General features: G+C 35.0%; 60 protein-coding genes and 1 tRNA gene. 8 read left to right on the forward strand and 53 right to left on the reverse strand.

Going from position 1 to position 45651, the window contains the following annotated elements; genetic code table 11:
* Positions 1–299: 299 nt before the first annotated feature.
* Genes ILA26_RS09195 through ILA26_RS09210 form a run of 4 tightly spaced genes read right to left on the reverse strand, consistent with a single transcriptional unit; the run spans position 300 to position 3425 of the window.
* Positions 300–890, reverse strand: coding sequence for a hypothetical protein (locus tag ILA26_RS09195; RefSeq protein WP_292896576.1), 591 nt, complete (start codon positions 888–890; stop codon positions 300–302).
* 8 nt (positions 891–898) lie between these two features.
* Positions 899–1483, reverse strand: coding sequence for a hypothetical protein (locus ILA26_RS09200; protein ID WP_292896578.1), 585 nt, complete (start codon positions 1481–1483; stop codon positions 899–901).
* 4 nt (positions 1484–1487) lie between these two features.
* Entirely contained in the window at positions 1488–2180 is a 693-nt protein-coding gene (locus ILA26_RS09205; RefSeq protein WP_292896580.1) for a DUF6882 domain-containing protein, read from the reverse strand.
* Positions 2181–2189: 9 nt separating this feature from the next.
* Complete coding sequence (locus ILA26_RS09210) at positions 2190–3425, reverse strand: LL-diaminopimelate aminotransferase (protein WP_292896582.1); 1236 nt, start codon at positions 3423–3425, stop codon at positions 2190–2192.
* Positions 3426–3740: 315 nt separating this feature from the next.
* Here ILA26_RS09210 and ILA26_RS09215 point away from each other — a divergent pair, with 315 nt between their 5' ends.
* On the forward strand, positions 3741–5231 hold the full coding sequence (locus tag ILA26_RS09215) for a hypothetical protein (RefSeq protein WP_292896584.1): 1491 nt from the start codon (positions 3741–3743) through the stop codon (positions 5229–5231).
* A 41-nt stretch (positions 5232–5272) separates the two neighbouring features.
* On the opposite strand, the gene ILA26_RS09220 is transcribed toward ILA26_RS09215, so the two are convergent.
* Positions 5273–5737, reverse strand: coding sequence for a hypothetical protein (locus tag ILA26_RS09220; RefSeq protein ID WP_292896586.1), 465 nt, complete (start codon positions 5735–5737; stop codon positions 5273–5275).
* Positions 5738–5745: 8 nt separating this feature from the next.
* A complete protein-coding gene (locus tag ILA26_RS09225; protein ID WP_292896588.1) occupies positions 5746–7416 on the reverse strand; it encodes a glutamate--tRNA ligase in 1671 nt (556 codons plus the stop codon).
* Positions 7417–7544: 128 nt separating this feature from the next.
* On the opposite strand from ILA26_RS09225, the gene ILA26_RS09230 reads away from it, so the two are divergent.
* Genes ILA26_RS09230 through ILA26_RS09245 form a run of 4 tightly spaced genes read left to right on the forward strand, consistent with a single transcriptional unit; the run spans position 7545 to position 10825 of the window.
* On the forward strand, positions 7545–8552 hold the full coding sequence (locus ILA26_RS09230) for a tetratricopeptide repeat protein (protein ID WP_292896590.1): 1008 nt from the start codon (positions 7545–7547) through the stop codon (positions 8550–8552).
* Positions 8545–9561 carry an aldo/keto reductase gene (locus tag ILA26_RS09235; protein WP_292896592.1) on the forward strand — a complete coding sequence of 339 codons (1017 nt, stop codon included), beginning with the start codon at positions 8545–8547 and terminating at the stop codon, positions 9559–9561. Before ILA26_RS09230 ends, ILA26_RS09235 begins: the two co-directional genes overlap by 8 nt.
* A 5-nt stretch (positions 9562–9566) precedes the next feature.
* Complete coding sequence (locus ILA26_RS09240; protein WP_292896594.1) at positions 9567–10010, forward strand: GNAT family N-acetyltransferase; 444 nt, start codon at positions 9567–9569, stop codon at positions 10008–10010.
* An 8-nt stretch (positions 10011–10018) separates the two neighbouring features.
* The gene (locus ILA26_RS09245) at positions 10019–10825 is read left to right on the forward strand and encodes a class I SAM-dependent methyltransferase (protein WP_292896596.1); all 807 of its coding nucleotides are present in this window, start codon (positions 10019–10021) and stop codon (positions 10823–10825) included.
* A 78-nt stretch (positions 10826–10903) separates the two neighbouring features.
* Here the strand turns inward: ILA26_RS09245 and ILA26_RS09250 are convergent, their stop codons facing one another.
* Both ILA26_RS09250 and hcp read right to left on the reverse strand, forming a co-directional pair.
* A complete protein-coding gene (locus ILA26_RS09250; protein WP_292896681.1) occupies positions 10904–11233 on the reverse strand; it encodes a cupin domain-containing protein in 330 nt (109 codons plus the stop codon).
* Positions 11233–12540, reverse strand: a complete 1308-nt coding sequence (hcp, locus tag ILA26_RS09255; RefSeq protein WP_292896598.1) for a hydroxylamine reductase — start codon at positions 12538–12540, stop codon at positions 11233–11235. The genes ILA26_RS09250 and hcp overlap by 1 nt, the downstream gene beginning before the upstream one ends.
* Before the next feature lie 119 nt (positions 12541–12659).
* Between hcp and ILA26_RS09260 the strand changes: the two genes are divergently transcribed.
* On the forward strand, positions 12660–13442 hold the full coding sequence (locus tag ILA26_RS09260; RefSeq protein WP_292896600.1) for a helix-turn-helix domain-containing protein: 783 nt from the start codon (positions 12660–12662) through the stop codon (positions 13440–13442).
* On the opposite strand, the gene ILA26_RS09265 is transcribed toward ILA26_RS09260, so the two are convergent.
* The 21 genes from ILA26_RS09265 to ILA26_RS09365 all read right to left on the reverse strand — a co-directional run bounded on the left by ILA26_RS09265 (position 13437) and on the right by ILA26_RS09365 (position 28665).
* Positions 13437–14981 carry a putative glycoside hydrolase gene (locus tag ILA26_RS09265; RefSeq protein ID WP_292896602.1) on the reverse strand — a complete coding sequence of 515 codons (1545 nt, stop codon included), beginning with the start codon at positions 14979–14981 and terminating at the stop codon, positions 13437–13439. The two genes, ILA26_RS09260 and ILA26_RS09265, sit on opposite strands and share 6 nt — an antisense overlap.
* Positions 14982–15019: 38 nt before the next feature.
* Entirely contained in the window at positions 15020–15817 is a 798-nt protein-coding gene (locus ILA26_RS09270; RefSeq protein ID WP_292896604.1) for an ADP-ribosylglycohydrolase family protein, read from the reverse strand.
* A gap of 365 nt (positions 15818–16182) precedes the next feature.
* Entirely contained in the window at positions 16183–17163 is a 981-nt protein-coding gene (gene idsA / locus ILA26_RS09275; RefSeq protein ID WP_292896606.1) for a short chain isoprenyl diphosphate synthase IdsA, read from the reverse strand.
* A 13-nt stretch (positions 17164–17176) separates the two neighbouring features.
* Entirely contained in the window at positions 17177–18520 is a 1344-nt protein-coding gene (locus ILA26_RS09280; RefSeq protein WP_292896609.1) for an RNase J family beta-CASP ribonuclease, read from the reverse strand.
* Positions 18521–18523: 3 nt separating this feature from the next.
* The gene (gene fni, locus ILA26_RS09285) at positions 18524–19570 is read right to left on the reverse strand and encodes a type 2 isopentenyl-diphosphate Delta-isomerase (RefSeq protein ID WP_292896611.1); all 1047 of its coding nucleotides are present in this window, start codon (positions 19568–19570) and stop codon (positions 18524–18526) included.
* A gap of 3 nt (positions 19571–19573) precedes the next feature.
* Positions 19574–20374, reverse strand: a complete 801-nt coding sequence (locus ILA26_RS09290; RefSeq protein WP_292896613.1) for an isopentenyl phosphate kinase — start codon at positions 20372–20374, stop codon at positions 19574–19576.
* A gap of 4 nt (positions 20375–20378) precedes the next feature.
* A complete protein-coding gene (gene mvk, locus ILA26_RS09295; protein ID WP_292896615.1) occupies positions 20379–21341 on the reverse strand; it encodes a mevalonate kinase in 963 nt (320 codons plus the stop codon).
* A 9-nt stretch (positions 21342–21350) separates the two neighbouring features.
* Complete coding sequence (amrB, locus tag ILA26_RS09300) at positions 21351–22199, reverse strand: AmmeMemoRadiSam system protein B (RefSeq protein WP_292896616.1); 849 nt, start codon at positions 22197–22199, stop codon at positions 21351–21353.
* Between the two features lie 9 nt (positions 22200–22208).
* Positions 22209–22811, reverse strand: coding sequence for a 30S ribosomal protein S2 (rpsB, locus tag ILA26_RS09305; protein WP_116591298.1), 603 nt, complete (start codon positions 22809–22811; stop codon positions 22209–22211).
* Between the two features lie 15 nt (positions 22812–22826).
* Entirely contained in the window at positions 22827–23021 is a 195-nt protein-coding gene (locus ILA26_RS09310) for a 4Fe-4S binding protein (protein WP_292896618.1), read from the reverse strand.
* A 20-nt stretch (positions 23022–23041) separates the two neighbouring features.
* Positions 23042–24286, reverse strand: coding sequence for a phosphopyruvate hydratase (eno, locus tag ILA26_RS09315; protein WP_292896620.1), 1245 nt, complete (start codon positions 24284–24286; stop codon positions 23042–23044).
* Between the two features lie 138 nt (positions 24287–24424).
* The gene (locus ILA26_RS09320) at positions 24425–24607 is read right to left on the reverse strand and encodes a DNA-directed RNA polymerase subunit K (RefSeq protein ID WP_292896622.1); all 183 of its coding nucleotides are present in this window, start codon (positions 24605–24607) and stop codon (positions 24425–24427) included.
* 73 nt (positions 24608–24680) lie between these two features.
* Positions 24681–24851, reverse strand: a complete 171-nt coding sequence (locus ILA26_RS09325; protein WP_042694539.1) for a DNA-directed RNA polymerase subunit N — start codon at positions 24849–24851, stop codon at positions 24681–24683.
* A gap of 48 nt (positions 24852–24899) precedes the next feature.
* Entirely contained in the window at positions 24900–25301 is a 402-nt protein-coding gene (locus ILA26_RS09330; protein WP_292896624.1) for a 30S ribosomal protein S9, read from the reverse strand.
* A 17-nt stretch (positions 25302–25318) separates the two neighbouring features.
* Positions 25319–25741 (reverse strand): 50S ribosomal protein L13, encoded by a 423-nt coding sequence (locus tag ILA26_RS09335; RefSeq protein ID WP_292896682.1) that lies wholly within the window; start codon positions 25739–25741, stop codon positions 25319–25321.
* Positions 25742–25759: 18 nt separating this feature from the next.
* Entirely contained in the window at positions 25760–26125 is a 366-nt protein-coding gene (locus ILA26_RS09340; RefSeq protein ID WP_292896626.1) for a 50S ribosomal protein L18e, read from the reverse strand.
* The gene (locus tag ILA26_RS09345; protein ID WP_292896628.1) at positions 26125–26928 is read right to left on the reverse strand and encodes a DNA-directed RNA polymerase subunit D; all 804 of its coding nucleotides are present in this window, start codon (positions 26926–26928) and stop codon (positions 26125–26127) included. Before ILA26_RS09345 ends, ILA26_RS09340 begins: the two co-directional genes overlap by 1 nt.
* A gap of 15 nt (positions 26929–26943) precedes the next feature.
* A complete protein-coding gene (locus tag ILA26_RS09350) occupies positions 26944–27336 on the reverse strand; it encodes a 30S ribosomal protein S11 (protein ID WP_069574667.1) in 393 nt (130 codons plus the stop codon).
* 11 nt (positions 27337–27347) lie between these two features.
* Entirely contained in the window at positions 27348–27887 is a 540-nt protein-coding gene (locus tag ILA26_RS09355) for a 30S ribosomal protein S4 (protein WP_292896630.1), read from the reverse strand.
* A 60-nt stretch (positions 27888–27947) separates the two neighbouring features.
* The gene (locus ILA26_RS09360) at positions 27948–28397 is read right to left on the reverse strand and encodes a 30S ribosomal protein S13 (RefSeq protein ID WP_292896632.1); all 450 of its coding nucleotides are present in this window, start codon (positions 28395–28397) and stop codon (positions 27948–27950) included.
* 183 nt (positions 28398–28580) lie between these two features.
* Positions 28581–28665 (reverse strand) — tRNA-Ser (locus ILA26_RS09365).
* Positions 28666–28874: 209 nt separating this feature from the next.
* Between ILA26_RS09365 and ILA26_RS09370 the strand changes: the two genes are divergently transcribed.
* Together ILA26_RS09370 and ILA26_RS09375 are read left to right on the forward strand one after the other, a co-directional pair.
* Positions 28875–29438, forward strand: coding sequence for a LemA family protein (locus tag ILA26_RS09370; RefSeq protein ID WP_292896634.1), 564 nt, complete (start codon positions 28875–28877; stop codon positions 29436–29438).
* A 10-nt stretch (positions 29439–29448) separates the two neighbouring features.
* Positions 29449–31221, forward strand: coding sequence for a DUF2207 domain-containing protein (locus ILA26_RS09375; RefSeq protein WP_292896636.1), 1773 nt, complete (start codon positions 29449–29451; stop codon positions 31219–31221).
* A gap of 77 nt (positions 31222–31298) precedes the next feature.
* Here ILA26_RS09375 and ILA26_RS09380 read toward each other — a convergent pair whose 3' ends face one another.
* From ILA26_RS09380 to yciH, 24 genes are all read right to left on the reverse strand, one after another.
* The gene (locus ILA26_RS09380) at positions 31299–33548 is read right to left on the reverse strand and encodes a transglutaminase domain-containing protein (protein ID WP_292896638.1); all 2250 of its coding nucleotides are present in this window, start codon (positions 33546–33548) and stop codon (positions 31299–31301) included.
* Positions 33549–33728: 180 nt separating this feature from the next.
* On the reverse strand, positions 33729–34694 hold the full coding sequence (locus tag ILA26_RS09385; protein ID WP_292896640.1) for an RNA-guided pseudouridylation complex pseudouridine synthase subunit Cbf5: 966 nt from the start codon (positions 34692–34694) through the stop codon (positions 33729–33731).
* A 71-nt stretch (positions 34695–34765) separates the two neighbouring features.
* Entirely contained in the window at positions 34766–34987 is a 222-nt protein-coding gene (locus ILA26_RS09390; protein WP_292896642.1) for a 50S ribosomal protein L14e, read from the reverse strand.
* The gene (cmk, locus tag ILA26_RS09395; protein ID WP_292896644.1) at positions 34988–35509 is read right to left on the reverse strand and encodes a (d)CMP kinase; all 522 of its coding nucleotides are present in this window, start codon (positions 35507–35509) and stop codon (positions 34988–34990) included.
* Positions 35509–35775, reverse strand: coding sequence for a 50S ribosomal protein L34e (locus tag ILA26_RS09400; RefSeq protein WP_292896646.1), 267 nt, complete (start codon positions 35773–35775; stop codon positions 35509–35511). The genes cmk and ILA26_RS09400 overlap by 1 nt, the downstream gene beginning before the upstream one ends.
* Positions 35776–35894: 119 nt before the next feature.
* Entirely contained in the window at positions 35895–36473 is a 579-nt protein-coding gene (locus ILA26_RS09405) for an EMC3/TMCO1 family protein (protein WP_292896648.1), read from the reverse strand.
* 10 nt (positions 36474–36483) lie between these two features.
* A complete protein-coding gene (locus tag ILA26_RS09410) occupies positions 36484–37044 on the reverse strand; it encodes an adenylate kinase (RefSeq protein WP_292896650.1) in 561 nt (186 codons plus the stop codon).
* A 39-nt stretch (positions 37045–37083) separates the two neighbouring features.
* Entirely contained in the window at positions 37084–38445 is a 1362-nt protein-coding gene (secY, locus tag ILA26_RS09415) for a preprotein translocase subunit SecY (protein ID WP_292896652.1), read from the reverse strand.
* Positions 38446–38470: 25 nt separating this feature from the next.
* Entirely contained in the window at positions 38471–38908 is a 438-nt protein-coding gene (locus tag ILA26_RS09420) for an uL15 family ribosomal protein (protein WP_292896654.1), read from the reverse strand.
* A gap of 15 nt (positions 38909–38923) precedes the next feature.
* Positions 38924–39382 (reverse strand): 50S ribosomal protein L30, encoded by a 459-nt coding sequence (locus tag ILA26_RS09425; RefSeq protein WP_292896656.1) that lies wholly within the window; start codon positions 39380–39382, stop codon positions 38924–38926.
* Between the two features lie 11 nt (positions 39383–39393).
* On the reverse strand, positions 39394–40035 hold the full coding sequence (gene rpsE, locus ILA26_RS09430) for a 30S ribosomal protein S5 (protein WP_292896658.1): 642 nt from the start codon (positions 40033–40035) through the stop codon (positions 39394–39396).
* Positions 40036–40037: 2 nt separating this feature from the next.
* Complete coding sequence (locus ILA26_RS09435; protein ID WP_292896660.1) at positions 40038–40619, reverse strand: 50S ribosomal protein L18; 582 nt, start codon at positions 40617–40619, stop codon at positions 40038–40040.
* A gap of 2 nt (positions 40620–40621) precedes the next feature.
* Positions 40622–41077: a 50S ribosomal protein L19e gene (locus ILA26_RS09440; RefSeq protein WP_292896662.1), complete on the reverse strand. Its 456-nt coding sequence runs from the start codon at positions 41075–41077 to the stop codon at positions 40622–40624.
* A gap of 106 nt (positions 41078–41183) precedes the next feature.
* Positions 41184–41513, reverse strand: coding sequence for a 50S ribosomal protein L32e (locus ILA26_RS09445; RefSeq protein WP_292803171.1), 330 nt, complete (start codon positions 41511–41513; stop codon positions 41184–41186).
* Between the two features lie 13 nt (positions 41514–41526).
* Positions 41527–42063 carry a 50S ribosomal protein L6 gene (locus tag ILA26_RS09450; RefSeq protein ID WP_292896664.1) on the reverse strand — a complete coding sequence of 179 codons (537 nt, stop codon included), beginning with the start codon at positions 42061–42063 and terminating at the stop codon, positions 41527–41529.
* Positions 42064–42071: 8 nt separating this feature from the next.
* The gene (locus ILA26_RS09455) at positions 42072–42464 is read right to left on the reverse strand and encodes a 30S ribosomal protein S8 (RefSeq protein ID WP_067043675.1); all 393 of its coding nucleotides are present in this window, start codon (positions 42462–42464) and stop codon (positions 42072–42074) included.
* A gap of 11 nt (positions 42465–42475) precedes the next feature.
* Positions 42476–42628 carry a 30S ribosomal protein S14 gene (locus tag ILA26_RS09460; RefSeq protein ID WP_292896667.1) on the reverse strand — a complete coding sequence of 51 codons (153 nt, stop codon included), beginning with the start codon at positions 42626–42628 and terminating at the stop codon, positions 42476–42478.
* A gap of 1 nt (position 42629) precedes the next feature.
* Positions 42630–43142: a 50S ribosomal protein L5 gene (locus ILA26_RS09465; protein ID WP_292896669.1), complete on the reverse strand. Its 513-nt coding sequence runs from the start codon at positions 43140–43142 to the stop codon at positions 42630–42632.
* A complete protein-coding gene (locus ILA26_RS09470) occupies positions 43139–43867 on the reverse strand; it encodes a 30S ribosomal protein S4e (RefSeq protein ID WP_292896671.1) in 729 nt (242 codons plus the stop codon). The genes ILA26_RS09465 and ILA26_RS09470 overlap by 4 nt, the downstream gene beginning before the upstream one ends.
* Before the next feature lies 1 nt (position 43868).
* Positions 43869–44219, reverse strand: a complete 351-nt coding sequence (rplX, locus tag ILA26_RS09475) for a 50S ribosomal protein L24 (protein WP_292896673.1) — start codon at positions 44217–44219, stop codon at positions 43869–43871.
* Between the two features lie 9 nt (positions 44220–44228).
* On the reverse strand, positions 44229–44627 hold the full coding sequence (locus tag ILA26_RS09480) for a 50S ribosomal protein L14 (protein WP_292896675.1): 399 nt from the start codon (positions 44625–44627) through the stop codon (positions 44229–44231).
* Between the two features lie 5 nt (positions 44628–44632).
* The gene (locus ILA26_RS09485; RefSeq protein ID WP_292784702.1) at positions 44633–44950 is read right to left on the reverse strand and encodes a 30S ribosomal protein S17; all 318 of its coding nucleotides are present in this window, start codon (positions 44948–44950) and stop codon (positions 44633–44635) included.
* A gap of 11 nt (positions 44951–44961) precedes the next feature.
* Entirely contained in the window at positions 44962–45240 is a 279-nt protein-coding gene (rnp1, locus tag ILA26_RS09490; protein ID WP_292896677.1) for a ribonuclease P protein component 1, read from the reverse strand.
* A gap of 83 nt (positions 45241–45323) precedes the next feature.
* Positions 45324–45651 (reverse strand): stress response translation initiation inhibitor YciH (gene yciH, locus ILA26_RS09495; protein ID WP_292896679.1); only part of this gene is annotated, 328 nt, incomplete at its 5' end.

Raw genomic sequence — 45651 nt, forward strand, 5'->3', positions numbered from 1 at the left:
AAATAAGAAGCAAATATTAAAAATAAAAATAACTAAAATAAATTAATTTGTGGATTTTAAATTTAAAATAAAATCCCATTATTGCTTGAAATTAAAAAATAAGAGTTTTAAATTGAAGATTCAATATTCAATTTTTCCCTTGCAAAAAAAATTCCAAAAATACAACACCCCTCTTAAAAGTGCAATTCATCTCCCGGCTTAAAGAAGCCGGAGAATTCTTGCACAATAATGTTAAAATAAAATAAATAAAATAATTATCAAATCAAATTATTTGATAAATATTAAAAAAATAGAATAAATTATTTTTTAGGATACAACGGATGATTTTCACACATTGGATCCTTAATCAAGTTCCGTTTCATGTGATACCTTAAGAAATAAAGCATCCATTGATTGGACAATTCCCTTAATGAAGCATCATCAAGCCTTTCGAATGGGGAGAAAAAGTCCATTTGATCTCCGCCGACAACAAAAGCTATGTCCTTTGTTTCAACCAACATAAAAAAGTCATTGCGAATGTTGTGAATGTCGAAATCATCCATGCTGGAAATTGTTTTTTCCTTTTTGTAATCATGGAAAAATGTATTCAGATATTCGAAATCAATGAATTTGAGTTCCTTAACTTCAAAATACACCTCTTCACTCAACAGCTGAGTTTTAAAGTTATAATTGGATAAGAAATCCACATCCCAAATGTTATTGTAAAATGCTGTGAAAAATGAATCTCCAGCAAATCTGACGGTTAAAGAGAAATCTTCATCATGTTTAGGAGTTCCAAGTTCGACATCCTTGAACTCAACATATACAGAATCCTGGGAAATCTCTATTGATGCCCATTTACCTGAATTGATTATCACATCACGGATTAATTTTAAAGATCTTACATTCATCATAACACCTAGTTAGTTGTAAACACTTCATATGCTCCTTCAATTTCATATTCCTTTTCACTATCATAAGATTTATCCCAATTAAAAGGATTAATTTCAATTTGGTTGTTAACTGTTTCATCCCAAACGATAGTGAAACCTTCATTTTTCAAATATTCGGCAACTGTCTTTCCGATTTCCAATGCCTTATCCTCATCGTTTTCAAAATCGCCGAAAGTGATTTTTAACCTATTTTCCCAAATAGACTCCTCAACATCATCAAAAGTGTAAAAGCAAAACCCTTCTACTTCAAATTTGTTATTTCTCAAATGAACTTCAAGCTCAAAAGCGTCACTTACACCTTCTTCAATATCAAATCCGCAATTGTGAATGGCCACAATCTTTTCTTTTGACAAATTCTTAAATGCATTTTCCAATTTGGAGAAGTCATCATTTGAGAAATCACTTAATGAGATATCATAATTGGAAAAATCAATTTCCTCTTCAATAAACTGGTCTTCCAAGATTTCAAGAATTTCATCAACGGAAAAAAATCCGGATTTAGTCAACACCTCTATCAAATAATCTATCTCATCAACTAAATCCTGGTCCATATTCTCACCTTTCATCATCACCAAAGATTAAAAGTCTGGTAACGTTTCCTCTTTCAGTAAATCCGGACATTACTCTAGCTTCACCAATTTTTGCAAGTGCAAAGTCATCATGAGGCTTGAATCCATAGCCTTTAAGCTTTGTATATGACTCAAAAGCTATTTTTGGATAAATATTGAAATTCTTTTGGAAGGTGTAGAATGTATCTCTGAATTTTTTAGGAGAGTTGTTTTCCACAATCAAATCAGACTTGATTAAAACAAAAATATCCAATCCTTCCTCTGCAATACTGTAATACGCATCCATGTCTAAAACGCTACTAGCCACCATGGCCAATGTGTGACAGTCATTGTAATTCGCATTGAGAACAGGAGAGATTAATTCCTGAATTTCAAATCCTTCGCCAATTGTCTTGAGTTCATTTGAAGAAACAATTAAATCACTACCAAAGATATCTTCATTATCCCATGCCCAAGACCATTGGTTGGCATCTTCCATATAAAATCCTAAGACTTGAACTGGAAATTCAACATCGCCAAAGGTCAATGTACCTTTTTCAATGTCCAAATCCCCAACGGTTTCACCAATTAACTCTGATAAGTTTTCTTGCTTGTCAAGTGCCAATGCACCATATTTTGATAAAATTGTTTTAAATGAATCCCCTTGTTCAATTTCAACTGGTTTTTCTATTACTTTCAATTATAACACCTAAAATTCTAATTTAGAAATTCTATCCATTGCTTCTTTAGTATTTTCTAATGTATTGAATGCAGTAAGTCTTAAATATCCTTCACCACTTGGACCAAATCCTGAACCTGGAGTTCCAACCACATTAGCTTCATTCAACAATATGTCGAAGAAGTCCCAGGAATCCATGTCGTTTGGAGTTTTTACCCAGATGTAAGGGGAGCTTACTCCACCGTAAACTTCAAGGCCAATGTCGGTTAAGCTTTCACGGATGATTTTTGCGTTTTCCATGTAGTAGTCAACCACTTCGCGAATTTGTTTTTGGCCTTCAGGTGAGTAAGTTGCCTCAGCGGCCCTTTGTACAGGATAGGATGCACCGTTGAATTTAGTGGTTTGTCTTCTGTTCCATAATGGGTTGATTTCCACTTCATTTCCTTCGGAGTCGTATCCTTTCAATTCTTTAGGAACAACTGTGTATGCGCAACGTGTACCTGTGAATCCTGCGGTTTTGGAAAAGCTTCTGAATTCAATAGCCACTTCTTTTGCTCCTTCAATTTCATAAATACTGTGTGGAACGTTTTCTTCACTTATGAATGTTTCGTATGCTGCATCAAATAAGATCACTGCTTTGTTTTCTTTTGCATAATCAACAAACACTTTCAATTGGTCTTTTGTTAATGTTGTACCTGTTGGGTTGTTTGGATAGCATAAGTAAATGATGTCAACCGGTTCTGATGGAAGTTCTGGAACAAATCCGTTTTCTGCATTACATTTGAGGTAGGTTAAACCTTCATACATTCCATCGTCACCCATTTCACCTGTTCTTCCAGCCATAACGTTTGTGTCAACATATACTGTGTAAACAGGATCGGTCACTGCAATCTTATTGTCAATTCCAAAAATCTCTTGGATGTTACCTGTGTCACATTTTGCTCCGTCACTGATGAAGACTTCTGAAGTGTCAAGGTCTATTCCGTACTTGTTGAAATCATTTTTAATGATAGCTTCTGCTAAAAACTCATAACCTTGTTCTGGACCATATCCCATGAATGTTTCACCATCTGCCATTTCATCTACTGCTTTTCTAAAAGCGTCAACTACTGCTGGCACTAAAGGTTTGGTTACGTCCCCAATACCCATTTTAATGATATCAGCATCAGGATTTGCTTTTGAAAATTCTGCTTCTCTTCTAGCTACTTCCACAAAGAGGTAACTGCTTTTTAATTTAAGATAGTTTTCATTAATTTTAACAACCATGATTAATCCTCATAAATATTAATCTAATTTATATTTTATTTTCGCAATATATAAATTAACTGATTAACATTCAACTATTAAAAATGCCCATTATTATAAAATAATATTAAATTAACTGTCAATAACCCAATAGGGGAAAAACCAACTTTAATTTTAAATAAAATCAAATTATAAAAGAAAAATTAAATAATACAATTTAATGATTACCACATGACCATTTTGAGGCAACATTTCAAAAATTAGAAATCTTATAAAAATATTTAAATTAATGAAAATAACATAAATAATAATAGACTAAATAAGGGTTGGGAAATAATGAATGACATTACCATAATACTTTGGATAACAATAGCTCTCATCGCTATTATAGCAATTATTTTAGTCAAATTGCATTATAAAGGCGTTGAGTTAGAGAAAGATGAAGGATCAATACTGCCAAGTAGTGAAAGCATAAACAATGCTCTTAATGCAGGTAAAAATACAATTAGTTCACTCAGTGGCAGCAGCAATAAAAACAAACCTTCAACTCAACGACGCAGTTTATCCCCGCAAAACTCCCAACAAAGTTCTATAAATCACAACTTATTTAGAAAGTCAACACAAGAAACATCCCCTCAAAATGATGTTTACATAGTACCAGAAGTTGAAAGTAAAAATACCATGACAAACTTCGAATACGAATCTCAAAATCAAGTTTTAATTAATTATGATAATAAAGTTGAAAAATTCCAAGAACCAATAAAACAAAGCCAGATTGATATTATGACTCAAAATAACAAAGATACAACCGAATTAAAAGATTTATTCACTATTGACGAATTAATCAAAGAATCCAAAAGAAAAGATAGTGAAAGAGAAAAAGAATCTCAAAAAATTAAACGTGAAGAAGATTCTGAACTTGATGCAATTAAAGAAAGCATCAAAAATAAAACCGAAGAACCATTAATTGAAGAAATAATTAATGAAGAAAAAGAAGAAGAAAAAATCAGTGACCTAATCAAAGAGAGCGAAGCTAGTGAAGAAACTGAAGATATTAAAGAAACCCCCTCAGTTGCAACACAAAAAGATGTTGATGAAGCCATTAGTTCCGCTGCAAAAGAAAGCGAAGAAACCGTCGAAAGCATTTCTGAAGATAAGGACATCACTGAAACATTATTAAAAGAAGAAATTGCAGAACCTGCTCTTAAAACTCCAAGTAAAGTTGATGAAACCAAAGATTACAAGTTAGGCGCTTCCATTGATGACGCTAACTTATTTGGAGATTCAGAAGAAGAAGGAATGGATTTAGATTACAGAAAAGACTTGGACAAATTCACAAACAAAATTAAAGGATCCAAACTATTCCAAGAAGTTAAGGAAAAACTCACTCCTGAAACTGAAGAGCTTACTCCAGAACAAGAATCATACATCAGAAACGTTAATGAGTATGATGAATACGAACCAATCATAAATGAAACCCATTTAGACTATGATGCTGATTACGAAGAGTATCACATGATTGACAATGATGAAAGCTTAAGGCAAGCTAATACAAGAAGAATATTCAACATGACTAAAAAGTCACCTGAACCTGAATTAGCTACACAAAGGGTTGCTCCAATTAAAAGCAAACCTGAAAGAAACAATATCAAGATACAAATTAGCAATGGTGACTATGTACTTAAAAAAGGAGATGAAATTATCTTCAATCACTTAGGCGAAACATATTCAAGCCAAGTTTATGCAATAAACGGTGATGACATTTCCGTTAGGTACAGAGGTAAAAATATTACTATCAAACCAAGTGATGTTAAAAAGATATACTAAAATATCTTTTTACAAAACTTTTCTTTTTTTAAAAAAAAAAATTATTCATGATTTATTCTGTATTCGCCATTTTCAACAATGTATTTAGGCACACTGATTTTTAAAGAGCGAATAATATTCAAATAGAAATCATCCAATTCCCTGTCAGCATAAGGATAGGTAAATTCAAAGAGATAGAGGTTGTTATCCTCTACATATAAGAATTCGTTACGTCTAACTCCATTTTCACCATCTGAAAATGATGATACAATCATATAGTAAATATCATCATTTATAGGCAAAAAGTCTGAAGCGATCAAATTGATTCTATCATTGTTTTCCAAATTCTTTTCAATATCGGCCCTTATTTCAGGAAGTCCAACCAATGTAGGTGTTGTTGAAAACTTTATGGACATTGGAATTTTGGTGTTCACAAGGTACAGTTCTGTGAATTCATCCTTGGCTTTAACTGGTTCAAAGTCCTTTGGCATTTGAAGTGTTGAAAATCCATTTGTAAACATTGTCATTGTATCACCTATTTGTGGGCATAGTAGAATATCATTTCATCATCAGCAATCTCATCGAGTCTTGCAAATCCAACCCTTTCGAATTGCACGATGTCACCAACTTTCAAGTCCTTGAGTGCACTTTCACCGAGACCGGTTTTAACAGATGCATCATCCATGACTATTTTAACATTAACGTTTTCATCAACTGGAACCCATTGGATGATTCTTGCTTTAGCTTCACGTGCATCCTCAAAGGAAGTTGAGTGATAATTTACATTATCTCCAGCAATCTCGACATTAACTGCATCCATCAATCTGAATAATCCATCTGCAATGTCTTCTTTTGCAAGGTATGCACTGCCGTCAAATGGCAAGTGTCTGTTTCCCCTGTCAATATGGTCTGCGTGGAGAGGTCTTTCAATGTCCACCTTACCATCCTGATAACCTTCAACTTCAATTTTTACCGGTTCTTCACAGAAGAAATACCTGTTTGCAACAGGTTCAAGGAAATTACGATTTAAACCGTAGATTTTCTTCCAGCTGATAGCTGAATCTGCCATTTTAACACCGATTTCAGTAATCAAGTTATAGATGGTTCTTGGGTCAATTCCACGTCTTGCAATGGCTCTTAAAGTTCCAAGTCTTGGGTCGTCCCATCCGGAATATGTTCCATCCTCAATTCCAGCCATAGCTTTTGAAGTACTTAATGCGATATCTTCCATCTTAAGTCTTCCGTAATGGATGAATTCAGGCAAGTCCCATCCCATGTGGTCATATAGGTATTTTTGTTTTTCAGAGTTAGCCAAGTGATCTTTTCCCCTTAAAACATGAGTCATTCCCATCAAGTGGTCATCGACCGCTACAGAGAAATTCATCATAGGATAGATTCTGTATTTGTTTCCCAGTCTTGGGTGGGTTTCGTCAACCAATCTCATTGCAACCCAATCACGTATTGCAGGGTTTTTATGGTTTATGTCGGTTTTTACTCTAAGTACCGCTTCACCAGCTTCCATAGTATCGAATTTTTCCCATAATTCAAGGTTTTCCTCAACACTATTGTCACGGCATGGGCAAGCTTTGCAGTTGTCTTTCAATTCCTTAAAGTCTCCACCGTCACAGGTACACATGTAAGCTGCGCCTTTTTCAATCAATTGGCGAGCATAATCGTAATATGTTTCAAATCTGTCGGATTGGTAAATGATTTCATCAGGTTTGATTCCTAACCATTCCAAATCTTCAGGAATCATTTCATAAGCAGGTTCAAATACCCTTTTTGGATCTGTATCTTCAATCCTTAAAATTAACTTACCGTTATGTCTTTTAACGTATTCAGCATTTGGAACCGCTGCACGAGAGTGTCCAATGTGTAATGGTCCACTTGGGTTTGGAGCAAATCTCAATACAATGTTTTCATGAGTTCCAGGCAATTCCTGAAGTCCTTTCTCTTTTGCTTTTGGTTTTTTGTCTTGAACTTCAACACCTAATTTTTCCATTTCACTAGCCTGTTCCTCTGGACTTAAAGCATTTACTTTTGCTACAATTTTACCAGACATAGGACCTATTTCTTTAGCCTTACTTCTGAGTTCAGGTTCGTTTGACATGATTGAACCCATTACAGCTCCAGGATTTGCACTTCCCTTATGTTTAGCTGCATTGAGTAAAGCGTGCTTGTAAATAATTTCTTCTAAATCATTCATTTAATCATCACAATTTTAAATTAATAAAAATAAGTAATATTATTTATTTAACTAAAAATATATAAATATAGTGAGAGTAGTTATTGATTAGATTTATAGGAGATAGATAAAAAACTTAGGTTGATATAATGAGCGAATATGTTGAAAAAGCAAAGCAATATATCGAGGAAGACAATATTGATGAAGCTCTTAAATTAGCTAGAAAAAGACACGGGAAAGATGATATTGAATCATATCTTGATATTTTAAACTTATTGATTGAGAATGGTCATTTACCTGCTCTTGAAGAAAAGGGCATGTATTATCAGTATTATGACCCCACACACGGCGATGGGGATTACGGTGAAAAGTACTTTGACGAATACCTAGAAAAGCAACCACGTTCCATCAATGCCATTTGTGACAAGGCAATGTCCAGGTTCAATAAGGGCCATGTTGATGAAGCCATCAGCTATATGGACAAGGCAGAAGAAAAATACAGTTCATATTCCAAAATCGAAAAGCCTCGCATTTCAAAAAAAGAACTTAAGATGGCTAGAATCGAGCTTTTGATTCAGGCAAAAAAGTATGAAGATGCACTGAAAAGCATTGAAGCCTACGAAAATCAGTTCGGTTCCGATCAAAAAACCGACCTGTACAAGGGACAGATGCTTCAAAAAAATGGAAAAAACCGTGAAGCGCTCGAATACCTAGACAAGTCATTACTTCAAGAAGATACTTTAATCGCTTTTAATGCCAAAGGTGATGCATTGTATGAATTGAAAGAATATAAAGAGGCATTGAAATGTTATAAAAACTGCTTACAATATGAAGGTAAAATCGAGGACGATTTGGAACTTAAAACCAATTTTAATTACAAGGCAGCATTCTGTTGCGTCAAACAGGGAGATGACCAAGAGGCTGTCAAATACCTGAATAAGACAATCAACATGCTAAACGAATATGGTAGACTTCCAAATGACCTTGAAAAAATATATCAGAAATGTTCCTTTGAAAAAGAAAGAATTATGAAAACAGGAGAAGTCAAAGACAAAGAATTCAAGAAGACAAGATTCTTTTCAGCCAGAACTTCCATCATAATCTTAATCATAATTATAATCTTATATGTTATTTTAAAAATGAACGGTTATGGATAACTTGAGACTTGGAAAAACTAATCTAGAAGTAAATAAAATAGGATTTGGCGCATTGCCAATTCAAAGAAGAAACATAGAAGATTCTCTTGCGATATTGAATATGGCATATGAATCAGGCATTGACTTTTATGATACTGCACGTTTTTACACAGACAGTGAAGAGAAGTTAGGCAGAGCCTTTGAAAATGTTAGAAGTGAAATCTATCTTGCCTCCAAAACTGCCGCCGAAACACCGGAGGACTTTTGGAATGACTTGGAAACTTCCCTTAAGGAATTGAGAACCGACTATCTGGACTTGTATCAACATCACAACATTTCATTCTGCCCAAAAGAGGGTGATGAAATGGCAAAGGCAATGGCTGAAGCAAAAGAAGAGGGATTAATTAAACATATTGGAATTACAACCCATAAGGTCACAATCGCAAATGAAGCACTTGACAGCGGATTATATGAGACACTCCAATATCCATTTTCATATTTAAGTGGAGAAGAGGAATTGAAACTGATTGAAAGATGCAAACAACTGGATGTGGGATTCATTGCAATGAAAGCAATGGGTGGAGGATTGCTGAAGAATGCAAAGGCCAGTTTCGCTTACATGAATCAGTTTGACAATGTCCTCCCAATTTGGGGAATCCAACATATGAGCGAACTTGGAGAATTCCTGTCTTTCCCATATGATTTGCTTGTGGACGATAGCCTAAAGCCTGTCATCGAAAAGGACAAAAAGGAATTGGGCGAAAACTTCTGCAGAGGCTGCGGATACTGTATGCCATGCCCTGAAGAAATCAACATCAGCCTATGCGCAAGGATGTCACTTTGGATTAGACGTTTCCCAACAGAACCTAACATGGATGAAAGGACACAGGAAATCATGCAAAAGACAAAAGACTGCATAGAATGCTATGCATGCGTGGACAACTGCCCTTACGAACTGGACATTCCTGAGCTTTTAAAAGAAAATTACGAAGATTACATGAACGTTTTAGAAGGAAGAACAAAAATCTGATAAAAATGAAAAGCGTTTTAACTAATCAGGACGATGAAAGATTTCTAAAACTTGTAGATGAATTGGATCAAGGATATTATGAACTGATTGGTGATGAACTTTCCAAATATGAAAAATACAACGAGTTTAAACAACACCATACCGTAATTCTTGCCCTTGATTCGGATAAACCTATAGCATGTGCCAGCTATAGGGTTTGCAGTGAAAACAGCATTGAATTCAAAAGGGTTTATGTCAAAAAGGAATATCGAAAAAAAGGAATTGCATATGATTTGATAAAACAATTGGAAGGCAGTTTGGATGCAGATTACAGATATTCATTCATCGTTACCGGAAAACACAATCATGCAGCAATTAAATTATATGAAAAATTAAATTATGAGGAAATTCCAAAATTTGGCCAATTCAAAGATGATGAAACTGTTATTTGCATGAAAAAAGAATTTTAAGGGATATTATGAAACAATGTATAGAAAATCCAAATGAGGTTGACTGGGAAAGTTTTTGGGCCGAAAGGCTTGAAGGAAAGGTCAACAAGGATTGGGACAAGGCAGCACCAGGTTTTTTTAAAAGAACTAGAAAAGAAGATTATCAGGATGCATTGTTCGACAAATTAATACTAGATAAAAACGATACTGTACTTGATGTGGGATGCGGCGAAGGATCAATTACCATACCCTTGGCCAAGAAAGTCAAAAAGGTCATTGGACTGGACTCATCCCCTAAAATGCTGGAATATCTGGAAAAGAGAGCTGATGAAAACAATGCTAACAACATCAAAACCATTTTAAAACCTATTGAAGAGATAAGCTATGATGAGATAGGGGACGTTGATGTTGTTGTCTGCTCAAGATCACTGAATGGAATCATCCCTATTAAAGATGTTTTATGGGAACTGAATAAAATAGCCAATAAGTATGTTTTCATAACTATTTTCGGACCTGAAAACAAAAAGATAGAGAAGGACTTCGATAAGGAACTTGGAATCAAAACAGAGGATTTCCCAGACTACAACTATTTTTTCAACATACTATTCAACATGGGAATCTATGCAAACATCGAAAGGTTTGACTTGAACAACTACAGGGAATATGACAATATCGAGGAAGCCATGGACAACGGCAAGTTCCGACTTGACTTGTATTCAGATGACGAAAAGGAAATGTTAAAAGAATACCTCGAAAGAATATTGACCTTTGAAAATGGCAAATATTTCAACGTAAAGGATAAGGCCGACTGGGTCATGGTTTGGTGGAAAAAATAATGTTTTTAGAGGCATTAGCCCCTAAAAACCTATTTTTGATTATTTGAAACTAAAAAAAAATAAGATTATAAAATGAAATTAATCACTTTTTATCATGGTTAAAATCATTTTATATGGAGATTTTACAGCTTGAAGAGCATGTGGCTCGTTTGCAGGCATGATGATTATTTCACCTGCTTTGACAGTGTGCTTTTCACCGGAAATTGTGATTTCAGCTTCACCGTCAATGATTTGAACCATTGCATCGAAAGGAGCTGAGTGTTCAGACAATCCTTGACCTTGATCAAAGGCGAAGAATGTGACTGTACCTAACTCTTTTTTGATTACTTCACGGCTGACTACGGTATCGTCCTGATACTCTACTAATTTTTGGATATCTAACGCTTTGGATTTAATGTCTTCCATAATTATTCTCCCATAATTCTTTTAATGTCGACTAAAGCATTGCCAGAAGTAGGGGTTAAATTATAGTTTCCAACTAAAACGTTTAAGATATCATCGTTACACCATGCAGGAAGCACTGGTCCAATCCACATGTCTGTTTTACCTAAGTAGAGTAAAGCCCAGAGAACTGCTGCTGCTTTTTGTTCCATCCATGAGAGAACAATTGTTAATGGTAATTCATTTAATTCCATTTCGAATAAGTCGCATAATGCTAATGCCACATCAACTGCAACAATGGTGTCGTTACATTGACCTACATCTAATAATCTTGGAATTCCTTCAATGTCACCTAAATCTAAGTCATTGAATTTGTATTTACCACATGCTAATGTTAAGATGACTGTGTCCTCAGGCAAGTTTTGCACGAACTCTCTGTAGTAATCATTGTGTTTTGCAGCTTTGTCACATCCGCCGACTACGAAGAATCTTGAGATTTTACCGTCTAAAACCAATTCTTTGATCTTGTCAGCGTGTTCAACAATAGCTCCTGCACTCCAACCTGTTGTGATTGTGGTTAGTTCTTCTGCTTCTAATCCTCCTAAGGATTTTGCGCATTCGATTACTTCGGAGAAGTCATAGTCTTCTACAGTTTTGACTCCTTCAAGTTTAGCTACATCCATTGTGAACATTCTTTCTTTGTATGCATCGAGTGCTGGTAAAACACAGTTACTGGTTCCAACGATTGCTGCATTGTATTTTTTAAAGACTGTTCTTTGGTCGTGCCATGCTCCACCTAATTGACCTGCTAAGTTTTCGTATTTGTTGAGTCCTGGGTATCCGTGAGCTGGCAACATTTCAGAGTGAGTGTAAACTTTAATGTCAGTGCCTTCAACTTGTTTTAATAATTCTTCTAATGCTTTTAAGTCGTGACCGGTTACAATAATAGCTGGTCCTTCTTGTGCTCCAACTTTTACTTCAACAGGTTGAGGTTCTCCGTATGCTTCGATGTGAGCATCTTTGAGTAATCTCATTACATCCACACTGACTTTACCTGCTTCTAATGCTAATGCAACTAAGTCATTAACGTCGAAGTTTACGTTGGTTAATGTGGTGTATAATCCTTTGGTCAAGAATGCGTCGATTTCAGGATCGTTTTTACCTAAAACGTTTGCATTGTAGTTGTATGCACTGATTCCTTTCATAGTAAAGATTAAGTTATCTTGTAATCTTGCTACGGTCGGTTTCTTACCACAAACTCCACTTACGGTACATCCGGTACCTTTAGCGGTTTGGGAACATTGATAACAAAACATATCTAATCCGTCTGTCATAATAATAACCTCATATAATTATCAATAATAGATTACTTATGAAGAGTATTTAAAGATTTTGTCACTTTTTAAGGGTTAAAGTGGCAAATATATATACTATCAACTAGATAACCATAAACATGGACGAGAATATAGCTACCCTTAAGGGAATTGGATTGACAATGTATGAAGCGCAAGCATATGTAACACTCACTTCATTAATATCTGCAACTGCAGTCGAAGTATCTGAAAAATCAGACATTCCTCGAAGCAAAATATATGATGTTTTGAAGAAGCTTGCCGAGAAGAATTTCATTGACATCGAGGACGGAAGGCCATTGACATATAATGTGAAATCACCGGTGGAAGTGCTATCAAGGGAAAAGGAAAGGCTGAACTCCAAGATAGATGATGCCATTACAAGGCTAACCTATGTCTATGAAAACGGTATGAGCCAGGTCCAAGCGCCAATATGGAGAATATATGGTGTCGAAAAGATTATTGCTCAGGAACTGGAAATCATCAAGAGAGCCAAGACCTCCATCAACATGAGAATAGGATTCCTGTTTGAAGGCGAAGGCGAGGCCATCCTAAAGGAATTGAAAAAGAGGCCAGATTTGAGAATAAACATTTTGGCATCACCGACATGCTACATCAACAATGAGGAAGTCAACATCATAAAACTGTTTAAAGAGGAAGACATCAACATTCAAAAGGCAGACATTCCTTTCGTTAAGTTAATAATATCAGATTCCAGGGAAATGATGCACACATACACAAAATTTACAGCGGACAAACGTGAAGTTATTCCCGAAACTGCAATCGGAATCTGGAACAAATACGAGGACATCGCCAAAAATTATGATGAAAGATTCATGAACCAGTTAAAAAAATTAAAAAAAAGAAATAAGAAAAAATTATAATTTCTTAAAGTTTAGTAAAGCGGACAACCCGAATCTGAATAAAACAACTCCGGTAGCTCCTCCTTTCTTAGCATTTTTAGCATCCTTTAAAAGAGAATTGTAAGAGAGCTTGCTGATATCCCAGTCGGAATGGTAACTTTGAAGTCCAGACCATATTGCAGATCCCTTGGATTGCTTAACAAATTTCTTTGTAGTTTTCTTGATCCATTTGGAACTGGCCTTGTAATTGCCTTTATAAATCATTGGGATAACAACGTCCAAATACTTTGAGATTGTAGGAACGTCCTGCCCATAGTAGTATTTCATGGAAGTTGGTTCAGGCATTACCGCAGCGGAAATTATGCAATTCGGATTCACGCCTCTGATTTTGATGCATGCTTCCTTGACAAAATAGTTGACTGCACTAACCGCATTCTTATATTTATATGCATTGCCTCCAAATCTCAAATAGTCAAAATGGATTCCATCCACTTCCTTAAAGGAAGCGTAGTATTTAGCCAAGTTGATTTTTTCATTCATAAAAGCGTAATTGTAAACTCCTTTCTTGTTAGAAGCATGGACAAATTTTCCATCCTTATAAAATACAGCCATCCAAATGTGAACCTTGATGCCATACTTGTGAGCTTTTTTAATCCATTTTATTACTTTTGTGGAACCGTACTTTGAGAAAACAGTATGCTGAAGGAATATCTGTTTAGTTCCTTTTTTTGAAAGCTTCTTGAGGCTGACTTTCATCATGCCCCATTTATCAACCCAGTATCCGTTACCCTTGGCCAATTTGGATTTAACGGTAATCTTAAATGTTCCTGAAGAATGCAAATACAATCCAGAACCTTCAAATGAGTATGCAACAGTATAAGTTCCTTTTTTAAGGTTTAAATAACATGATGCAATACCATAATCGTTGGTCTTGACTGTATAAGTCACTCCATTAACTTTAATTTTTACATTCTTGCCTTTGACTGGATTATTATTTATGTCAACTAATTTCAGTTGGAATATTGTTTTTGAACCTTGACGATAATTAATATTCTTATCCGCAACCGTGAGATAGGTCACCAGGTCAGGATTGACCTTAATTATTGCAGTCCCATTGGATTCTGCATAATCGTCATCACCTTCAAAGAAATATTGAACATTATATGTTCCGGTTTTGAGTTTAAAGTTTATACTATATTTACCATTATCATTAGTGATTCCATTATACTTCACACCATTTAGAATGACTTTAACTGACTTATTTGCCAATGGAGTTCCATTGGATTTTAATTTGACAGTGAATGTATCCTGCAAATTAGTGTATGTTTCCACATCCGATGCGGTGAATTTCACAGCAGACTTATTTTTCTCAATTTCACCATCATCAGAGGAGTCGTTTTTAAGTATTTGTGAATCAGAATTCAAATCGATGCCCATATCCTGTGATGAGACATCATCCAAACAGACAGCGTCAGTAACATTTTCATTCGCTGAGACATAAGAAATAGTTAAAAATAATGATAAAAATATTATAAAACCAAATATGATTTTCTTATTCATTAATTCACAACCAATTACTATTTAATGCATTAAAATACTTAAATATTTGGCTTAATGAATTCTTCCTCAAAGGCTTTATAAACATTTAATAGAAAGTCATCAAGGAATTCCAATGTGGTTTCATATATGTCTTCTGGAACGCTCCAATATGCAGATGCAATACTTCCGGCAATTGCCGCTTGAGTGTCTGCATCACCACCAAGTGAAACAGCATTTCTAACTGTATCCTCAAAGTCATCTGCTTCTAAAAAACATATTATGGATTCCGGAACACTGCCCGCACAAGAAACATCAAACGAATAGCTTGGTCTAATATCATCAAGCTTTCTGGACAGGTCATAACCGTATGTTTGTTCGATGTACTGTTTAATCTCATCCTTTGTCGAACCGGTTCTTGCTAGATAAATCGCATCCGCTGTTGATTGAGCTCCCTTTATCCCTTCCGGATGGTCATGTGATATGATGGCAGACAACTTGGCGAGTTCCTGTGTCTCTTCAAGTGAATCCGCAACCCAGGCACAAGGTGAAACTCTCATTGCTGAACCATTAGCCCAACTTCCGTAAGGTTTCGGAGGGTTTTCAACTAGCCAAGAGATGAATCTACCCCCATATCCTGCATTAGGATACATATTACCGTAATACTGTACAGTATCAATCAGATATTGCTTTGAGTTTTTATTGCCCATTAACCAGTCTGCAATAGCCAAAGTCATTACAGTGTCGTCAGTGAAAATTGACCTTGGAGGAAACAGATCAAAATCCTTGGTTTTTATCGGCCAATGCTCTTTTGTAGATCCTATAACATCTCCTGAAATAGCTCCAATTATTCCTTTCATGAACTTAAATTATGTTTAAGTTATTTATAAGATTTTTCATATTGCTTTCAAAAAATTGTGTTTAATGTGAAAAATTGCTTTAGACCCGAAATATTGTTCCCAAATCTAAGAAAAAAGATTTATAATAGATTAAATAAAATTAATTCTGATAATACAACGTATTATCAACAATACAGAAATTTCTATAACATTTCATTAAAAACATTCAGATACTCGCTTCTATGAATAAAATTAAAACAACATGTTACAACAAATATAGAAATTTCAACTACATTAACGGCTAATGTAAAAACCGTATTAATACCCAAAAATGTGATTCCATGCAACCCATGGAATCATAAAAAAAAGTTAAAAAATGAGAGAATTTAAGAGTTTCTCCCAAGTACGAAATCTGCAATATCTGAAAGTACCTGTTTAGATGAAGAGTCAGGTAATATTTCAAGCACTTCTTTTGCTTGGTCCACAGATTCTAATGCCAAATTACGAGCATATTCAATAGCACCGCAATCTGTTAAAATTTGAATCGCTTCAGCTATATCATCATCTGAATTATTATCATCTTTTAAGATTTCAAGTAATCTTCCAGAGTCATCACTAGCTAAACCTTTGATTGCAATGATGGTCATTTTTCCTTTTCCAATATCGGAACCGATAGGTTTACCTAAGGTTTCCTCATCGGATGCAAGGTCAAGATAGTCATCCTGAATTTGGAAAGCAAGACCAATCAATCTACCGTATTCATACATTGCTTCAATCACTTCGTCATCTGCTCCGCCCATAATAGCTCCAGCTTTGGTAGCAGCAGCAATTAAAGCACCGGTTTTCTTGAAGATCATTTCCATGTACTCATCTTCGGTAACATCGAATCTTTCTTCAAAGCCCATGTCCAATGCTTGGCCTTCACAGATTTTTACACATGCATCAGCAACAGTAGCCAATGCCTTGTTGTTTTGTTCGGAAGTGGTTCCTTCTGAACCTATAATTATCTCAAATGCCTTTGAAAATAATGTGTCACCAGCAAGAATAGCAACGTCATCTCCCCAAACCTTATGGACAGAAGGCATTCCTCTTCTCATATCATCCTGATCCATAATATCATCATGGATTAATGAAAATGTGTGGATTAATTCAATGGCTGCACCGGCCTTACGAGCAGATTCACGTTCTCCACCAACAGCTTCAGCAGTGATTAATGTTAAACCTGGCCTGAGCATTTTTCCTCCAGCTCTTGTAAGATAAATTGATGCTTCCGCAAGATTATCTGGAGTAATAGTGGATAATTCTTCTTCAATTGTTTTTGTAATATCAGTTGAATAGTTTCCAAGTACTTCTTTTACATCACTCATTTTTAACCCTCTTCTAACTTTTAAAAACTTGTGCTTGAGCATTTCTTAAAATATGAATATCATATCCTATTCTGTATCCTTCTTCTTCTGCAAGTTCAGCATAAGCCGCAAGCATTGATAAGTCTCCGTGTGCCGGAATGATATGTTGAGGTTTCAACATTCTGAGGAACTCCCTGTGGTCCTCCCTTCCAGCGTGTCCGGAAACGTGAGCATTAGGATAAATTCTAGCACCTTTCAATTTTAATCTCCTTTCCATAATGTGCCTGTTTGCAGCATTGGTTGGATTTGGAATAATTGGTGCAGAAATAATAACATTGTCTCCTTTTTTAATGTTGAATGGTGTTCTACCATTGGCAATTCTTGGAAGCAATGCGTCAGGTTCACCTTGGTGTCCTGTTGTTACAAGCAGGTAATTAGCCCTATCCTCATCCGCTTTCATTAATGCCTTATTCACTGCCTTTGGAGATCCGTAAATGCTAGCGTTCTTAGGCAATTTCAATATTCCTAATTTCTGTGCAATACCACAGAACCTTTCCATGGACCTTCCGAGGAAAAATATTTCCCTATGGCTTTTCTTAGCAATGTCAGCAATAGCTTGTACACGTTCTACGTGAGATGAGAAAGTGGTAACAATCATTCCTGTTTTTTCATGTAGAGGTCCTCTCATTACATCCTCTAAAATATTTCTAGCGATTCTTTCAGAATGAGTTTTAACCTCACCGTAATTTTTGGCATTAGTTGTTTCAACTATTAATGCAAGCACACCTTTCCTACCTAACTCTTTTAGCCTTTTATAATCAGGTGGAGGTGATACTTTTTGATGGTTATCAAATTTAAAGTCCAATGCATAGACGATGACTCCTTCAGGAGTGTGCAATACTGGGAATACTGCTTGAGGAATACTGTGTGTTGATTGTACAAATTCCAATGTTATGTCTTTTGAAAGTTTAACCTTACTTCCAGGGTTTAGGACCTTAATTGGATTTGTTACTTTAAACTTACGTTCCCCTTTAATTTGTTTTTCAATTAACGCTGCAGTATAAGGTGTTCCAATCAATGGCGCATCATATCTGTGAGCCAATTTTGCAACAGCACCTATGTGATCTAAGTGACCGTGGGAAAATACAATTCCTTTAACTTTACCATCAACATCCTTCATTAATGTGTCGTCTGGAATTACTCCCCTTTCAATTAGATCTAGACTATGCATCCTGTCGATATCAGTGTCCTCGTGCATGCTAATCCTGTCTAGGTGAATCCCCATATCAAAAATAACAACATCATCACCTATGCGGATAGCAGTCATGTTCTTCCCGACTTCCTGATATCCACCAATAGCGATTACTTCAACGCTCATGTTTTATCTCCTTGAATAATTCTTTGTGTTAATACCTCTTTCGTCTAGCCATTCCCTTGTTTTTCCACGAATGACAAGATTAGATTGTTTCAATTCTTCAATATTATTTGCTCCAACTAAAAACATAGCAATTCTTAGTGAATCATTAAATCTATTAATAAATGTGTTTAAAGCGTCTTGTGACTTGCAATTCTTTAAAAATGGCAATGCCATACCCACGGCATCAGCTCCAAGAGCTATTGCTTTTGCAGCTTCCAAACCATTTCTGATACCTCCAGAAGAGATTACAGGAACATCAACAGCATTGGTAACTTCAGCAGTACTAACTGCAGTTGGAATTCCCCAATCCCAAAATATCTCTCCCAAATACCTGTCTTCAGCACGGTATGTTTCAACGGCAGCCCAACTGGTACCTCCTGCACCTTCAATATCAATAAAGTCAACGCCTGCATCAACCAATGTTTTTGCTGATTCAGCGGAAATTCCGCATCCTGTCTCTTTTGCAACAACAGGAATGTCTACAGAATCAGTTATTTGACCTATCAAATCAGTGTATCCCCTTGCATCCAAGTCGCCCTCAGGCTGAATGGACTCTTGAAGAGGATTTAAATGAATAGCGAGAATGTCAGCATCCAATATTTCAACTGCCTTTTCCGCCAAATTCAATTGAGGTGCACCAATGTTACCTACAAGTAAACAGTTAGGCGCATTTTCACGAACAACAGTGTAAGTATCCGCAAGTTCGGGATGTTCACAAGCAGCCCTTTGAGAACCTACTCCTAAAGCTATTCCATTATTTTCAGCAGCAATTGCCAATTGTTTATTAACTTCCTTAGCTGCAGGGTGGCCCCCAGTAATTGCAGTAATGAATAAAGGTGAGTCTAATTTCTTACCAAAAGCCTCAGTAGACAAGTCTATTTCATTCTTATCTATCTCAGGCAAGACATTGTGAATTAGTTCAATGTCCTCAAATCCAGTGGTTTTATTCTTAAACTCAACATCATAATTTTCACAAATTAATAAATGCTCTAATTTTCTATCTGAAATCATAAATTAATTTCCCCTTGAAATTACTGTTCCTTTAACTTCCATGTTTTCCAATACTTTAAAAATGTTATCTTCAACTTCAGCATTTATTATTTTAGATTCGATTCCTAAATCTGCTAAATATAAAAGTTCTTTAATTTTACCGACCATTCCACCGGTCACATCAACGTTTGTGGTTCCTTCCAATGTGTCTAAATCCTTAAGGGATGTGAATTTATCAAAAAATATTGCATCATCATGTGTTTTAGGATTCTTATTGTAAACGCCATCAACATCAGTTCCCAAAATAACCTGTTCAGGATTGAGATTCATAGCAAGATATTGGATTATCTGATCTCCGGAAATAACGCAAAATTCCAAATCAGTGTCCAGAACAACATCCCCGTAGATAACTGGAATAAAACCCTTATCCAGATATCTTTTAAACAAGTCCAGACTACCTTCAGTTATTCTTTTATCGGTAGCTGAAATGAAACTTGAAGCGGGAAGCGCAACGGTTGGCAATCCCATCTTGATAAACTCCTCACATATGAACATGTTTAGCTTTTTGACTTCATTTTGAATTTCACAAAATCCTAATCTCTTTTCAGGGTATTGGGATTTGTCAAATTCCTCTCCAATCTTATGTTTTTTAGCTGGAGGATGGCCAAATGAACCCGCACCATGGACAATTATCAAATCTTTTGGAGAATTATCTAAAGACCTTTTTATTTCAGATGCAATTCTTTTAAGGCTGATAGCGTCAACTTCACTTGTTTGTGAATCTTTATTTGTTAATATACTACCGCCAATTTTTAAAATAATCATCAAATCACTTATAAACCCTTGAAGAAACTCCTTTTCTGGTAAATCTGATTTTTAAGACATTGTCATCACGACTAATTGCACGAGCCACTTCTTCAACCTTACCTGGGCAAAGTGCAATGATACTGCCTCCACCACCAGCGCCAGTGGTTTTGGAACCAATAGCCCCGGCTTCCCTAGCATTATACACCATACGAGACAATTCCAAAGTGTTAACGCCTAAAACATCAAGGAATCCATGATTAATATTCATCAATTCGCCAATCTTATCGAAATCCCTTTTCAAGATAGCCTGTTTAGCATAATTTGTTAAGTTTCCCATTGAAGTGATGACAGGATTGATGATTTTTGGATTTCTAGCTTTGAGATTTTTAACATCCTTAACCATTTTGCCTGTATTCCCATGCTTGGTTGTATAACCCACAACAAATGGTACATTAAAATTAACATTGAAATGCTCAACTTTCTTGTTTCTGGACAAATAGACAAGACCTCCATATGTGGAAACTAATGTATCAAGAGGGCTTGCAACTCCTTGAACTGCCTGCTCAACCATATGAGCATCATGTGCAAGAGATTTCTTATTAAAACGAATATTATGATAACGATAAAGAGCAGCTAGAGTAGCTACTGTAACCGCTGCTGATGAACCTAATCCAGATCCAATAGGAACATTGGAATTTAATGTGATGTCAATTGGACTGTGGTCATGAACTTTATAAAGAGCTTCTAAAATGTATCTAATAATACCTGGTTTTCCCTTTAGTAAAATATATTTTTTATGCTCTGTAAGTAATTCAGCTTCAAAACCTATATCTGGAGCTCTAAAAATAGTTTTACCATCTTCAGACTCTTTAATTGTAACATAAGCTCTTTTATTTACAGCTCCCGCTATTGCAGGTTCGCCATAAACAACAGAATGTTCCCCAAATAAAATAGTTTTTGCCGGAGCAGAAGCTTTAGCTATCAAATAACTCACCTATTTAAAAACACCTGAAGCATAACCTACTACTGATGTTAAATCACCAGTAACATCTCCACTAGTCCCATAAGCCAATATATCACAATCACTCTTACCGCATCTCTTTGAAAGAGAAATGGCAGTCATTACAGGACCATAACCACACATTGTAATATTATACTGAACTACCTCTTCAAAAAGCTTGAACTCATTCATCTCATCAATGTCCTCCAGAACAAAGCCATCAACTTTATTTGCTTTCTCTTGATTGTTGAAATGAGATAAATCAGTGCTTGCAATTACGCAATAAGACTTGTTTAACTTATTTCCAGCTTCATAAATTGCATTTGCAAGATCATTTGAAGTCACAAATGTTTGTTTGCCCATAGTTATAGGCACTATTTTAAAATCAGCAGAAAAGTATTGTAGGAAAGGTAGCTGAACTTCAATACTGTGTTCTCTTAAATGAGCAGTGAATTCCGCACAAGCAATGTCTGAAAATTCGATTATGCTATCCGCAAACTCGTTGTCAACATGAACATTGCCTAATGGAGTAATCCATTCACCCTCATTGAATACTGAAATTTCACTACCGAATCCAGTATGGTTTGGACTTAAAATTATAAAAACTTCAGGAAAACCATTCTTAACGATTTCACAATAGCCATGAGAGGCTATTGCACCAGAATATTGATAACCTGCATGAGGAACCATAACATTGATTGGGTAATCATTACCTTCAAATGAATTCAATTCCGGCACATATCCAACGCCAGAGTCATCTAAAAAACAGCTTTCAATAAGCTTTTTTAGATTTTCAGGGTCATTTGGATAAAATGCCCCAGCCACAGCAGGTTGTCTTAACATTTAACTCACTTAAAATTTAAGTTCGAATTCAGTTGCATCAATATCAAGGTCACCGTCTTCTGGGATGTCTCCTCTTTCTCTTAAGATTTGTCTTGCGAGTAACCAGTAAACTAAAGCGATAGCTTTTCTACCTTTGTTGTTAACAGGTACAGCAATGTCAACAAAACTGAGTAAGTTTTCAGTATCACATAATGCAATAACTGGAATACCGTTTTGTTTGGATTCTAAGATAGCTTGAGCGTCAGATCTTGGGTCAGTTACTACAATAATTTTTGGTTCAATGAATTTAGCATAATTTGGGTTGGTTAAGGTACCAGGGATGAATCTACCAGGAATGGTTTTAGCACCGGTTAATTCACCGAATTTTTTAACAGGAGCTTGACCGTATTGACGGGTTGCTACTACTAAAATGTCTTCTGGGTCGTATTTTGCTAATAATTTTGCGATTTGTCTGATTCTTTCATCAGTTTTTTGAATGTCTAATACGTATAAACCATCAGATCTTACTCTGAATATGTATTTTTCCATGTCACTAGTTTTTTGCTGGGTACCAATGTGTAATCCAGCAGCTAAATAATTATCTAAGTCTATTAAAAGTTCTTCATTTACCATATTTTCACCTACAATTTAAAAATCATCTTCAATTTGAATACATTCATTAGGACAAACGTCCATACATACTTCACAATAACTACAGTCCTCAGGATTTTGAATTACAATTTTGTCTCCTTCAAGAACTAATACTTCCATAGGACAAACATCAGCACATTCTGCACAGTCTGCGCCGTCACATTTATCATAGTCTAAAATTACTTTTGACATAATTCTCTCCCCAATAATTTTTAAAATTTGCCCATTCTTGAATTTGGAAGTTCTTCCTCAATACGAATTAACTCATTAAGTTTAGCTATTCTTTCACCACCGATAGCTCCGGTCTTAATCATTGGAGAGTTAAAACCAACAGCCAAGTGAGCAATAGTTTCATCAGTAGTTTCACCGGATCTGTGGGAAACAACTGGTACAATACCATTTTCTTTTGCTAATTTTACAGTAGCATGAGTTTCAGATAATGAACCAATCTGATTAGGTTTGATAATAATAGCATTTGCAGCATTCATGTCAATACCTTTAGCTAAAAGTTCCTTGTTAGTTACAAACAAATCGTCTCCACAAATGAGACACTTGTCTCCAACCTTACTAGTTAACTGAGCAAATCCATCAAAGTCAGATTCATCAAATGGGTCTTCTACATAAAACATATTATAAGTATCAATAATATCTTTTACGAAATCTATTTGATCACCGGTATCTCTTTTGATACCATCTTGAGCATAAACATATTTTTGCTCATCAGCATCCCATAACTCGGATGCCGCCATATCCAAAGCAGGTCTGATTTCAAGTCCTAACTCATCACCAACCTCTTCACATGCTTGAGCTTGAATCTCTAAAGCATCAGCATTAGTGATATTAGGCACCCATCCACCTTCATCTCCTTTTCCACCAGTAAAAGCAGAATCTTTAGACTGGATTAATTCTTTTAATTTTTTGTGAATAGAAGCATTTGCAAAAATTCCTTCAACCATGTTGTTTGCTCCAATAGGAACAACAAGGAATTCCTGAATATCAGGAGCATTAACACCTGCATGAGCACCGCCATTCATCATGTTACCTAATGGGTACGGCAATTCATTTACCAGACTGCCTCCAAGGTATTGATATAACGGCATATTATAAGATGATGCAGCCGCTTTAGCAGTAGCCATAGAAATAGCAACAGTAGTATTGCCTCCAATAGCTGCCAAGTTATCGGTACCATCTATTTCTCTAAGCACTTCATCAATTGTCTTAATATCACATGCATCCATCCCAATAAGCTCTGAAGCGATTAAATCTTCCATTTCACTTACTACGAGATCGACCCCACCTTCTGGGAATGATACCACTTCTCTTGATCCTGTGCTCGCTCCACTTGGTGCAGCAGCTCTACCGTAACCACCCCAAGTTTTTACATCAACTTCAATGGTTGCGTTTCCTCTGCTGTCCAAAATCTTTCGAACTCGGACGTCTTCTATTATACTATCCAAAAAAACACCTCAGTGTCTATTCAATTTATTACCAATTAACCTATACTCTTAAAAAAATTAGTAAGTTTCTTTATAGAGTTATATTGGTATTTACTATTTTTTTTAAATAAATTATGAGAATAAATAAATAAAAAATATTTATTCATCCCTAATAACATCTAATGGTAAAACTCCAGCTTTGAGTTCTTCATAAGCTATATCAATTGGATCTAAGGAATCAGAAATTTCCACTAAAGGTCTTGCTCCCATAGATATTTGAATTGCTCTAGCTCCAAGAAGTCTAGCTTTTTCAAACCTTGTTAATTTTTTTTCAACATCCATGAATATTACTCCATTTTTAGGCATATATTTTACCAAGATTATATTTTATCAAAAAAATATCCCTACAAATTGTTTACTCCCAGGTTTCCACGTGGGAAATTAACATTCTTCTACAACAGTATCTAGTTAAACCTAAATCGTCTAAAACATCTTTAGACTTTTCACCAGCTGCAACTCTTTTATTGTATTCATCAAAGTAAGCTGATACAGGTTTTCCACAACTTAAGCATCTTATAGGAATCATTTATATCATCTTTTTTAATTTAAATAAAATATAAAATTACAGATGAATTTATCTGTAACTTTTTTGTTTACGAGCTCTTGCTCCAGGACCACCATATTTTTTAGGTTCTGAACGTCTTGGGTCACCTACTAACATGGTTCTGTCATATTGAGTGAATTTTTCTTTTAAATCCATATCTTGAGACCATTGTACGAGTCCTTTTGCAATTACCATACGTGCAGCTTCAGCTTGACCCATTACTCCTCCACCAATAACATGGATATTGATATCCACTTCATTAGCTAAGTCTCCAGCTAAAGTTAATGGTTCTTGTAATTTTAATTGAGCAAGCTCTGGAGAATAAAGTTCTAAAGGAACTTTGTTGATTCTTACTTTACCAGTTCCTTCACGAACAGTACCTCTTGCGATAGCTGTTTTACGTTTTCCACTAGTATGAATAACTTTAACCATAATTACACCTTACTCATCTAAAAGGTAGCTCCTAAAAGTTTGGAGATTTCTCCTAATTCGATACCTTTTTTAATATTTTTGTATTCTGCTTCAGGAACTGCGGTGAGTTCAGCATCAGCATATTCAGCAGGTACGCCAACGAAAGCTTTTAAACCTTTGAATGCTGTTTTACCTTTGGATTTTTTGAAAGGTAACATTCCTCTTACAGTTCTTCTAAATATGTCATCTGGTCTTCTAGGATATTTAGGACCTAAATCACGAGGGTTAGAGATACTTGCTCTGTCCACTCTTTGTTTGTATTTAGCATAAGCCCAATCTTTGTTACCAGTTAACATGATTTTTTCAGCATTAAGAATTACTACTTCTTCGCCTTCTAAGAGATTTTTACTAGTTACACTAGCTAATCTTCCTAAAACGCATCCTTCTCCGTCAATAATCATCATAACACACATCTCCTCTTATTCCATAATCCTGATGTTTGATCCTTTAGGATTACTTTCCATGATTTCTTCAATTGAGATGCATTCTCCACCAGCACTTTCGATTTTTTCTTGTGCTTTTGCTGAGAATTTTAATGCTACAACATCTACTTTGTTTTCTAAATCACCATTTGATAAAACTTTACCAGGTACTAAAACAGTTTCATCTGCTTCTGCATATCTAGCAATGTCTGATAAATTTACTTCAGCAGTTCTTCTGTTAGACCTTTCAAGTCTTTGTGCAACATCTTTCCAAATAGCTGCATCTTCATTTCTTGATTGTTCATAAAGTTTATTAATAAGTTCAATAAGGTTAGGATTTGTTTTTACTACTTTCTTAACCATTATTTACTTCCTCCTTCTTCACTAAATCTGATAAACTTATCCGCTTTTTCACCTAATACGTCACAAGCTTTTAATAAAACTTCTTTAGGAGGCATAGCACCATCAGTTTCGATTCTGAATATGAAATCATTTTCACGATATCCAACATTGATGTAGCCATTTTCAGAAGCTCTTACACAGCTTTTACACATGGCACAATCTTCGATATCTAAGATTTTGATTTTTTTAGATCTTCTATCTGATTTTAAAATACCTCTTGGACATGCTTGAGCACAATCATAATCGATTTCAACATCCTCATTGAAAGTGATTTCAGGATATTGTTTGTAAGCACATACAGTAGTTGGCATCCATTTAGCATGTTCTTTTCCGTATCCAACTTTTGCTACTGCTTCAATGTTGAGCTCTTCACCGTCTTTAAGTTTTACTAAAGGAATAGTGTCGTAAACTGGTTTAATTTTTGAGTCAGAAGATTTCAAATCTTTAGAATAAACTACTTTAGGTCCAACTTCATTCAAAGTGAACATGATTCCGTTTGAATACTCCTCCCAGTCATCATCTTCAGGTAATGACAATCCTTCAAGAGCATCTAAATCAGAAACTAAAGGAGTTAAACCAAGTCTATGAGCAAGCACCTCATTAAACATAGCAGAATCATTTCTGATAATATTAACATCTTCAATTGCTATTTTAGGTACGTTTACCATTGCACATCTTCTAATAGCATTAACAAAAGGCACTTCTGCATCACGGACAATGAAAATCATTTCATCATCGCTTTGACTTTTTACTTCTATCTCCATATTAAACCCTTCCGCTTATACTCTTCTTCCTCTTTTACCACCAGGTCTTCCAGTACCGTCGTGAGGAATAGGAGTGATATCTTCGATTTTTCCTATTTTAATTCCAGCTCTTGCTAAAGCACGGATAGTAGCTTGTGCACCAGGTCCTGGACTTCTAGGTCCATTTCCACCAGGAGCTCTAACTTTAATATGTAATCCAACAAATCCTTTTTCTTTAGCATCATCAGCGATTCTGGTTGCTGCAGCCATTGCTGCGAATGGTGAAGCTTGTTGTCTGTCTGCACGAACAACTTTTCCACCAGACCATTGTGAAATAGTTTCAGCACCAGTAATATCGGTTACAGTAATAATAGTGTTATTAAATGATGAGTAAATATTAGCTATACCCCATTTTTCATCTTTTGCCATAGTTACACCTTTTATTCTTCTGTATTAGCTTTATTATCCTTACCTTTGTTGTACTCTTCAATTTGTTTTGCTACAGGTGAAGAACGGTAGAAACCGATTTCATCTTCTTGACCATCTAATACTACATAACTTGGTGAGTTGATTTTCTTACCGTTTAAAGCTATGTGACCGTGTACAACAAACATTCTTGCTTCTTTAGGAGTACGAGCTAAACCTTTTTTATATACGATAGTTTGTAATCTTCTTCTTAAGATATCTTCAACGTTTAAGTCTAAAATATCTTCAAGAGCTGCACCTTCTGGCAAAACACCGGTTCTAGCTAAGTGTCCTAATAATTCTAATTTTTCTTTTACCATTTGATCAGTACCGAAACCAAGTAAGTATCTTGCTTCCCTACTGTATCTTCTGACTAAAGTATCAGCTTTCCAAATTTCTTTTTTGTTTTTTAAACCGTATTTAGTCATTAATTTATTTTCATTTTTAATTCTTTCCGCATTCCAAGGATGTGGTGGTGTATTATACTTTTTCCTTGATTTTCTAGGTTGTCCCATTAAAACATCTCCTTATAAAATTGAATTTAAATATTTTAATTTGCAAAAAAAAGCTCTTGCCTATCCTCTTGAACGTTTTACACCAACTGAAGAACTTTTTCTGAAAGTAGATTTGGTTCTTTGACCTCTAACAGGTAAACCAACTTCATGTCTTCTACCTTTGTAACTTCTGGTCTTTTTCATTCTGTTTAAATCATCTCTTAAAGTCATATCAAGATCAGATTCGATTAAGTGAATGTCGTCACCAGTTTCATAGTCTTCTCTTCTGTTTAACATCCAGGAAGGAATGCCAAAGTCGAGAGGATTTTCTAAAATTTCTTCAATTTTTAAAACATCTTCGTCAGCAATGTATCCAATTTTAGCATCTAAATCTAAGTCTAAAACACGACACATAGTTTTAGATAAAGAGATTCCAACACCTTTGATTTCAGTTAAAGCTTGTTCAATGGTTTTGTTACCACTAACGTCCTTTCTTGAAATACGTACTAAATGTTTGAATTCGTCTTCCATTAAATAACCTCCATTTATAGAGCGAACCTACGAGACGTAAAATATAGATTCGAATGTTTTGAATTTCAAAACACAGTTCTTTCAACAGTTATAAACTTAGCATATAAGCTAAGAGTGCAATAAATATCAGTTTAACAAGTATTTTTGTAATAAATCAAAAAAATATAGTTAAAAACTAATAAACGCCGAGACTGGGATTTGAACCCAGGAGGGCTGAACGCCCACGAGATTTCCAGTCTCGCGCCTTACCAGGCTAGACTATCTCGGCATTAAAATAGTTAGCAATACTTGCACATCATATTCTCTAGAACAATATGATAAAATAATATTTCTATGTTACACTATATAAAGGTTTGGATAAAAGCAGGATTTTCATTAAAATACCATGATTATATAAAATATTATATTTTCCAGTTAATAAAACTAAAAGGCAAAATATAATTTTAAGATATATGATATTATTATGTAGGTGATAGAATGGATAATTTAATTATATGGATCATCATTATAATTTTAGTGATTTTTGCAATCGTGACAATAGTACACATGTACAATAACTTAGTTGGACTCAGAAACCGTGTTCAAAACAGTTATGCACAAATTGATGTTCAGCTTAAGAGAAGAAACGATTTAATACCTAATCTTGTCGAAACAGTGAAAGGGTATGCAAGTCATGAGAAAGGAGTTCTTGAAGAAGTGACAAAAGCAAGAACCGGCGTTATGAATGCAACAAACATTGAAGAAGCAAGTGCTGCAGACAACCAACTGACTGGAGCTTTGAAAACATTGTTCGCAGTTGCTGAAAACTATCCTGACTTAAAAGCTAACAGCAACTTCCAGCAATTACAATCTGAATTAACAGATACCGAGGACAAAATCTCATACGCAAGACAATTCTACAATGATGTTGTTTTAAAATACAACAACGCTTGCCAAATGTTCCCAACAAGCATGTTAGCAAAACTGTTCAGATTTAAACAAGAATCATTTTACAAAGCACCTGAAGCAGAAACCGCAGTACCTGAAGTGAAATTTGATTAGAGGAAATTATATGAATGTTAAAAACGCATTTACTATAATTTTACTTTTTTTAATATTATTTTCCACAATATCAATAGTATCTGCAGATGATGACAGAAGCTATTCCATAACAGATGCGTTCGTTAACCTTACTGTCAACAGCACCGGCCTTCTCCATGTTGATGAACAGTACGACTACTCCTTTGACGGTAAATTCAATGGAGTCTATAGGGACATCCCACTAAAATCCGGGGAAAGCATAGAAAACATTAAGGTCCATGCGGATGGAGCGTATGCAGTCCTTCAGGAAAGCAACGACAATGGGTATAAGCATCTAAAGATTTACCTATACTCCGATGCGGCACATACCAAAGGAATCCATGACTGTAACGTGAAAGTCTATTTAAGTTATGATTTGAAAAACGTCGTAACCCTTTTCAATGATGTTGGAGGACTTCAATATAAACTTTGGGGAGACGAATGGGACGTTGGAGTTGGAAAGATTCATGCAAAAGTGAACTTGCCTGGAAAAACAGGAAATGAATATTTCCTTAATCCTCAAGAATTCAACGTAACCAGTGAATTGAAAGGAGACACCATTACTGCAGAGACAACCTCGATTCCAAAAGGGGATTTCTATGAATTGCTTGTCCTGATGCCAATAAGTGATTTTGATGATGCAACCAATGCGAAGCATGTGAACCAAAACGGCCGGGACATGATAATGAAAAACCTCAATGACAGTGTTAATGGACGTAACTTCTGGAACACATCTTATCTTATAATGGGACTGTTGTCCATATTAAGTCCAATTGGAGCAATTCTGACCTATTTGAGATATGGAAGAGAGCCAAAGGTCAACTATGATGGAATTTATGAAAGGGACCTTCCAACAAATGACCCTCCGGAGGTAATCAATGCATTGATTGAAGACAGAACTGATCTTGGAACCCCAAACATGAAGGGATTCGAAGCCTCAATCATGAATCTCATTGACAAAAAGGTATTTAAGCTGTTCACTGAAGAGGATGCAGACACAAGCATGAAGGATTTGATTTTGACATTCAATTATGAAAAATTATCTGAATTAAGCGAAAGTGAGAAAATAGTGTTCAAGACTCTGGAAAACTTTGCGCAGGACAATACCTTGAATCTTTCAACATTAAATTCAAAGTTGTCCTATGAGTTAAATGCCAAATGGTTCATGAGCCAACTTGAGGATTGGGAAGAAAGCGTTAAGAATCAGATAAACATTTCTGAATACTTTGATGATAGAGGTTCAACTGTAATATCTGCCATTTCAATAGGCGGACTTATATTTGGAGTCATTTTTGCAGCATTAGGTTTCATGACTGAACTTAAAAGTGGAATGTATGCAATTGCAGGAGGAATATTCCTAATCATATTTTCAATAGCAATAATGAGGCTTAATGAAGATATTTTTGGAAAATGGACTGAAAAAGGTAGAGTCTTCTATCTCAAATGGAGAAACTTTAAGAAATTCTTGAAAGACAATAGTTTAATTAACGAACACCCCCCAGAATCAATAGTTGTTTGGAGGAAGTACCTGATTTATGGTGCGGCTCTTGGAGTAGCCGATAAGGTCTATGAGAACATGAAACTCCAAGTTCCAAACTACCTGGATTATGATGATGACATTTTCATGTATCATTACTACGGAGGATACACAATGATGTATTCCGCATTCAGAACAGGTGAAAGTGCAGCAATGCCTTCATCCGACTCAGGTGGCTTCGGAGGCCTCGGAGGAGGATCTGGTGGTGGAGGTGGAGGAGCATTCTAGCTTCCCACTTCATTTAATTTTTAACATTATTGTGCAAGAATTCTCTGGCTTCTTTAAGTCGAAAAGGTTCAACAAAATCAGAACGGCAAACTAGCATATTTAGCATTGATTTTATAGGATTTAGTATTCCAGTTTGCTATTTTTCCTAAAGAATTCTTATAGCTAGTTGCATCAGCACAAACCCAATTTTTACCTATTAAAACCTGAGTCCAAACGTGACCTACAACATCCCCGTCACTGAACTTGCATACTCCGTGAACGTATCTTGCCTTAAATCCTGCAGTCCTAAACATGGAAACCAGCAAGTGAGAATGGTCGACACAGTTTCCCTTTTTAACCTTTAATGTGGTGACTGCACCATATTTGGTATCATAATAATAGCTATATGCTAAGGTATCCCTTACATAGTTGTAGATTACCCTGGCCTTATCCTCATTTGTTGTCAAACCTTTGGTTAGGGACTTTACCAATTTCTTAATCTTTTTAGTTCCAACCTTACAATGGCTGGATGACTTGATATATGCCTTGAGATAAGAAATGGAATTCTTCTGGTTAATTCCATTTTTAAATAATGAAAGTGTCACCTTCACGGATTGAGAGGACAAGCTGGAAAGGTAATTATTGTTTCCATCAAATTTAAACGAAACCTTATAGGTTCCCAATGCGACACTTGTCTTGAATGTTGCATAACCCTCAGAGGAAGTTTTTGCACTGTAAGTTGCACCGTCTATTGTCAGCTTTACAGTTTGGCCAGAAATTGGCTTTCCATTAGAATCTGTCAATAGAATCTTGAAAGTTTGCAGATTATCCTTGAATGAAGTTCCGCTTTTCCAGCTCAATTTGGAAGCGCTTCTTTTAAATACATCTATATCAAAGGACCCGGATGTTCCATAAACATAAGAGTCATTGCCTGTTTGATAATCAACAGAATAATTTCCGACATTCATATTAATTGGCAGATATGCAAAACCGTTATAATCTGTAGTTTTAGTATAAGTCTTGCCGTTGACATTCAAGGAGACTGCCTTTTTCACCAGAGGAACACCTCCCGCTGTGTACTTGACTTTTAGAGAAGTTCCTGCACCATAACCAAAACTGGTGATTCCATTAGGAGCCAGTTTAGTATTTTTCTTGCTCAATATGGTTACATAATTTGTTGAAGTTGCCTTTTTAAAGAATTTATTTCCCCCATAGACATATTGAACTTTATAAAGTCCTTTATCCAATGAAGGCAATTGAAGGTAAACCATTCCATTAGAGTCAGTTGTCCTTGAGTAGGTAACTCCATTAATATTAATTTTAATTGTCTTTCCTGACTTTGAGTAATCCCCTAATGCTGTGGATAATTTCACTTTTATTTGCTTGGACTGATTTGTATAGAATGTATACATATTGGTTGTTAGTCCAGTGGAAGCTTTTCTTTTGAAAACCTTGATAGTGTAAGTCTTAGAAAGCCCATCCTTATTATAGCAAATTACTTTATATGTGCCCTTTTTAAGATCTTTAACATTAAGGTTCACTATTCCCCAGGAATTTGTCTTATACTTCTTGGTTTTTCCCTTGAACTTAATCTTGACATACTTTTTGGATAACGGATTGCCGTTACTTTTGAAAAATTTTACTGTGAACTTCCTGCTGTCTCCCTTAACCTTATTAAGATTACTGGAGCTGACTGTTGAGAGAATCTTGAATGAGGTAGTTAGCTTGTATCCAGTGATTGGATCTTTGGAAACAATCTTATAGGTGCCTGGTTTTAAATTGACATCTAAACTTAAAACACCCTTACCATTGGTTTTTTTAGTGTAAGATTTTCCATTAACACTCACAACAACATTACGATTAGCTAATGGGTTTCCATGGCTGTCATAAAATGTGGCCGTGTATTTTGTAGCTCCTTTATAATATTTTGTAATGTCACTTGCCTTAATTGTTGGCAAAATGGAAAATGAGGAAGTGAAATTACTTGACCCATAATCACAATCCCCTTCAAAATAAGCGGCAATATCATATTTGCCTGGATCTAATTTTAAGTTGACAATAGCAACTCCGTCGTTGTCAGTTGTGGCCGTATAATTAACATTATTTATTGTAAAAATGATTGTCTTATTAAACAAGGCGGTATTTGAATTTGAATCCTTTAAAACTACTTTGTAATCACCATGGTAGTAAACTTTTGATGATTGTGAAGACAGTTCCGTAGCGTTAGTTTCCCCATCTTGAGGCAAATCGTCTGAATCATCTGATAACACATCTTTATTATCCAATCCGACTTCATCAAAACCGGATGCATCACCTAAAGAAATATTATTATCACAAACAGTTACCACAGCAGTTGAATTAATATCCTGCGCTTGAATTGCACTAATTGAAAAAATAAGAATTAATCCTAAAAATATAGTGAAAACAAAATTTCTGTTTAAAATAAATTTTTCCTCCTTGCCTAATGTTCATTTAATATTTAAATAAAATTATAAATATAAACCTTTAGGTAATGGAAATCAAAAACATTACTTCCAGAATCTTGGATAGGTGTCCGGTTTCATGAATACCTTAGAGACATTAACTGCAAAACCTGAATCAGCTTCAAGAATCTCATTAGAAGTCAATAAAGAATTTCCAGCTGCAACCAATTCACCTTTCATGGTTTCAATTGCCACTATGTCATTCTTTTGGATGCTGTCAGCCAACTCGACAATTCCACCGTTAGCAAGGTCTGCACCGTGACATACCGCATCTACAGCGGAGTCTTTAATAATTATTTTTGGCAAGTAATCTGCAGCCCTTTCCATAGGCATTATTGCATCGCGTAAAAATGATTCGTCACCATCCTCTTTCCAGAAATGATATGCATCAGTCACATCCTGCAAGGTTACCAGTTTATTCTTTTCATTGAAAGAACCAACCTGTGTTCTTCTAAGTTCCGCCATATGAGCCCCTACGCCCAACGCTTCACCTATATTGTGACAATAGGTTCTAACATAAGTTCCAGCTTCACAACCTATTCTGAAAAGCACATCCCTACCTTCAATTTCATAAATTGTGGAATAATAAATGTTACGAGTTCTAAGCTCACGTTTTACTGCGGACTTGACCGGAGGCAATTGAAAAATTTTACCGGTAAATTCAGCGAACACTTCACGAATTTTGTCCTCTTCCACATCCTGATGGAATGTTAAAAGACAAACATACTCCTTAGGAGCAGTTAACAATAATTGAATAGCACGAGTAGCATCATTAAGCCCAACCGGCAGGATACCTGTTACCTTAGGGTCCAATGTTCCACCGTGACCGGATTTTTCTAAGTTTAAAATACGTTTAACCCAAGAGTCTATTTCATGTGATGTTGGTCCGGAAGGCTTATCCAAATTGATAACACCTTTTGAGATATAATCATTAATTTCACGATCTTCTGGCTTGCAACCAAATTCAGAACTAGTAAAACTTTGAGATTTTTTAACCATATTGAATTTCATGAAAAAGACCTTTTAAAAAAATAGTAAATAAAAAAAGTTATGAATAATTTTTTTTAATTATTCATTTAAATTTATAAGTCAGCTAAAGCTGCTTTGATAGATTCTGCATCACCGGAAACATCGATGGAGTCTTCGGTTGGTTCTAAGTGAGCGATGTTACATCTTCTGTTTTTTACAGCTTCACCAATTACTTCAACATAGTTTTCATCGATAATTTCAACGATTGCGCATTTTTCGCCTGCTTCTCTACCAGCAGTTTTAACACATACTCTACCTACTTCGATTGATGCCATTTATATCACCTTTAATGTTTGAATAATGATTTCTGATACACTTTCAGGATCAAAAGTGTCAGTGTTTATAATTAAATCATAGATATCCATATTGGAAATATCAATATTATGGATTTCCATGTATCTTAAGGCTTCGCTTTTTTCACGAACAATGATTTCGTCTTTAGCCACATCAACAGACTTCTCTTCCCTTTCGGATATTCTTTTTGAGCGAACATCAAATGGAGTTACTAACCAAAGTCTTAAATCAGCATTGTCAACAAAGTATGCTGAAAGTCTTCCTTCAATTATGAGATTTTCTGCTTCCTTAGCTTTTTGAGCTTGCCTTCTGTCAATTTCTTTATCAATATCATCATTACCTTCAGCAAATTCACTGAATTCAAGAACACTCATTCCTTTTTCAGCAGCCATTTCCCTAAAAACAAATCCTGCAGAAATATATGGAATATCTAACTTTTCACTGAGCAATTCAGCGGTGGTTGTTGTTCCGGTCCCAGCTAATCCACCGATAGTAATTATCATTATTTTCTAGCCTCGTTTTTGAAATGTTTACGAGCACAGCTTGAACATAAGTACCCACCATATGGACGGTTAGGTCTTTTAGCTGTTTTGGATAATTTTCCTATTTCATATGGACGTCCACGAGGAACTCCATGTAAGACTGCACCACATTCAGCACAAACATGCTTAGATGGTTTTTTCTTTTTATATCTTAAAACATTTTCCCCACCGGGAGTGTTTTTGTGAACTCTTTTATATGATCTTGATCTAAACCTATTTGCAGGCATTTAATCACCTTAATTAATTTTTTAATAAATTATATAATAATTGTGTAATAGCGTATTCAAAATAGAATACTACAATATATCTTTTTCATTATTAATAAATGTATGTAAAAAGGGTTGAATTAGAACCCTTGTTTAAATCCTAAGAATTTTCTTAATATCTGACTCATACCGAAAGTACAAATCATATACCATAATAACCAACCGATACCATAAGGGATAGTCGCCTTACCACCATAAATGACACTACCAATAGCATGCCATACCGGTGTTAAAGTAACCCAATAAACAGATGGAGGCAATAACACAACCAAATTACTAATTGTAGAAGTCCTCATCCAGAAGAATATCAAAATAATTGGAACGAATGTTACAATCATTGGTTTGAATTGATTGGACATCATTTTACTTTGGTCTTGCATCATTTCAGTTTGTCTAGCTTGAAGTTCTGCAATTTTTTTACCGTCACCTTTCTTCTGAGCTTCACGTAACTCACTGGTTAACTTTTTGCTTCTAGCCTGAATTTCATTCATCTCATCTTGGTCGACTAAATATTTATTTGCAATAGTTGTGATTAATGAAACAATAAATGCAATAATCAATACAGTTAAAGCAGGATTAGTTGGATTTGGATCCAAAGCTAAAATAGGATTGAAAACTGTATTTAATGCTTGATAAATCACTCCAAATGGATCAGCCATAATTATACCCCTATAAGTTTAATACATTTACTAATTTTTTAACTGAAGAATCTAAATGATTGTCATGATTTGCAACAATTTTAACAGTAGCGCCAGTTAAAGTAGCGTAAGCCATTGAGGTAGCTCTGTTCATTTGTTGGTGTAAATCAATCTCTTTCACTTTTTGAACATCTCTTTCACGAGTATCATCATTTAATCTTCTGTAAATAATCTCATCAGGATTTGCTTCAATTAAAACAAAAAGATCTGGTTGTAATTGTTCTAAAACCCAAATTGGAAGTCCTGGTAAGAATCCTGCAGGAGTGTTGATTGTACAATGAGTATCTACAATAACATTGTCCTTTTCAGATCTTGCTTTGATTTCTTTAGCTGCTTTAGCTTGAATTTCTTTTTGTGTTTCAGCAGGTAATTTTCTTAAAGCGTCCCTATCATCTACAATTTCTTCTTTAATTGCAATTTCAGTCATTATGTCTCCATAATTTAAGTGGACATAATCAACTTCGTCTAATGCTTTTCCAAGTAATGTTGTACTTCCAGAACCTGGAATACCAGTTAATACTACTAATTTCATTTTAATCCCTCACTTTATTAAAAGAGAAAAAGGAGAAAATTAATCTCCTCCTAAAACTTTCCTAAGAACTGGATTTGCGGACATGAGTTGTTCTTCAGCCATTTCTTCGTATAACTTGTGAAGAATACCTACAGTAAGCAATACACCAGTACCTCCACCTAACGCACCGGTTAAATCTGCAAGGAAAGCAATAAGACCTACATAGATACCACTGATAATGGTAAGTGCAGGAATATATTTTTTCAAAATCTTATATAATTGACGTTTACTACTTCTAAAACCAGGTATTTGAATACCGGATTTGTAAAGTTGCTCTGAAATCTTTTTAGCATTTAAACCACTGATTTCAACCCATAAGTATGAGAATAACATACAACATGCAATAAAGAATATTGCATAGATTAAAACATGTATTGGTTCAGTGACAAAATTCTGCAAGGTAGGTGTTGTTAACAACCATGCGATACCATCAACAGCTTTACCTTTTTCCATGTGACCTAAAATCGGGACCCCGATTTTTTGGAAAACGTTTGCAAATAAAGTAACGTTAACAAGCAATGCACTTGTCAAAATTACAGGCATGTTACTTGAGTATACAAATTTCAATGGGTATTTACCTACAGATCCTCTGATTCTTCCGTGACCTCTTACACTACCATGAGAAATAGGAATTTCCACTCTCATAGATTCACCATAAAGAACAACTAAGAATACAATAATAGTTGCAAACAATGGGATTAAGATTGATAAGTCAGGAGTACCAGCTGCGATTTGTTGGATAAATTTAGGAATAATACCTGCAAGGAATCCATTTGTACCAGGTAAAATACTGAATGTACCTACCATAATAGCTTGACATACACCAGCAGCAATGAATAAACCAATACCACTACTGAATCCCCATTTTGAAACAACTTCATCAAGGTAGATAATTACTAATGCACCAAGAACAAGTTGTCCGATTAATATTAATGTGTATGAACCATCAATAGGGACTAAATTTCCAGTAAGCACCAAAACACTTGCTTCGAATACTGTAAACACAATTGATAATACTTTTTGTGTAGCTTGGAAATGAGATTTATCCTTATGGGATGAAAGATCCAAATCTAAAAGATTTGAACCAACTAATAATTGTAAAACAATAGAAGCGGTAACGATAGGACCAATTCCTAAAGTAAGAATTGAACCAAAACTTCCAGCCATAACTGCTCTTAATTGAGCAAAACTGTCAATAGCTCCAGGAGCTAAACCATATAATGGAATTTGAGTTAAAAAGAAATATAATACTAAAACAAGAGCAGTCCATTTAAGTTTTTCATTAAAATCTTCTCTGTGAACAGGAGATTTTACTTCAGGAATAACTTTAAATATTGGCTCTAAAACTTCTAATGATGACATTTTATCCCCTGAGGAAGGAATAAAGCTATAATAATATAGCTTCTCCTCCTAATTCTTCAATTTTTTCAATAGCAGATGCTGAGAATTGAGGTGCTGAAATTTTGTAAGCTTTAGTTATTTTTCCTTTAGCTAAAACTTTGTCATAACCTAATTCTGTAACATCGATGACAATTGCATCTCCATCTTTGGATGCTTTTCCACTTGCGATTAAATCATCAGCATGTTCTTCTAAGTAATTCAAGTTAACAGCATTGATTTTTTTAATCATTTTTTGAGGTCTTTTGAAACCATGTTTACCAAAGTGGTCAGGATCGTGGATTACAGTCCAGGTCCAGTGTTGTTTACCCATACCTGCTTTACCTTTTCCACCTTTGTTACCTGCACCTCTACGTTTTTTGGTACATCCTCCACCGTTGGATCTAGAACCTCTTTGTTTATTGATTTTACGTTTTGTTCTAATCATAATATACACCTGAGTTTAAAGCATTCTTTTTGCAAGATCTTTAATTTCTTCTCCCCTGTAACCTAAAGATCCACCTTCTTTAACAGATAAACGGATATCTTCGTAACCTTTTCTTGGAGGGTGTAAACGGAATACAGGTTTAATACCTACATCAGCTAATTTAACTTTACCATCAACTAAAGCTTTAGCTAATTCTTCAATATTGTTATAATCAGAATTTTCAGCAACATACTCATCAGTAACTTTTACATTACCAGGGAGTCTTCCTCTTTTAGCAATCATTGCTGCAACAGTTTCAGCGTCGATTTCTCCCCAGGTGATGTAATCCTTAGCTTTTTGAAGCATACCTTCGTAACTAGGATTTTCTTCTACTAATACTGCATGGCTAATTCTGTTAAGTCTTAACATGTCTAAGGTGTCAGCAATATTTTTGATAACACCAGTAGTTCCTCTAACTCTAATAACTAAAAACATGATATCACCATTTAGTAGTTAACTCCCATTTTTTTGAGATCTTCTTTGCTTGCTTTAACGTTACTTAATTCTTTTAAAGCATCAAATACAGCATTAGCAAAGTTAACAGTGGTTTGAGTTTGTCCGAAAGTTTGAGACCATACATCGTGGATACCAGCAAGTTTTAAGATAGTTTTACCTACATCTCCAACTACTAAACCTACACCTGCAGGAGCTGGCATTAAAGTAACACTTACACTACTGGTTTTACCTTGTACTTTGAAAGGTACAGTGTGTTCTCTTCCACAAACACAACCCCAATCTCCACAACCTCTTCTTACTTTAATAAGGTTGTATTTAGCGTTGTCTACAGCTTTTCTAATAGCAGGACCGACCTCTTTAGCTTTACCTTGACCTAATCCTACATAACCATTTTTGTTACCTACAGCAACAATTACTCTGAAATTAACTTTTCTACCAGATTTATGCATCCTTTGAACTAAGTTAACATCCATTACTTCTTCTTCTAAATCTGGAATTAAGGCATCAACTATTTCTAATTCCATAATTGGAAGACCTTTTTCAAAGATTTCATCGATATCAGTAATGGTTCCATCTTTAACTAATTTACCCATTTTAGTTTTAGGTTCCCATTCATCAATATTAAAACTCATAGTTATTCCTCTGCCTCATCAATATTCTTAATAGTTTCATCAAAGTTTTCAGGTAAATCTTTAGGATTAAGACCTCTTTCAAAGTACTTTGAGAATTTTTTAGCTACTTCTTCAGCATCTAAAGATTCAGCATAATTAGCAACGTGTTCTCCTCTAATACGTTCATCTTCTGGGAAAATGAAGTCACCGTGAGGAATTTCTAAACCAGCATCAACAGCACCTTTTAATGCTGCGAAGATTTTAGAACCTTTAATTGGTGATTTTAAACCAATGTCTAAAATTGCGTTTTCAACACCAGCTGCTAAAGCTCTTTTAGCACATAAGTATGCAGTTAAGTAGAATGCGGAAATATTTCCAGTAGCACCTAAGTAACCGTAATTAGCTAATTGTTTACTTACTGCTGAAGCTACAGTGATATCTCCTTCAGGAGCGTAATCAATAACTTGAACAGTTGCATGAGCGTTAGAAACTCTGACAACTAAACGAGATTTGTCGTAGTCGACTAAGTTCATTCTAGCTTTGTAATCAGTTTTTCCTTGTCTTCTTCTTCTGAAAGCTACTTTATAGTTAGTTCCTTGTGCCATGCTTATTCATCTCCTTTAATTAAATCATGGTCACGGGCATAGTTTCTCATGTAAGATTTACTTCTGAATGCGCCACCCTTAGCCATTTTGTATAATTTACGGTAGGTTGTAGCATCGATAACTTCTTCTTCACGCATTTCTTTAAGATCTTTTCTTAAAGCTCTGATGGTGGTCATCCAAGCTTTTTTCTTAGGAGTACGTGCTTTTTTAGCTCCTTTTATACTACCTCTACCTTTTCTTTTTCCTTTTGCTTTTTGTTCTTTAATTTTTTTAGACCTGTAGCTACTAATACCTTTTTGAGGTTTTGCTTTAATAGCTCCATCGTTAATTAACTGCTTTACTCCTTCTCTAGTAATCGCCATAGAGACTTCTTCTAATCTTTCTGGATCAATCCATACACGATTAAGCCCTACTTTGAGTATACTAGCAGCTAATCTTTTTTGAGTTGTAAGATTCATGTATATAATCCTCCATTTAGATAAATTATCTAAATTCCCTTTTTAATTTAGCAGTTAAATCAATTCAAATAAAAGCCCCGGAATTGATTCAACTTATAAATATGATTTATTTGTTTAATACTTTAATTCCGAGCTCAGATGCTTTTTCTAACATCATAGCTTTTTTCCTTTTACCAATAGAAGCGCTTATTCTTGCAGCATCAGTTGCTGGGTCTAAGTCTTCTAACTCTTGCATATTGTGAACAAGAACATCATTGTACCCTGAAGGGTGTAAGTCCCTTATAGCTCTAGGGGTTCTGTAACCAATAGCTGGCATGTCAGGTTTTCCTGCTTCATATCTTCTCATTTTACTGGTTTTACCTCTAGGGCGTCTCCATTTGATTCCAAGTTTTTTATAACGAGCATATTCTTGTCTTTTAAATCTTTTATTAGCCATTCAAATCACCAATTTATTCTTTGCTAGTTAAGTATATTCCGTCTTGGAATACTCTAGGATCTCTTCCTTTAATTTTAGTTGCTTGTTCTAAGTTAGCCATGGTTTGACCAACATGTTCCTTATTAATACCGGTAATTGTTACCTCATCACCTTTAACTGCTACTTTTGCAGATCCTACAATTTTAGCAGTTCTTGGGTGTCTTTCCCCGAGGAAGTTGTCAATTACTACTGTATCGTTTTGAACTTTCACAGTCATTGGAAAGTGAGCAAATACAATTTTCATATGATATTCAAAACCATCGGTTACACCGGTTAACATATTGTTAATGTGTGCTTTTGTGGTTCCGATCATTGCTTTGTCTTTCTTTTTAGGAAATGCTGTTTCTAAAACAACAACATCATTTTCTTCTTTAATACTTACATTAGGATAAGTAAATTTTCTGGAGTCTTCTCCATTAGGTCCTTTTACAGAAACCTCATTATTTTCAATTATAACTTCAACGCCTTCAGGGATTTCAATTTCTTCCCTTATAGCTGCAGCTACTACCATTTTATCACCTAATACATGTAAGCCAACAAACGTCCACCAATTCCTCTTTCTTTAGCCTCATAGTGAGTCATAATTCCTTCAGGAGTTGTGACGATTAATATACCGAAATTTTTTGCTGGCAAATATCTTTTTTCAAATTTCTCAAATTCATCTTTCTTAACAGCATGACGAGGTTTAATAACACCACATTTGTTGATGTTACCTTCTAATTCTACTATGAATTTTCCTGCCCTGTTGTCATCAATATATTCAAAATTACCAATATAATTCTCTTTTTGCATAGTGCTTAAAACTTGTCCAATTAATTTGGAAGCAGGAGAAATAACACAAGAATCGTTCACTTGTAATTCGTTATTTCTAATGTTAGTTAAAGCATCAGCGAGAGGATCCATAAGACTCATATTTATAACCTCTAATTATATTTTTTAAATCCAATTTTAGGAGCGATTTCCCTAAAACATTGTCTGCATAAATTTAAACCATATCTACTAATCATAGCGGAGTGGTCACCACAACGACTACATTTTTTAGCAGCTTTTCCGTATTTTCTTGGCAAAACAATCACCTTATTCAGTTACATAATTTACTTTGAAATTTTCTTCCATGAATTTCATAGTTTCTTCTTTAGAAATTCTATGTTTTTGAGGAACTTTCTTTTGTTGTATTTTTCTTTTAGCAATTCTGTATCCTGGTTTTTCAAAAGTAACAGAAACGTTCATACCGAAAATACCAATATCAGGATTATATCTCATACCTGGGATATCGATATGTTCTCTAATACCGAAAGAAAGGTTTCCTTGAGCATCAAATTGAGTAGGTCTAATATTTCTATTAATACCTTCTAATACCATTTCGATAGCTTTTTCTGCTTTTTCTCCACGTAAAGTTAATTTACATGCGATTGGTTGTCTTTTTCTAATTCCCCATTCTGGGTTAGTAACTTTAGAGAAAGTTTTTACAGGAGTTTGATCGAACATTTCTTCTAAAAGAGTAATAGCACGAGATAATTTTTCACCTGCTTCACCAACACCGATACTAACAGTAGCTTTTTCGATACGTACTTCGTTCATTGGGTTCATTTATTAACCTCCAATAAAGATATTGTTGGTGCATCTTTACCAACTACAAAAGCATAATCTTTTAAAGTTAAGAATTCATCTTTTGAACTATTTTCGATAATAATAGTATTCGGATTAGAAGATTTATTTTCAATAATTTCAGATACGGTACCTAATTCACCGGTGTGTTTACCACCAGTAACAAGAACGGTAGCTCCTTCTTCTAAAGGATATACTTCAACAATTTCTTGTTCAGGTACTTTTAAACAAATTACATCTCCAACGGAGTATGCATCTTCATCAATGATAACGTTTTTACCATCGTGAAGGTTTAATTGAGTTTTTCCACCTTTAATGGTAGATTTATTAACAATTTTAGATAATTTAGCACTGCCATCTTCAATTAAATCTAATTGTAATCTTCCTTTTCTATCTAAAAGAACTCTATAAGCTTCACCAGTTTTTGGGATTTCTACAATATCCATGAATCCAACTGGGAATTTATAATCTTTAACAACTCTTCCATCTACTAAAACGTTACCGGAGTTGATAATCCTTTTAGCTTCTCTTGCGTTGTCAGCTAATTTTAATACATCTCTAATAACTAAAGTTAATGGAATAGCTTTATCAATGGAGTGAGAACCTGCGGAAGGTTTTACAGTCCATGTGTCTTCTTTAGGATGAATAGGCCAAGATTTTGGTGCTTTATATCTTTTAAGATGTTTTCTAGATCCCATTTTAGCCATATTAATTATCTCCTTTATTTTTAATTCTTCTATCGTCGCTTAAATCTGCATCAATAATCATTACGTTAGATGGATCTACTGGGAGGAATGTGGAAGTTCCGTCAGGTTTAGCTAAAGTAACTTCTTCAATAGTTACTTTGTAATTAGTGTAATCTACAGTGAGAACTTCACCTTCATGTTCTTTAAAGTCTCCACGGAGAACTCTAACTTTATCTCCAGCTCTGATAGGTAATGATTTTTTACCTACTTTTTCTCTTAAATCTTTACTTAAAGAAGCACTTAGATATTTTCCACGTGCGTGAGCAGGAGCATTATAACGAGCTTTTCTTTGTTTTCTTGGTTGAATTGACATTTTTTCACCTTATACTAAAATACTTGCTGCACTACCAACACTAGGCCATCTGTCAGCTGCTTCTTTAGCAACAGGACCTCTAATTTCTGATCCTTTTAATACTCCTTCAGGAGTAATAATAACTGCAGCATTATCTTCAAATTTAACACGAAGACCATCAGCACGTCTATATTCCTTTTTTTGTCTTACTACTACTGCATTAACAACTTCTCTTCTCATGTCAGCAGTTCCTTTTTTAACTGATGCAACAACTAAATCTCCAACACCAGCAACGTCGAGTCTTCTTCTTACACCTTTGAATCCTTTTACGGAAATGATTTCGATTTCACGAGCACCAGTATTGTCAACACATTGGAGTCTTGCTCCAATAGGTAATGCTTTAGTCATGCTTGAGGTTAATGGTTTCATAATAATTACTCTCCTTTAACTTCAACTAAAACAAAATGTTTAGTTTTACTTAATGGTCTACATTCTGCAACTTTCACAGAATCACCAACATTCACATTTAAGCAATCAGGTTTGTGAACATTGATTTTAGATTTCCTCTTTTCGTATCTTTCATATTTTTTAATGAATTTATAGTAACTACGTTCAACAGTAATAGTCCTTTCTGCTTTGTTACTTACAACAACACCTTCAAGAACTTGACCTCTTACAGGCAAGGTTCCGTGGAAAGGGCAGTTAGGATCATCACATGTAGTTTCTGGTTCTTGAACGTTAAGCCCAACCATATTATCACCATTTATATTTTTTTAAATCTTTTTTTTATTCTATCTTCAGGACGAATAGACAAAATATTACCATCAACTTCTATTTTTTCCCCGTTAGGAATTTCAAAGACAAATATAGAACCTTTTTTAGGAATAACCCTTTCTATATTGTCATTTCCTTCAATTTTAATGGTATTTTTTGTCTCATCAATTATAGTTCCTTTTAAATTAAGAGATTCATTCTTATTACTTGTTACATGAACATTCAAACCGATGAATTCATGATGAACTAAGTTTTTTGATGTAATCATAATCCCAATCTCTTAATGTAACATTTACAATAAATTATGCAGTAAAATTACAAAATTATTGAAAAACATATCGAATAGATGAATTACCTTCTTTTCTTATTGTTCTTCTTAGATTCACGAATCTCAATAGTGTCGGAAGAGAAACCCATATCAGATAAAACTTGTTTCACTTTAACTTTGTGATCACCTTGAAGTTCTATTTGACCGTTTTTAGCTGTTCCTCCACAAGCACATTTTGCTTTGAGAGTTTTAGTGAGCTCTTTAATATCAATATCGTGTTCATCTATACCTTCGATAATAGTCATGAGTTTTCCGAATCTTCTTCTAACTGTAAAAACTTTTAGAGTTTGAACTTCACGTGCAATTTCTTCACAAACACAAAGTTCTTCAGGAAGCCCACATACATCACAG

The sequence above is a fragment of the Methanobrevibacter sp. genome (genome assembly GCF_017940815.1).
In the GTDB taxonomy this organism is placed as follows: Archaea; Methanobacteriota; Methanobacteria; order Methanobacteriales; family Methanobacteriaceae; genus Methanocatella.

Excerpts from the sequence above, each read along its gene's own strand:
- ILA26_RS09195 (WP_292896576.1), bottom strand. The coding sequence starts at position 890 with ATGAATGTAAGATCTTTAAAATTAATCCGTGATGTGATAATCAATTCA.
- ILA26_RS09200 (WP_292896578.1), bottom strand. The coding sequence starts at position 1,483 with ATGGACCAGGATTTAGTTGATGAGATAGATTATTTGATAGAGGTGTTG.
- ILA26_RS09210 (WP_292896582.1), bottom strand. The coding sequence starts at position 3,425 with ATGGTTGTTAAAATTAATGAAAACTATCTTAAATTAAAAAGCAGTTAC.
- ILA26_RS09215 (WP_292896584.1), top strand. The coding sequence starts at position 3,741 with ATGAATGACATTACCATAATACTTTGGATAACAATAGCTCTCATCGCT.
- ILA26_RS09220 (WP_292896586.1), bottom strand. The coding sequence starts at position 5,737 with ATGACAATGTTTACAAATGGATTTTCAACACTTCAAATGCCAAAGGAC.
- ILA26_RS09225 (WP_292896588.1), bottom strand. The coding sequence starts at position 7,416 with ATGAATGATTTAGAAGAAATTATTTACAAGCACGCTTTACTCAATGCA.
- ILA26_RS09230 (WP_292896590.1), top strand. The coding sequence starts at position 7,545 with ATGAGCGAATATGTTGAAAAAGCAAAGCAATATATCGAGGAAGACAAT.
- ILA26_RS09235 (WP_292896592.1), top strand. The coding sequence starts at position 8,545 with ATGGATAACTTGAGACTTGGAAAAACTAATCTAGAAGTAAATAAAATA.
- ILA26_RS09240 (WP_292896594.1), top strand. The coding sequence starts at position 9,567 with ATGAAAAGCGTTTTAACTAATCAGGACGATGAAAGATTTCTAAAACTT.
- ILA26_RS09245 (WP_292896596.1), top strand. The coding sequence starts at position 10,019 with ATGAAACAATGTATAGAAAATCCAAATGAGGTTGACTGGGAAAGTTTT.
- hcp (WP_292896598.1), bottom strand. The coding sequence starts at position 12,540 with ATGACAGACGGATTAGATATGTTTTGTTATCAATGTTCCCAAACCGCT.
- ILA26_RS09260 (WP_292896600.1), top strand. The coding sequence starts at position 12,660 with ATGGACGAGAATATAGCTACCCTTAAGGGAATTGGATTGACAATGTAT.
- ILA26_RS09265 (WP_292896602.1), bottom strand. The coding sequence starts at position 14,981 with ATGAATAAGAAAATCATATTTGGTTTTATAATATTTTTATCATTATTT.
- ILA26_RS09270 (WP_292896604.1), bottom strand. The coding sequence starts at position 15,817 with ATGAAAGGAATAATTGGAGCTATTTCAGGAGATGTTATAGGATCTACA.
- idsA (WP_292896606.1), bottom strand. The coding sequence starts at position 17,163 with ATGAGTGATGTAAAAGAAGTACTTGGAAACTATTCAACTGATATTACA.
- ILA26_RS09280 (WP_292896609.1), bottom strand. The coding sequence starts at position 18,520 with ATGAGCGTTGAAGTAATCGCTATTGGTGGATATCAGGAAGTCGGGAAG.
- fni (WP_292896611.1), bottom strand. The coding sequence starts at position 19,570 with ATGATTTCAGATAGAAAATTAGAGCATTTATTAATTTGTGAAAATTAT.
- ILA26_RS09290 (WP_292896613.1), bottom strand. The coding sequence starts at position 20,374 with ATGATTATTTTAAAAATTGGCGGTAGTATATTAACAAATAAAGATTCA.
- amrB (WP_292896616.1), bottom strand. The coding sequence starts at position 22,199 with ATGTTAAGACAACCTGCTGTGGCTGGGGCATTTTATCCAAATGACCCT.
- rpsB (WP_116591298.1), bottom strand. The coding sequence starts at position 22,811 with ATGGTAAATGAAGAACTTTTAATAGACTTAGATAATTATTTAGCTGCT.
- ILA26_RS09310 (WP_292896618.1), bottom strand. The coding sequence starts at position 23,021 with ATGTCAAAAGTAATTTTAGACTATGATAAATGTGACGGCGCAGACTGT.
- ILA26_RS09320 (WP_292896622.1), bottom strand. The coding sequence starts at position 24,607 with ATGGATGTTGAAAAAAAATTAACAAGGTTTGAAAAAGCTAGACTTCTT.
- ILA26_RS09325 (WP_042694539.1), bottom strand. The coding sequence starts at position 24,851 with ATGATTCCTATAAGATGCTTAAGTTGTGGAAAACCTGTATCAGCTTAC.
- ILA26_RS09330 (WP_292896624.1), bottom strand. The coding sequence starts at position 25,301 with ATGGTTAAAGTTATTCATACTAGTGGAAAACGTAAAACAGCTATCGCA.
- ILA26_RS09335 (WP_292896682.1), bottom strand. The coding sequence starts at position 25,741 with ATGATTATTGACGGAGAAGGATGCGTTTTAGGAAGATTAGCTAGTGTA.
- ILA26_RS09340 (WP_292896626.1), bottom strand. The coding sequence starts at position 26,125 with ATGGTTAAGAAAGTAGTAAAAACAAATCCTAACCTTATTGAACTTATT.
- ILA26_RS09345 (WP_292896628.1), bottom strand. The coding sequence starts at position 26,928 with ATGGAGATAGAAGTAAAAAGTCAAAGCGATGATGAAATGATTTTCATT.
- ILA26_RS09350 (WP_069574667.1), bottom strand. The coding sequence starts at position 27,336 with ATGGCAAAAGATGAAAAATGGGGTATAGCTAATATTTACTCATCATTT.
- ILA26_RS09355 (WP_292896630.1), bottom strand. The coding sequence starts at position 27,887 with ATGGGACAACCTAGAAAATCAAGGAAAAAGTATAATACACCACCACAT.
- ILA26_RS09360 (WP_292896632.1), bottom strand. The coding sequence starts at position 28,397 with ATGGAAGACGAATTCAAACATTTAGTACGTATTTCAAGAAAGGACGTT.
- ILA26_RS09370 (WP_292896634.1), top strand. The coding sequence starts at position 28,875 with ATGGATAATTTAATTATATGGATCATCATTATAATTTTAGTGATTTTT.
- ILA26_RS09375 (WP_292896636.1), top strand. The coding sequence starts at position 29,449 with ATGAATGTTAAAAACGCATTTACTATAATTTTACTTTTTTTAATATTA.
- ILA26_RS09385 (WP_292896640.1), bottom strand. The coding sequence starts at position 34,694 with ATGAAATTCAATATGGTTAAAAAATCTCAAAGTTTTACTAGTTCTGAA.
- ILA26_RS09390 (WP_292896642.1), bottom strand. The coding sequence starts at position 34,987 with ATGGCATCAATCGAAGTAGGTAGAGTATGTGTTAAAACTGCTGGTAGA.
- cmk (WP_292896644.1), bottom strand. The coding sequence starts at position 35,509 with ATGATAATTACTATCGGTGGATTAGCTGGGACCGGAACAACAACCACC.
- ILA26_RS09400 (WP_292896646.1), bottom strand. The coding sequence starts at position 35,775 with ATGCCTGCAAATAGGTTTAGATCAAGATCATATAAAAGAGTTCACAAA.
- ILA26_RS09405 (WP_292896648.1), bottom strand. The coding sequence starts at position 36,473 with ATGGCTGATCCATTTGGAGTGATTTATCAAGCATTAAATACAGTTTTC.
- ILA26_RS09410 (WP_292896650.1), bottom strand. The coding sequence starts at position 37,044 with ATGAAATTAGTAGTATTAACTGGTATTCCAGGTTCTGGAAGTACAACA.
- secY (WP_292896652.1), bottom strand. The coding sequence starts at position 38,445 with ATGTCATCATTAGAAGTTTTAGAGCCAATATTTAAAGTTATTCCTGAA.
- ILA26_RS09420 (WP_292896654.1), bottom strand. The coding sequence starts at position 38,908 with ATGATTAGAACAAAACGTAAAATCAATAAACAAAGAGGTTCTAGATCC.
- ILA26_RS09425 (WP_292896656.1), bottom strand. The coding sequence starts at position 39,382 with ATGTTTTTAGTTATTAGAGTTAGAGGAACTACTGGTGTTATCAAAAAT.
- rpsE (WP_292896658.1), bottom strand. The coding sequence starts at position 40,035 with ATGAGTTTTAATATTGATGAATGGGAACCTAAAACTAAAATGGGTAAA.
- ILA26_RS09435 (WP_292896660.1), bottom strand. The coding sequence starts at position 40,619 with ATGGCACAAGGAACTAACTATAAAGTAGCTTTCAGAAGAAGAAGACAA.
- ILA26_RS09440 (WP_292896662.1), bottom strand. The coding sequence starts at position 41,077 with ATGAATCTTACAACTCAAAAAAGATTAGCTGCTAGTATACTCAAAGTA.
- ILA26_RS09445 (WP_292803171.1), bottom strand. The coding sequence starts at position 41,513 with ATGGCTAATAAAAGATTTAAAAGACAAGAATATGCTCGTTATAAAAAA.
- ILA26_RS09450 (WP_292896664.1), bottom strand. The coding sequence starts at position 42,063 with ATGGTAGTAGCTGCAGCTATAAGGGAAGAAATTGAAATCCCTGAAGGC.
- ILA26_RS09455 (WP_067043675.1), bottom strand. The coding sequence starts at position 42,464 with ATGAGTCTTATGGATCCTCTCGCTGATGCTTTAACTAACATTAGAAAT.
- ILA26_RS09465 (WP_292896669.1), bottom strand. The coding sequence starts at position 43,142 with ATGAACCCAATGAACGAAGTACGTATCGAAAAAGCTACTGTTAGTATC.
- ILA26_RS09470 (WP_292896671.1), bottom strand. The coding sequence starts at position 43,867 with ATGGCTAAAATGGGATCTAGAAAACATCTTAAAAGATATAAAGCACCA.
- rplX (WP_292896673.1), bottom strand. The coding sequence starts at position 44,219 with ATGTCAATTCAACCAAGAAAACAAAGAAAAGCTCGTTATAATGCTCCT.
- ILA26_RS09480 (WP_292896675.1), bottom strand. The coding sequence starts at position 44,627 with ATGAAACCATTAACCTCAAGCATGACTAAAGCATTACCTATTGGAGCA.
- ILA26_RS09485 (WP_292784702.1), bottom strand. The coding sequence starts at position 44,950 with ATGGTTGGGCTTAACGTTCAAGAACCAGAAACTACATGTGATGATCCT.
- rnp1 (WP_292896677.1), bottom strand. The coding sequence starts at position 45,240 with ATGATTACATCAAAAAACTTAGTTCATCATGAATTCATCGGTTTGAAT.